Raw genomic sequence first — 57,671 nt, forward strand, 5'->3', positions numbered from 1 at the left:
AAAAACAGAAGCTTTATTTATTTTTACTCGTGGCGATAAAAAAATCCCACATTACATCATTGGCTGAAATCACCTTTGATGGTGGCTCACTGCCACGGGGTTTTGTGCCACCCGGCCAGGAGTGCCCGCCAGTGTCGGTCACACACAACTGCACCGCTACACTCGCCTGGCATTGCGAATACTGCTCGCAATAGGCTCCCGGCTTTTTTAATACCGACTGCGGTGTTGTATTACAGCGATTGAGGTTGACCCATTTGGCGATAGTATCCGGCACCGAGACAAAATCAGTCACTTTGGATTCATCGCGGAATTTTTTCCCGGCGCCGCCAGTAAACAATACTCGGTCATCGTTTTTAGCATGAATGTGCAACACAGAAACCGGCTTGGATGGCTGGCAATTAAGCGTGCCATCGGTTCCGGCCACTGCCGCAATAGCCGCGAAGGTATCAGACATTTCGCACGCCAAGCGATAGGACATCATGCCGCCGTTTGACATCCCGGTTGCAAAAATCATCTGACGATTGATATTCAGCTCACGCGTTACACTGCCAATTATTTTTTTCACAAACCCGACATCACCGATATTTTTATCGCGCGCATCGGCACAGCAGCTGCCTGCATTCCAGGTTGCAAATTTACCGGATTTAAATTTGCTGTAACCATTCGGGAATACCACCACAAACCCTTCGGCTTCCGCTTTTGAAATCAAGCCGTAATATTCATCCTTGGCCATGTAATCCATATCGCCGCCACCACCATGAAACGCTAACAATAGTGGCGCGGCGGCTGATGTTTGATAGGTTCGGGGAACATAAATGCGATACGTGCGCGTGAGGCCATCGTGTTTGAGTGAACGCACATAATCACCCGGCGCATGGATTTTTGCCGCTGCAGATGCATCTGTATCCTGTCGCGCCTCGCGCCGCTCAGCCACCCGCTGTTTGATACGTTCACGCAACGTCGTATCGGCATTTTCACTCTGTGCAATAGCTAACGGCGGTAATAACAAACAAAAAACCGCACAGAGTGCGGCAATGCAGGGAGATATGGAATTTTTCAAGGCTGATAAAGTATTCATAAGACACACCATGGATGATCTTGAAAAGATACTTTTAACCAAAACAAGATTAACTGAAACTGACTAGACTACTCATTCTTTGTATAAGCTGCTAAACGCTTTGGTGTTTACCACCCAAACTGGCCGCAATAAAAACACAGAGAAAAACCACAATAAAATGCGGTGCAAACCAAATGAAGTTGGTAGCAGAAAGATTTTCCAACGTAGAAAGTGAAAACAGAAAAACATGCGAGAGGATTAGGTCAGCCACAACAAATCCAATCGCCACGTACAGCCATTTTAAAGATGTGATTCTTAACAGCAGATAGGCAGCAATAGCCGACAGGATTCCAATCCCAAGCAATTGAACTACGAGCAATTCCCAAAAAAAGAGCACCGGGAAATTCGCTGAGTTTTCTTTTGCCCAATCGGCAATTGAACCCGGCAGCACAATTGCTGCTGTATGACCGAGAATAAAGTAAGCCGCAACATAAAAAACAATCGCGCCCAACACGGCGCCAGCGAAAATGCTTTTAACTTTTGCGTTCATGAAGACCTCCATTTCGTTTACGGTTTAAACCGTTGGTTTTCCATCTTTGATTTCGTTTAAACGTTTGATAAGTTCCGGATCTTTGTTTATTAGCCCATCAATAATTTCACTGCATTTATGAAGCTGAGTATCACCCAGATAATTACTGAGACTAACAAAACAAAAAATAATCCCCAGCGCAAGTGAATATACAGCATTGAGTTCGGGCATAAATTGAAAATACGAATTGCAGAGTGCAGTTATTGCAACTACAGCATAGACATATACGTTTATTTTTAGGCTTCTTTTAAGCGAAGCCACAAACTTAAGCTCTTTATTCGTCACAAAAACCTCCTGTATTTTTAGCCGCTATTGTGTGTGTGGGGGGGGCAATATAGCGGCTGACTAAACCACCCCACCACAATTTCCAGCACCGAATTACTCCGTCTTCGCCGGTGGCACATAGCCTTCAGCTTCATCCACTTTATCGCCAGACAAAAACTTTTCCATTTGTTCGGTTAAATATACTTTGGTGCCCATGTCCATTACGTTTAGCCGTTTTTCGTTGATGAGCAAGGTTTGGTGGGCCATCCATTCTTGCCAGGCTTGTTTGGAAATGTTGTTAAACAAATCCATGCCTTTGGCACCGGGGTAAGGGGGCATGTCCAGACCTTCCATTTCAGTTTTGTATTTGCGGCAAAAAACCATTCTGGCCATAAACTTTCTCACTTTACTTTTTTAGCGATTGATGTGCGTTTGGTTGCACTTGGTGGGGCGCTGTGGCGCGGATCAAGCCGGGCGATTTTTTCCAGCAGTTTTTTAACCGGCGCAGCCAAACCCAGCGCACTGGGTTGATGGGGATTGTACCAGTGTGTGGTGGCTTCCCCGATAGCACGCGGCGCTTTGCCAAGCTGGATTAATACCGGTGTGATATCCAGATGGTAATGGCTAAAGGTGTGGCGATAGCTATTCCACGCTTCAAACTCGATCACTGTGCCGTAATGGTCCTCTGCAAATGTTTGCGCATCAGCATCAATCGCCAATTCGGGAAAACTCCACAGACCACCCCAAATTCCCTGCGCGGGACGTTGTTGCAGTAATAAATCGCCTGCCGGATTACGCAGCATTAATAATTGCACGGATTTTTCCGGCAGTGCTTTTTTCGGTTTCTTGCCGGGGTAGTCCTGCGGGTTGCCTTGCGCGTAGGCGATACAACCTTCGCGCAAGGGGCACTGTTCGCACTTAGGTTTGCTGCGCGTGCAGACGGTGGCACCCATGTCCATCATCGCCTGGGTGTAGTGATTGGCGCGTTTTTTGGGCGTGTAGGTTTCGGCGATTTCCCACAGTTGGCTCACCACATCGCTCTGCCCCGGCCAACCTTCCACCGCGTGATAACGCGCGAGTACACGTTTGACGTTGCCATCCAGAATCGCGGCGCGCTGTTGAAACGCGATGCTGGTAATCGCACCGGCAGTAGAGCGACCGATGCCGGGTAATTCGGCCAATGCTTCCACGGTCGCGGGAAACTCACCGCCGTATTGATTCACCACCTGCTGCGCACATTTATGCAAATTGCGCGCGCGGGCGTAGTAACCCAAACCCGTCCATAAATGCAGCACTTCATCAATCGGCGCAGCGGCGAGGGATTCCACCCTGGGGAAGCGCGCAATAAAGCGTTCAAAATAAGGGATCACGGTAGTGACCTGGGTTTGCTGCAACATAATTTCTGACAGCCACACGCGATAGGCGCTGATGTCTTGTTGCCAGGGCAAATGTTTGCGCCCGTATTGATCAAACCATTTAAGAACACGGCGGGAAAAATCTTGGCTCATGGATAATTCAGCGGTCATAGAAACGGGAAGGGACATGTATGTAACAACTCTGGCGAGGCTGCGCAGAGTGCAACCAATTGCTGATAAGAGTTGTGAGTTTACCACCGCCCCCGTGAGGGCGCGCGGTGGTGTGTTTGTTACCGGTAGTAATCTATTATTTTACTCAACAACAGGTTCAGTCGCGGCGGACGATGCTGCTGCCGAAGCGGGTGTTTTAAACAATTTATTCTGCAGTTTATTAATCAGCTCCTGCTTTTTGTCCTCCACTTGTTGCTTCACTTCCTGTTTTTTCTCTTCCACTTTTTGTTCAGCCGCTTCGATTTTAGCGCCGTGTTTTTCACGCAGTTTGTACTCGGCAAAATCTTTGGTTAAATCGCCCAGTGCATTCTTGTCAAAACCACAATCTTTCACCGGATCAATCGCACCAAAGGAACCTTTGCAGCGCAGTAGCGAGAGGCCGCGATCGACCCAATAATTAGTGGTGCCCAGACTACAACCTTTGAGTTGCGCCGCTTCACTGGCGGAGGCGATTTTAATCGGCAATTTAAATTCGTATTTGTCGTTCGCCAGATTAATTTTACCGGTACTGGCCAGCAGCAACTGCGACACACCGGCGTTGAAACTGTTGAGACTAATCACCTGATCGCGCCAAACGATATTGCCATCCAGCTGACGCATTTCGGTAAAGGCGTCCCAGGTCACTTGCTCCTGATTTTGCGTAACCAGATTCACCAATTTGCAAAATTGCTCTTCAATATTGAGCGGCGCTAAACGCACCTGCGCGCCGGAAAAGTTAGCGGTGCTGTTCATGGAGGTCATTAACTGATTCACCGTGGCGCCTTGCGCCGTACCTTGGGTATTGGCCTGAATCGCGCCGGAGAGCGCCATTTTTTCATCCATCTGCAAATCTTTTAACAGTGGCGCCAATTCAAAACCCTGCACCGCGCCATCAAAATTGAGTGCGGCTTTATCGCTGCGGGCGTCGGTTTTGCTGGTGAATTTCACATCACCGCTGTAAGCCTTGGCGGTGAGGTTTTGATTGACCACGCCATTTTTAGCATTCACCGTGAGCAGAATATTTTCCAGCGCCATTTGTTTGATAATCATGCGCTGCAAGGCAAACTTTGCATTCAGATTTAACCCGCGAATCGCCTCCAGTGGTAAGGGGGTATCTTCCTGCGCGGCGGTGGATTCTGTTGCTTCCACCTCACTGGGCGGCGGCAAATAATCATCGACATTAATGCTGTCGCCTTTGAGATCCACCTTAAGCGCGGTGTTAGCCAGATCGGTAATCGCCAAGGCACCCTCAAACCGGGTTTTATCCAACTGCATCACCAGATTCGTTAATTGCAGCTGCTGGTCATTGCCATCAATCGCCGCCGAGAGGCTGAATTGTTTCAAGGCATCGCTATTGGCGGTTTCCAATTCGGTGCCGAGCGCGGCGAGCAGCCCGCGCAAATTGGTTTCCTTCACGCTGAGCTGGCCTTTGTATGCGGGTTTGTTTTGCACATCACTCAGCGCCATTTGATAGCCAAGCACCAGCGGCGCGGCCTTGCCCACCCCCAACTGCAATTCGCCGTCGCTCAGGGTGATGTCGCTCAGCTGGGCATCCACGCTCAGGTTATTGTTGAGTGCGATATCCAGCAACAAGGGCGCAGCACCGTCTTGCGCCATTTCTACGCTCAGCGCGAGGGTCAGCGGAAAAGGCTCGGCGCGGGTATTCACGTCACTCAGGTGCAAATTAATCGCGCGCAGTGCCAGTTTCTGGCCGCTTTGGGCATCACTGTAGTTCACTTGTGAATTGGTGAGGCTGATGTCCTGGATATCCAGGGTTAAATCAGCTGGGGAGTCGGTAGTTGTTTCGGCGGCGGGTTTGGCATCGCTTTTGGTTAAGGCCTCCCAATTGCCTGTGCCCGCTTTATCCACCGCGAGATTAATACGCGCGCCATCGACCAACAGGTGATCGACCTGAAAATCCCCCGAGAACAAAGGCATTAACTTCAGCAGCAAGCTGGCGCGGGTTAATTCTGCCAGCGGTTGTTCCGGCGTTGCTAGCGCGGCCACACTGAGGTCATTAATTTCTACCCCGATGCTTGGCCAGAGGTTCCAGCCCAAATCACCTTTGATGGACAGGGCAATGCCCTGCTCCTTGGCAGCATTTTCGATGTGCGGTTTAAAACGATTGACGTCCACCAGCAGGACGAGCGCGAGCACAGCAATCACCGGAATGGCGATAAGAGCGAGCAGTATTTTTCCCAAAGTCTTCATAGGGACTCCTTGTTAGTAAGCGAAAAAACGTGGTTATCAATAACCAAAAGCTTGTGCGGTAAGCAGAGGGTTCAAGAGGGATCAACCAACTGCAGACCGCTGATATCGGGGTTAAGCGGTTTCACCTGGGGTTTGAGCTGGCCCAGATCGCTGCCAGCGGGCGCCAAGCCAAAATCGACCGGGCCGACCGCTACCGGTACCACCAGTGGGCGCTCATCCTCGCGCAGTAAATCGGCGCCGGCTTCAGCAATATCCCAGTCTTCCAGTTCGATCTCCACCAGTGGCAGGGGCAGATGATCTTCATCACTCAGGGTAGCGCCCGCCTCGGCCACCACCAGATCCGGCACCGCCACAGTGGCCACTGGTGTGGGTGCGACCTCCGAAGCATCCAATAAGTTTCCACTTTGGGCGCGCAGGCTCAGGCCAGAGAGATCCACCGCCACCGGTGCGGCCGCTGCAGGGCGCTGGTTGGCGGGCAGTAAATCCGCGCCCGCCGGTGCAATCGACCACACTGGCGCTATTGGCGTAACGGGGGTAATCGCTGCCGTCGCAGCGGGGTGATTGACGGGTGCTGGCGCCACCGGGCGGACAGGTGCTGGTTTGGGCGCCGCCGCCGTAGCCGGGCTGCTATCGCTGGGGCAGATTTCCACCTGCGCGCCCGCCTTGAGCAATACCTCGCGATACTTGTGGGCAGTCGCTTCATCCAGCTTGCGTTTGAGTGGAACGGGGCGGCCGGTAAACAGTGCATCCACCTTGGCGGCATCCACTTTAAATAGCTGCTGCAGCTTGAGTTTGACCTCCGTTAATTGGTGACCAAACACAATATCGCCGCGAAAAATAATGTCGAATTCAGAAGTGCTCATCGCAATAGGACTCGCTAGAAGAGTGGCAGATGCAAGGATAATAGCACTCCTGCCTTTGGCTGCGGGCGCGGTGGGAGCACCAAGCCGCCGGTGTGATAACAAGCGCGATAACCAGTGCACAGAATGTAACCAATCAGTCTTAGGGACAACTGGCACAAGGCAAGAAGCGGAACCATACTCTATACCTGACCCACTCAGGGAGTAATAACGCCATGCTGCCTTTCATCGATAAAAAACTGCAGGATAATCGCTTCACCGGCGATCAACTCATCAGCCCGCACGGCAACGCGCGCATTAAGGTAGAGCAGGATATCGCCTTCCTCACTGATCGCATTACTGCGATGAAAAGTCAGGCGCGCCCTAATCCCATGTTGATTGAGCACTATCAATCCATGCTCAAAAGCCGCGAATCCGTGCTCAAGTGGTTAATGGACGGCTGCGATGACGAAACCTCCAGCCTGCCCGGCCAGCGCAGCGCCTGACCATCAAGTGGCTGACGGATCATCACTCAAGTGATGATCCATATCCAACGCGGGTGCCTCGCCCTTGGGGCGCCCGATAGGTTTGGCTGGCACACCGGCAACGGTGGTATGCGGTGCAACTGCATCCAACACCACACTGCCCGCCCCGATTTTTGCCCCCTCGCCAATTTCAATATTGCCCAGAATTTTTGCCCCGACACCAATCAATACCCCGCGCCGGATTTTAGGGTGGCGATCCGTTTTCACACAGCCGCTGCCACCGAGGGTGACGCTGTGCAGCATGGAGACATCGTCCTCAATTACCGTGGTCTCACCAATCACCACACCCGTCGCATGGTCAACCATAATACCCTGACCAATTTGTGCGCCGGGGTGGATATCCACATCAAAGGCTTCTGAAATTTGATTCTGGAAATACAGCGCCAACGCCGTGCGCCCCTGCTGCCACAGCCAATGGGCAATGCGCCAGGATTGCAGCGCGTGATAGCCCTTAAAAAATAAAAACGGCATGGAAAATTTATTGCACGCTGGATCGCGCTCGCGGTGCGCGCGAATATCAGCGCGCATCGCCCGCTCAATGTTTGCGTCGGCATTCATCGCCTCGGCAAATACATCACGCAGCATCATCGCCGGCAGCGCCTGACTGTCCAATTTATTGGCGAGATGAAAACTGATCGCCGCCGCAAACGAGGCGTGATTTAAAATCGTGGCGTGATAAAAACTCGCCAGCACCGGCTCATCTTTACTCGCTTGTTTGGCCTCGGTGTGAATTTCCTGCCACACGTCCAGGTCGGGCGGAAATATCGCCCCCGCAGATTGCATAACCATGCTTAACCCTGTTGCAAAATTAACGGAATTAATTCATCCATCGAAAAAAATACGGTCGCACCCAACGCGCGCATTTCATTTACCAAACAATTGTCGCTGCCATCGTGATTGGGCGGGCAATAACCTAAGGGGCGCATGCCCGCTGCCACCGCCGCTTGAATGCCGGTGAGTGAATCTTCCACCACAATTGCCTCAGTTGCAGGAACACCCAGGGTTTTGGCGGCGTGCAAAAATAAATCCGGCGCGGGCTTGCCGCGGGTAACATCTTCAAAACTGAAAACACGCCCTTGCACATAGGGCATGATGCCGGTTTTGTTGAGCGTCATGCGCATTTTTTCATGTTTGCCGTTGGAGGCCACACAAAAGGGAATCTTGTGATCGCGCAGATAATCCAACACCGTCATCACGCCGGTTACCGGTTCCAGTTGCTGCTCACACACCACCAGGGTTTGCAGTTGCACCTGCCGCCAAAATTGCGCGCCGCGTTCAGCTTTTTCGCTCTCGGCCAATTGCTGCCAATCGGAAGCCGATGACAACTCATCGGTAATCATGCGAATACAATCCGCCACCGATTTGCCGCGATAGGTTTCCAAAATATAATCCAGGCTGCGTTCAACACCCACCGCCTTTAAACAATCCACCGACACCTGTGCCGAGATAATTTCGCTGTCCACCAACACGCCATCACAATCAAAAATAACCAGCATGAGTACCTCGTAAATGCCGTCAACAACAATAAAAAAACAAAAACAAAAACAAAAATGAGAAAAAATAAACGATAAAAATCAGCTAGCTCGCAACGCGGGATAGGGAGTTTTTAGCAGCAACCATAAACCCGCGATTAAAAACACCAACAGCGCCGACATGCCGATACGCGCCGAATCAGCGTAGAGCGTTAAGCTCGCCACCGCCATGGGGGCTAAAAATGCCGTCGCGCGGCCCGATAATGCATAAAGCCCAAAATAGCGACCGGCTTCATCGGCGTTAACACTGCGCGCCAGATACGCGCGCGATGACGCTTGCACTGGCCCAAAGGCGATGCCAATTAATAACCCAAAACCGATATACACTTTTTCTGCCGCGGTCGCGAATAATCCGCCGCTATCTGCGGTGGATAATGACACCCAGCCAAACAGCGAATAACCCGGCCCAGTGGAGACTATGCCAAAGGTAGCCACAATCAACAGCAGCAAACTCATCAGCACGACGGTTTTGGAACCTAACTGTGCATCCAACCGGCCAGCATAAGCACAGCCGCCAATCGCCACGACTAATAACAAAATGCCGTAGATACCCATCTCAATGGTTTGCCAACCAAACATGCTCGCTGCAAAAGTACCTCCCAATGCCAGTAAGCCATTCACGCCGTCTTGATACACCATGCGTGCGAGTAAAAAGCGCAGCAGGGATTTACGCTGCATCGCTTCCGCCAAGGTGGATTTTAATTCGCGCAGCGTGCCGCTAATTGCGCGCAACAATGAAACGCCGCCATGGGAATCGGGGGTAAATAAAAACATCGGCACAATAAAAATTAAATACCAGAGCGCGGCATAGGGGCCGGTGATGCGCGCATCTTCACCTTGAGTCGCATCCAGGCCAAACAGGGGCTTAATGCCCAACAAGGTTTTGCCCGTTTCAGGGCTGCCAGCCAACAGCAGCAACACACTGAACAGCACCACCAAACCGCCGAGATAACCGAGCCCCCAAGCGAGATTAGAAACGCGGCCAATATCCTGCGCGGGAATCAGGCGCGGCATCATGGAATCGTTAAACAAAATCGAAAATTCAGCGGCGACCATTGCACAAATCACACACAACATAGGCAACCATAACGCGGAGCCGGGCGCCGCAAACCAGAGTAGCAGTAGCGCGGTAATTTTGATCAGCGCAAAAAAAGCGATCCAACGTTTGCGCGCGCCGGTGGCATCCGCGACGGCGCCTAATATCGGCGCTAAGAGCGCAATAATCACCCCGGCGATAGTCACGGTATAGCCCCAAGCCGCCTGCCCTTGCACTGCATCTTCAGCCAAGCGCGAGACAAAATAAGGCCCGAAAATAAAGGTAATCACCACCGTAAAAAATGGTTGCGCGGCCCAATCAAATAACATCCAGGAGCGAATAGCCAATTTGGATGCCGGTGGCTGATGTTGCACTGGCGAATTATTTGCACGTGGCGAGGCGATAGAAGAATCAGTCACACTGCAATCCTGTCATGTGGTTGGTGGCTTTTGATTTAAGGTTTACTGATACAAATAAAACGCTGATAAATTTCACTTAGGTTTTCCAGTACGGTATTTTTTAATTGCAACTCCGTCACTTCCAATTGCTCACGCAACAAGCTTTCGGAATATTCCCGGGCAAATTGATTGGCCAGTGGTGCATAACTTAGATGCCAGGGCTCGGGGGCTATGCCGCCGCAATCCTGCGCGTAAGGGCGAAAAAAATCACCGGTAGAAGTACACAACTCCTCGCTCAACCAGCAATGAAATTTTGCAAAAGGGCCATCACCTTCCGTCTCTGCCACCGTGAGCTGCAATTGATAATCAGGCGCAATGCGCGATGCATCATACACATCAATATCGGTGCCCCAGTGATGACGCGACGCGCCGGGCAATGCCGACCAGCGCAGAATCGCCAGGACAATATCCCGCTCGCTCATGAGGCTTAAATCCAGCGGTGCTCCGGCGCTATCCAGCACCGGGCGCAACCCCAATGCCTTGTTATTCCAGATCATCCGCTGGCGCTCAAAACTGCGATAACTGCTGGCAATTCGCAAATCAAAACCGGCGGCTGCCGCACGTGTTTGCAAACCTAGCAACGGGGTTTCCAACGCGCGATGCACACGGCATTGCAGCGCAGGTAATTCAATTAACTCGCGCTCATCCAGCCCGAGTAATAATTGTTTCATCCAATTGTGCATAGCTATTAATTATCCAAATTTTTCCACGCTCATGATCACCGACACTAAGCGCGGTAGCGCACAAACTTCGCGCTGGCACTCAATATTGCGTAGCTAATTTTTTGACCGAAGCCCCATAAAAAGAATTGCACCACTAAATCAAGCCTGTAAGATAAGGCCCGCAGTAAACGGAAAATTTGAACACAACATCCGACAACAATAATGGAGAGTCGCACTGTATGACAGCCTGTCAAAGTGAGTTATTACAGTTAAAGAATCTGGGCGTAGCATCGGTCAATATCCTCCGCGCAATAGGGATTAATACCCACGCGGATCTCAAGCGTCTGGGGGCAGTAGAAACTTATCGCCGCATTCGCGCCCGCAATATTAATGTATCCAAAGTCATGCTCTACGCCCTTGAGGGTGCACTGATGGATATTCACTGGAACGACATTCCCCCTGACCTTAAAGCCCGCTTGGTGCAAGAAGCCGAACAACCCGACGAGCTAACTCACGCCACCGCATAAATAAAAACCACATCTGTGCGCAGATGTGGTTTTACACGCAGTTTTTTCTCCGTCACAGGCTACACTAAAACTTTGCCTAATTTAGTGTTTTTGTCGCCGGGGATTCTATGTACCTTTCAACCAAACAATCCGAATTAATGTCCGAGCTGGCCGCCAAACTGGGTGCGCTGACTGAACTCATCTGCATACCAGTAACACCGGCTGAGGAGCCTTTTCGGGTCGCCGCGAGCGATGACATTTTTGCCGATATCGCCCCCACCCGCCTGTTGCGCCTCATGGAAGGTCAGGTCGATTATTACCTGCAGGGCAAGCTGGTCATGCATTTTGAGGCGGGCGACCTGCTCGGATTACCGCGCTCACTGAACTTGCCGCAAGGCCAATTCAGCTGCAGCAGTCCGGTGGAACTAGTGGCCTACGAACGCGACGCGCTGGTCGAGCAGGCCAACAGCGACCTGAAATACCAGCGCAATTGGACTTACTTTTTGGTCTGCTCCATCAGCTACTTTGAGCAGGCACTCACCCAGGAACTACGCGGTGAATTCCAACCTGCCGCTGGTTTTTTACACTTCCGCAGCGGTGAAACCATTATCCAGCAAGGCGATACCGCAGATCAGGTATATACCCTGCTGGAGGGTTCCGCCAAGGCGGTATGCGATGGTGTCACTGTGGGGCAGATCCACCCGAACGAAATTTTTGGCGCCCTCGCCGTATTCACTCGCCAACCACGGATGGCTTCGGTGGTGGCGACCAGTGATTGCACTGTACTGGCGGTACGCAAAGAGGAGTTTATCGCCTTGATTGAGCATCAACCCCAGATTTGCCTGGGGCTTATCGAGGAAATGGCCGCCAAAATTAACCAGCTAAATAGCCAGTTGCTGCAACTCAAAAGCCCGGAACTTTAAAACACAACCTCACAAACAAGAATTATTCTCAAAAAAGACTTGACCGAATAAATGAGAACGATTATCGTTAATTCGTTGCTGCGGATTTCTCCCCACAGCAGCTGAGCGGAATTGATGATCGCCCTGCAAGTCGATTGTTAAAACGGCTCACCCCTTGGGACTTTCTCTGCGAGCATTTCTGCACAAGTCTCTTGGCTAACACGGTTGCTTGGGCCGCCCCTGTGGCGGCCATTTTTCTTTTGCCGTGATTTTTTGCGATTCTTAACCTGCCGCGATTGAAATAATCCCTCCCTGCACACATATACTCCCCCGACGCTGCGTATAAACCAGCGCATCAACTTCTATGGGAGATCCTATCGTGTTACGTATTGGCTTGTTTCTGTTAACGAACATCGCGGTTCTGGTTGTTGCCGGCATTGTGCTCAGCCTTTTGGGTGTAGGCAGCTATCGCACAGCAGGTGGACTGGATTTGCAGAACCTGCTGGTATTCTGTGCGGTCTTTGGTTTTGTCGGCTCCTTTATCTCGCTGTTCATTTCCAAGTGGATGGCAAAAAAGACCATGGGCGTGCAATTGATTGACCAACCCCGCAATGCCGATGAGCAATGGCTGGTTGATACCGTGGTAGAGCTGTCGCAAAAAGCGGGCATTAAAACCCCGGAAATCGGTGTATTCCCCGCACAGGAATCCAATGCCTTTGCCACCGGTTGGAACCGCAACGCGGCACTGGTGGCGGTGAGCCTTGGCCTGCTGCAACGCTTTGAGCGCGACGAAGTGAAAGCGGTGTTAGCGCACGAAATCGGTCACGTTGCCAATGGCGATATGATTACTCTCAGCCTAATCCAGGGTGTGGTGAACACCTTTGTGATGTTCTTTGCGCGCATCATTGGCGACTTTGTCGACCGTGTATTGCTCAAGAATGAAAGCGGCCGTGGCTTTGGTTTTATGATCGCCACCTTTGTCGCTGAAATCGTACTGGGTGTTTTAGCCTCGATGATTGTGGCGGCCTTCTCCCGCTACCGTGAATTCCGTGCCGACCACGCCGGTGCTACCTTAGCGGATCGCGGTGCCATGATTCGCGCCTTACAACGCTTGCAAGCTGAAAGCGGCGCCGGTGCAGAAAGCCAAATGCCAAGCAGCATGCGCGCCTTTGGTATCAGCGGTGGTATGCGCAGCCTATTTGCCAGCCACCCACCGCTGGAAGCGCGTATCCAAGCCCTGCGCGACGCCGCCTAAGTACGAGGATCGCCGCATGACACTCTGGCGCTGGCTGCTTGTTACCTTAATGAGTGGCGCCAGCGCCTTGAGCGCTGTCGCCAATGCTTTTTCCACCGATGATGAGCGCAATAGCATGGAGGTGTTTGACGCCGCTCGCCCGAGCGTCGTTTTTGTCACCAATCAACAGCTGGCGCGCAACCCCTACTCGTTTGATCTCGTCACGGTGCCACGCGGTTCCGGCACCGGTTTTGTGTGGGATGAACGCGGTTACATAGTCACCAACTACCACGTGGTAGAGGGCGCCCGTCAAATCACCATCACCCTGCAAGATCAATCCAACTGGCCCGCCGAAGTGGTGGGTTTAGCACCGGAGCGGGATTTAGCCGTACTGCGGATTAAAGCGCCCGCCGACCAATTAACCGCTTTGCCACTGGGTGACTCAGCCGACCTGCGTGTTGGCCGCAAGGTGTTAGCCATTGGCAACCCTTTTGGGTTGGATGCCACCCTGACAACGGGTGTGGTAAGCGCCTTGGGGCGTGAAATTGAATCGCCCAACCAACGCAAAATTACCAATGTGATCCAGACAGACGCCGCCATCAACCCCGGCAACTCGGGCGGGCCGCTACTCAACTCCGAGGGCAAGCTGATTGGTGTGAATACCATGATCTATAGCCCCAGCGGTGCGAGCGCTGGCATCGGCTTTGCGATTCCAGTGAATACCGTAAAAGAAGTGGTGCCGGAGCTGATTAAACATGGCCGCATCGTGCGCCCCGTATTGGGCGTAGCGGTGGCACCCGATCACTGGGCGCAACAAATTGGTATTCAGGGCGTGCCCATTTTACGGGTAGAACCCAACTCCGCCGCCGCGCAAGCCGGTCTGCAAGGCGCCAAACGCAATAGTTGGGGGCAAATCAGTTTGGGCGATGTGATTGTGGCGATTGAGGACTATCCGGTCACCAACGACGATCAACTACTCAGCGCTCTGGAGCATTACAAACCCGGTGATAAGGTTAATGTCAGTGTGGTACGCGATGGCAAACTACTCACCCGCAAATTGCGCCTGACTAGCCCTGACTAGCACCAACCTGAGTTGATATCTGTGACTGCATTGATCCCCCTGTGCACGCTTGACGAAATACCCGAGGGCAGTAGCAGAGGGTTTGTACAGGGCGATCTCAAACTGCTGGTGGTCAAGCAGCAGGACAAGATAGTTGTCTTTCGCAATGCCTGCCCCCATTTGGGTATACCGCTGGAATGGGTAGAACACCAGTTTCTGGATAGCAGCGGCACCATGATCCAATGCGCCAACCACGGCGCACTGTTTGTGATCGACTCAGGTAAATGTGTGGCTGGGCCCTGCGCTGGCCGCAAGCTTGAGGCGATTCCTTTTCGCATCGACGACAACCAGCTGTCGATTATTCGCTCGTAAATTTGGGTAAACCCCATCGTGTTAATGCAGTGCAACAGCTAAAGTGATAGCCAATTTGTAATACAATATTAATTATCTTTTACCGGATTATATGCCATGCAAAATTTTACTTTTTCCAACCCCACCAAAATTGTTTTTGGTGAAGGCCAAATCAAAGAAATTGCCAACCTGATTCCCGCCAATGCCCGCATTCTGGTGACCTATGGCGGCGGCTCCATCAAAAAGAACGGTGTTTATGATCAAGTTGTTAAAGCACTGGAAGGCAAAACCTGGTTTGAGTTCAGTGGTATCGAACCCAACCCACATTATGAAACCCTGATGCAAGCGGTTGAACTGGTCAAAAAAGAGCAGATCGATTTCCTCTTGCCCGTTGGTGGTGGCAGCGTGATCGACGGCACCAAACTGATTGCAGCGGCGGTGAATTTTGACGGTGAACCCTGGGATATTCTGGCAAAACATGCGCCGTTTAATAGCGCCCTGCCTATTGGCTGCATCTTGACACTGCCTGCAACTGGTACCGAAAGCAATGGCAATTCGGTGATCACCAAAGCAGCCACCCACGAGAAACTGGCGTTCGGCAGCCCGCTGGTGTATCCACAATTTGCGATTCTCGACCCCACCACCACTTACAGCCTGCCACCGCGCCAGATTGCCAACGGTGCAGTGGATGCCTTTGTGCACATTATGGAGCAGTACCTGACTTACCCGGTAGACGCCAAGGTGCAAGATCGTTTTGCTGAAGGCCTATTGATGACCTTGATCGAAGAAGGTCCGCGCTCGCTGAAAGAGCCAACCAACTACGCCGTGCGCGCCAATGTAATGTGGGCGGCGACTATGGCGCTCAACGGTTTGATCGGTGTGGGTGTACCGCAAGACTGGGCGACCCATATGATCGGGCACGAACTGACGGCGATGCATGGCTTGGATCACGCCCAAACCCTGGCGGTTGTTTTACCGGCAGTGATGCAACATCAGCGCGCGAAAAAACACGCCAAGCTGGTGCAATATGGTCGCCGCGTATGGAATCTGAATCACAGCGATGAAGAGGCTTTGATCGATGCCGCCATCGCCGCCACTCGCGGTTTCTTTGAGCAGATGGGCACCCCTACCACCTTGAGTGGTTACGGTGTCGGCCGCGACTCCATCCCCAAGTTGGTCGATATGCTGGTCAAACACGAGCTGCTGGCACTGGGTGAGCACGGCGCCATCACCCCGGAAGCCTCCCGTGAAATTCTGGAGCTGGCGGCTTAATCGCCGCGCCCTATAACCCATAACCCATAAAACAAAGCCCCCGCCAGTTGTGCTGACGGGGGCTTTTTTTATGCTGCCGAATCGACACCATCGCTTAGTGAAATTTGGTCAAGGCTTGTTGCAGCTCCGCAAATGCACTTTGTAAATGCGCAATCATGTGGCGATTCTGCGCCACAATGCGCGCCGTTTCCTCACTCAAACTATCCAATTGTCCGGTTTGCTGGGTAATGGACTCGGAAGCCTGGGTCTGCTCTTCAGTGGCGGCCGCGATTTGTTGGCTAATTTTATTGATCTCGGTAACTGCTTTGGCAATACGGCCAAAGATCTGCTCTACCGCCTCGGAACTGGTGACATTCGCCAGTACGCGCTGTCGACTTTCACTCATCGCCTGCACCGATGCGCTTGAGCCTGACACCAAACGACTGACGATCTGTTTGATATTTTCGGTGGAGACCTGGGTGCGTCGCGCCAAGGTGCGCACTTCATCCGCAACTACGGCAAAACCACGGCCCTGCTCTCCGGCACGAGCCGCCTCAATCGCCGCGTTGAGCGCCAGCAAATTGGTTTGTTCAGCTATGCCCTGTATTTCTGTCAGGGTAGACGTAATGGCAGCACAATCACTCGCCAAGGTATCGATAGAGTGGGCGGTATCCCCCAAAATACGCGACAACTCGGCAATCCCCTCGCGCGCGACCTTCACTGCCACTTGCCCCTCGCGCTGGGCATGAACCGTCTCCTCGGTGAGCACGGCCGCGCGCTGGATCTGCGCGGCAACCTCCACAAACGATTGATGCATATTGTCCATAGCATGGCGAATGACTTGCGCGCCACGGCGCGATTGCCCCGCCATATTTACCAGCTCACCGGCATTGGCAGCGAGCACACTCAGGTTTTTATCCGCCTCATCCTGTGCGGACAAGGCAGAACGAACCGCTTGGGCAATAGACTCCAGCAGCCAATTTAATCGATCCAAAATAGCATTGTTGCGCGCGCGGGAGCGAACCCCCAGATCGATACGGCTATCATCAACCACCATCGTTTCGGTGACCTCAACCAACTCGTGAGCCACTATTAACAAGCGACTGGCAAGCCGCACCAGAACCACCAGCACCGCGGTTTCAATCACCACATAAAAGGCGTGCATGGCCACTATCGACCAGGAGTGCATATGATCAGGGAAAAGATAAATCGGGACTCCCGCCTCTTGCAGCAGGTGAATAACCACATGCAACACCGCAGCGGCGACAGCAGCCCAGATTAAGGGGCGCCAATCAAGGTAGGTAAAAAGTGCAGCCAGAAATACAAAATAACCAAAATGCGCCTCAATCATGCCCTTGAGTTGATGCACATGAAGCGAAACAAACAACATATAAACAATGGCAATGACTGCGGGAGTGATCTGTGGATGATTCACCAGTTTGATGGCAAACCAGTTAATGCCCATAAACAAACCACCGACAACCAACGCCAGCATCCAGGTGCCATGTACCGCGGCATAGAGCAGCGACATAAGCCACGCCAGCCCCGTTACCCAAAGCATGATGTTATCGATGTGATGACGATAGTTAATCACAAAATCAACCAGACTACTGGTTCGGGAAGAGGATGGATAAGCAGAACGAGAGGGGTATGAGGTTTTCACAGGAACACCTTGTTGTCGGATAAGACACTATACGAAGTCTAGTCAATATCTGATGACAAGGCGGCACCAAAAATGTGCAGCCATAGCGGTTATAGCTGCACTGTGAGATTACTGATGCAGAATTTTATTCACAATCGAGGTAGTCGAGCAGTTTTCGACAAAACCCAGCACCCGTACCTCGCCGCCGTAAGCTTTGACCAGCGGTGCGCCAACTACCTGATCGGCGCGGTAATCGCCGCCTTTGACCAATACTTCAGGTTTGACGCGGCGCAATAAACGTTCGGGGGTATCCTCCTCAAAAGGCACCACCCAATCGACAGCTTCCAGACCTGCCAGCACCGCCATGCGGCGATCAAGCGGGTTGATGGGGCGACCTGCACCTTTGAGTTTACGGATGGAAGCATCGGAATTCACCGCCACAATCAGGCGATCTCCCTGCTTGCGCGCCTCCTCCAGGTAGCCGACATGGCCGGCGTGGATAATATCGAAACAGCCGTTGGTGAATACAATGCGCTCGCCAGCGGCGCGGGCATCTTCTATCGCCAACAGCAGCTGCTCTTCGCTTACCACCCCCCTTTGCGCACCCTGATCCGCAATAATGGCGCGACGCAACTCCGGGCCACTCACAATAGCCGTACCCAATTTGCCCACCACTATACCGGCGGCAATATTCGCCAGCGCCGTTGCCTCAGGCAGGCGCTGCCCGGATGCAATAGCAGCGGCCAGTGTCGCGATAACGGTATCGCCCGCGCCGGTTACATCAAATACTTCGCGGCCGCGCGCTGGTAAATGCAGCTCCGCTTGGCCGGGGCGCAACAGGCTGAGACCATGTTCGCCGCGAGTAACCAGCAAGGCCTGCAAGCCAAGGCCAGCCATGAGGGTTTCGCCGCGGGCGACGATCTCCTCCTCACTCGCACACTCGCCCACAATCGTTTCAAATTCGACAAAATTGGGAGTGATAACGTCAGCGCCCTGATAGCGGTTGAAATCATCACCTTTAGGGTCGACCAGAACCGGAATACCCGCCTTGTGCGCGAGGGCGATCAGCGAACTGCAGTCCTGCAAACTGCCTTTGGCATAATCGGAGAGCACCAGCACGTCGACATCAGAAATCAAACGCTCAACTTTGGCGACAAAATCGCAACTGTCTTCAGGGCCGTATTTGTCCTCAAAATCCATGCGCAACAGCTGTTGGTGATGGCTGATAACACGCAATTTGGTTACTGTGGGTTTGGTGGCAGAGATTTGAAAATCAGCCTGCACCTTGGCCGCCGCGAGGCTGCGCTGCAGAATCTCGCCCGCTTCGTCATTGCCAATCACTCCCACCAATGACACTTGGCACCCCAGGGCACTCATATTCAATGCCACGTTGGCGGCGCCACCGGGGCGATCTTCGGTTTGATTGACATTCACGACGGGGACTGGCGCCTCCGGCGAAATGCGAGTACTCATGCCATGCCAATAGCGATCCAGCATCACATCGCCCACCACCAATACACGCGCATTTTCAAAATGGGGCATCGTTATATGCATAGTCATTCCTGCAGAGGTAAGTTCCATTAAAAAACCCATTCCTGTCATTCACATTAATTTCACACTGATCGCCAGTATCAATCTGTACCGGCGCTAACCACTAAGCCGACTCATCCTGGTCATTAAATTCTTTGGCATGCAGCCGCGCATAATGCCCACCAAGCGCAATCAGCTCTGCGTGGGTGCCCTGCTCCATAATTTCGCCCTGCTCCATCACAATAATGCGATCGGCGTTTTCAATCGTCGACAGGCGATGAGCAATCACAAAGGTGGTGCGCCCTTTCATCACACGCTCCAGCGCCGCCTGGATATAGTGCTCGGATTCATTGTCGAGTGCGGAGGTGGCCTCGTCCAAAATCAGGATAGGTGCATCTTTTAACAGCGCACGGGCAATCGCTAACCGCTGGCGCTGGCCGCCAGACAAGCGCGCGCCGGATTCACCAATCATGGTCTCAAACCCCTCGGGCAGCTTATCGATAAATTCCGTCGCATAGGCGGCGTCAGCCGCGGCCCGAATAGCTTCAGGACTGCGTGTTTGCAAACTGCCGTAGGCGATGTTCCCGGCAACCGTATCGTTAAACAAGGTCACATTCTGATTCACCAACGCGATATGGCTGCGTAAATTCGCGAGGCGGTAATCGCGCACCGAAACACCGTCAATCAGTACATCGCCCTCAGTAGTATCGTGAAAGCGATTCAGCAAACTCACCAGTGTGGATTTGCCGCTGCCCGACCTACCGACTAAAGCAATTACCTCGCCAGCGCGCACCGACAAATTCACATTGCGCAGTGCAGGCCGCTGCTGATTTGCATAACTAAAACCAAGCCCCTTGAAGCTGACCTCCCCCTTAACCCGCGCCACTTCATAGGTGCCGGTGTCTTTTTCTGTGGGTGTATCGAGCAAGGTAAAGACGCTATCCGCTGCCGCCACGCCCTTGAGAATCATTGGTGCCACTTCACCTAATTGGCGGATCGGCGTGACAATCAACCCTACAGCAGTGATGTAGCCGATAAAGGCAGCGGTGCTATCCATTTGCATAAAACTCAACGCGGCATAAATCAACAAACTCATGGATACTGCAATCAACAAATGCATCACCGGTGCATTGGCCGCACTGGTCACCACAATTTTCATATTCTGCGCATAGTTCTTTTTGCTCGCCTGCATAAAGCGATCCTGCTCATAGGTCTCACCGCCAAAGGTGCGCATCACCTGATAGCCATTAATCATCTCGCTCGATACCTGGGTGATATCCCCCACCGAATCCTGCACTTTACTACTCAGGCGACGCAAACGTCTGGCCACTTTAGTCACCAGTAGCCCCATGATTGGCGCTACAGATAAAAACAGCAGCGTCAACTTCCAATCCAGATAGAACAACCAGCCCAACAAGCCAATGACCGTTGCGCCTTCGCGAATACCTTTTTTTAGTGCATCGGTAGCGGCTACCGTCACACCATTAATGTTGTAGGTAATCAGGGAGATCATATGACCACTGGGGCGCTCATCAAACGCACTCACCGGCAACTGGGTCATGTGGTTGAACACCTGCACGCGCAAGTCATTAACCACATTAAAGGCCACCTTCGCCATAAAATAACCGCCGATAAACATGCCCAAACCACGCATAAGGGTCGCCCCCACAATAAGCAGTGGCACCAACCAACGCGCCGCTGGATCGGCAGATTCAATCGCCACCACCAGCTGCTCCATTACATGGGAGTACATCACGTTTGCGGCGGCGTAAATGATATAGCCCACTACACTGACACCGAACCAGAGCAAATAAGGTTTAAGGTAGCGCAGCAGGCGCTGGTAGATACGCCAGGAAGAAGCTTCCGACGCGGTGACTCGATTGGTGGACATCATGAATTATCCTGCTCCCCTGCCGCCGACTGGGCCGCAAAAAGGTTGTTGCGCTGTGCGCTGATCAATGCACCAAGAAGACCGGCTGGCAACCAGATACAAAACCATTTCGGGTCAATCTGCCAGAAAAAACCACGTGAATCGACCATTGAATAGATGCAGCCAAAAATGAACCACAGCACCAGCGGGTAAAACTCACGACACCCGAGAGCGTGGCGTAAGAGATAGCCAACATAAACCACACTCAATACCAAGCCCACGACCCCGGTTCGATAAAACATATCAAGCCATGCATTGTGTGCGTGGTTATAGACAGCGCCGTCGCTCAGCACAATGCGCCCTTCTTTTTCCAACCCGAGACCCCAGATAGCGTGCTCCTGCACACCGCGCGCAAACACCTCGGCCCAAATCACATCACGCAGACTGATACCACGAGCAAGCAGTAATTCTTGCACCTGATCGCGCATCACATACACCACTGCAGCCAATACCAACAGGACTGCAAAATGCAGCAGCCACTTGCGACTACTACGGCAGTAGAGCATGGCCGCAACAGGCATCAACACCACCAAGCCGACAAACGCAGCGCGGCTCTGGGACGCCAATACAGAAATTACCAAAAGTGCGATGCAACACAGATAATAAACACTCTGTTTCAGCGTTGTTGCACGCAACCATTCGATATAAGCCAGCAGTGTAAGCACACCGTAAACTGAACCTATATGGTTGGGGTTACGCGTAACACTCCAGCCCTCCAGTCGCTCAACCAAAGGATTTACCGAGTAAAAAACGACAAGGTTAATGACCGACATTACAGCCCCTACCAGCAATAGGGTTTTTATAATTGTTGCGACGTCAATCAATCCGCGCTGTGCCATCCAGCCCAAACCACAGAGCCAGGTCGCCAGTATAAAAAACTGCAATATAAAAAAGCCGGGGTCGGCGTGCGGTGCCCAAAAAGCCGTAATTGCTGAATAACCCGCGAACACTACACCTAACAAGGTGAAGCCTCCGCCGTATTGCGCCAGCGAGGGTTTGCGCCAAGGCAATAAACACAACAGCGGGATAAACAGGCCAAGCGCATAAACAGCTTCCAACCCATCGCGCGACGGTGCCCAGAGAAAGGCGCTAATAAATACGAGTAAGCCAACCGCCACCCAAGCCGCTATCTTTTGCTCCCGATATTGTCCATTTTTAAAAAATTCCAACGACATCCAAACACCTTGTCTCAACAAATACTGTATCAATGCGACGCTGGCGCATGACCAAAGTCGCGCCAATAAATTTTTAACGCGCGCTGTTGAACCTGTTTCAGCAATGACGCGTTGTTTTCCAGAATATCGCGCAGCGGGCAATCAAAGTAGATTTTCAAAAACCGCAAGCTGTCGCGACGATTAAAACCGAGGTTTAAGCTGGAGTAATAAAGCGCCGCCAAGTCTTTAATTTGCCAACGCCGCGGCACTTGCACTCGACACTGGGCGCGATGCAAATCAATCAGATAAATCTCTGGATTATTACCTGCAACCAATGACTCAGGTTTGAGCATAAAGTGGCATAGATACAAATCGCGATGGTTTATACCCGCCTCATGCAGCGCACGCACCATCAGCGCAAGCTGCTTGAGGATAAGCAGCCGAGGCTTAATCGCCACTGAATTTTGCTCAAAGTAGTGATCCAGCTGAACAACATCAGCCAGCTCGCGCGTAACAATAAACGATTGCTGGCGCGCCGGATTTTTACCGCGCACCCCATAGGCAAGCGGAATCAAGCTGGGAATATTCAAGGCGCGCAATTTGTTGAGCGCTTTCCATTCATTTGTCGCACCCAACACCGGCAGGCGCAACTGCAGCAAATTTTTGAAAATTTCCCGCCAACCCACACCGCGATGCCATTTGCGGTAGTAGCCGCGCCCGTTGATTTCAAAGCGCAGGGTTTGACGATCTTTCATCTCGCGTGCGATTTTTCCCTGCATATTTTCCATCAGGGTAAATACATCCTGACCTGTCCATTCATCGCTCAACTCGTCGCGCACAATTACAGTCCGGTCTGTAAGCGTTTGCCCTGGAGTAAAAACGGGAGCGTAATTTTTTTTCCTACTGGCGATTTTTTCCAGTGCCACAACGGCAACTTCAGGGCGGGAGAAGACATCGCTTGTCCGTGCAAATAATTCTCCACGCTCACGCCATACACCTGCGTCAACCGCGAGCATTGCGGCGACCAATTCAGCAATCGCTGTAGGCGATGCCTTTGCCGGAATCAACTCGCCCATTTGCTGTTCAACAACATAGTGCGCATAGCCGCAGTGAGCGGAGGCCACTACCGGAACGCCACAGAGCATTGCCTCCAAAATCACATTGCCAGCAAGTTCTTTGCGCGCGGGGTGCAACAGCAAATCCGCCGCATGCAACAAATCGCCCACGGGGCTGCGCGGCCCAAGAAAAAATACGCTTGAATCAACGCCTGCTTGCATCGCTTGCTGGCGATAAGTGTAGGGATCGTCCTTGCCCACAATTACCAAGGCGATTTTATCGGCCATGATTTTGGTTAATTCTGCAAACGCGTTAATACTGATATCCACGCCTTTGGTTTTATAACCTGAACCCAAACACACAATAATTTTAGTGTCGGGCGTTACACCCAATTCATGACACAGCGTATTACGCGCTGCACGCGGGTTGCTACACGTCAGATGCCTGGCGGAGATTCCTGGCGGCAGCGCATAAAAACGTTCGGGCTGGGTAGCGTAATAACGCGCAAATAATATTTGTTCACTGGCAACTAATGAAAGAATTTGCGTTGTACTTGCTTCCGAAAATACGGCGCGCTCGTAGGCAAGATATAACCGCGAGCGCGGTGCCAGTCGATACACCCAATTGCGCTCACTGTAAGCTTTGTGCGCAAAGCAGCTGTCACCAGCAAAATACACATCCAGCCCCGGCATTTTATTAAAGCCAACCAACAAATCAAATTGATCGCGCTGGAATTGCTGTTGAAAAGCGGTAACAAAATTTTTCACGCCGGCAATATTAAAAAAACCTGCATTTTTAATCTCGATAATATCGATACCGGAAATTTTCTCACCTTGCCAGTCACCACAAAAAATACTGACCTGATGACCTTTTGTTTGTGCCGCTTGGGCAATAGCCAACATATCCCGCTGCAACCCACCAAAGGGGAAATAGCGAAAAATCACCAAGGCTAGCTTCATTAATAAATTCCGTTTAGCGACTGATATGAATTGGCTTGGCAAGCAAGTTATTGAGTGCCTCCAACACTTGCTGCGGCATTAACTCGCGCAAACATTTGTGATGCACTTTAGGACACTCACGCTCAAAACAAGGTGCGCACTCAATTTTGTTGCTGATAATACTTACGCTATTGGAGAGTGGCGGTGTGTGCTCAGGTGAGGTAGAGCCATAGATCACCGCCAACGGTTTTTGCAGCGCTGCAGCGATATGCATCAAACCCGAATCATTACTGAGCACTGCATCAGCGCAGGCCATTAATTCGATCGCCTCACCCAGCGACGTGTTGCCCGCCAGGTTATAACAATGCTGCCGCTCTTCATCCAACAGCAAATTACGAATTGCATCAGTCACTAGATTATCTTTAGCCGACCCCATTAACCACACCTGCCATCCCGCACGAATTTTTTCATCGGCGATTTCAGCAAAATAATGCTCAGGCCAACGCTTGGCAGGGCCGTACTCGGCACCGGGGCAGAGTATCAACAGTGGACGGTTCAGCTGCAATGCAAACTTTGTTAATAATTGTGGTTGATGTGATTGATTAACATGCAATTCGGGAAAAGGAAATTCTTGTAGCGGAGCTGCATTTTTTGGCAGCGCCAATGCTGCGTAGCGCTGCACCATTAATGGATAGCGTTTTTTGTCCAACACGCGCACATCATTTAATAATCCGTAACGCAATTCACCGCGCCAGCCGGTACGCACTGGGATATTGGCAAAGAAAGGAATAAAGGCAGATTTAAATGAGTTGGGCAACACGATGGCCTGTTCGTAACCTTCGCCAGTAAGTGACTTGCCCAATGCGCGCCGGTCACCCAAACCAAAAGTTCCGTGACCGAGCGGCATATCAATCACCTTGTAAACTTCCGGCATACACGCCAACAACTGACGCGTCCAACCTGAGGCAAGCACATCAATGCGCACTTGCGGATTGCGCAGCTTGAGCAATTTAAACAGGGTTTGCGCCATCATCATATCGCCGATCCACGCAGGGCCAATCACCAAAATTTTTTGGATTTTTTTCAGCTCGGCAGGAAATTCCATTTCATTCATAAACGACGATTCAACAATTAACGAGGGTTCAGTCATAAGTGACGATTCAATTGACGAGAGTTCAGTCATTACACATTGAACACTAACGGAAGATGCTTTAACGCAGGACTATTAACACACAACACCAAAACGATAACGGAGCCGTTCGGCTCCGTTAGAGTGGCGCTATTTTGCAACCGGTGCCAACCAGTTGGTGTGCGCGGGCAATTCGCCCCGCACGGATTTGAAATACAAATCCTGTAACCGGGTAGTAACTGGACCACGGCGACCTTCGCCGATGATACGACCATCCAATTCACGGATTGGCAATACTTCTGCGGCTGTTCCAGTGAAAAATGCTTCGTCAGCGACATATACTTCATCGCGTGTGATGCGTTTTTCTTTGATGGTGTAACCGCAATCTGCCGCCAGATGGAAAATCGTGTTGCGGGTGATGCCATCGAGACAAGAAGTCAGTTCCGGTGTGTAGATAATGCCATCGCGCACCAAAAAGAAATTCTCGCCGCTACCTTCTGCCACGTAACCTTCAGCATCAAGCAACAGCGCTTCTTCACAACCACTGTCTAATGCTTCTTGCAGTGCTAACAGCGAGTTGATGTAATGGCCGTTGGCTTTCGCTTTACACATGGAAATATTCACGTGATGGCGAGTGTAGCTTGAGGTGCGGATACGGATACCTTGATCGCGCGCTTCCGGTGACATATACGAAGGCCAGTGCCAGGCAGCAACCATGATATGCACTTTCAAATTGTCGGCGCGCAGGCCCATGCCTTCGGAACCGTAAAACGCCATAGGGCGCAAGTAAGCTTCAGCCAAACCATTTTCACGCACCACCATTTTGTGCGCTTCATTCACCACGTCTTTAGTGAAGGGCATTTTCATGCGCATGATGTGCGCCGAGCGGAACAGACGATCGGTGTGTTCTTGCAGACGGAAAATACTGGTGCCCAGGGTTGAGCTGTTGTAAGCGCGCACGCCTTCAAACACGCCCATACCGTAATGCAGTGTGTGGGTTAACACGTGAACCTTGGCGTCGCGCCAGGGAATGAGTTCACCATCAAGCCATATAACGCCGTCGCGATCGGCAAAAGACATAGCAACTCCAATAATTCTGTATGTATGTTTGAGGGATTGTTAGGCGCGGCCACAGCCGCGCAGCACTCAATGTTCGGGGCGATAAAATCAGTTGTGATCGATTAGCTGCTGCCACAAAGCGGTGACTTGCGCGCGTTCGGTCAGGAAGTGATTGTCGCCTTCTAATACCGCCTCCTGACGCTGTAGCGCGAGGCGGTGCCCGGTGGATCGGTATGCTTTGTAAGCCGCGATCAGGTGGGCCACGGATTGGGCATCGAGTAAACCTGCCTCTTCCAGTGATCCGAGTATGCGAATGTTGTCCGTGTACCGGATGATCCCGGGCGCTTTAGATGCCCAAGCCAAGGCCGCGTATTGAACCATAAATTCAATATCCACGATACCTCCCGCATCCTGTTTCAAATTAAATAAAACCGGCGTTTTAGCGGCATTTACTGCACTATTTTTGGCTTTGGGCTCAGAGCTTAACTGCTCGCGCATCTTGCGGCGCATGTCGCTTACATCAGCGCGCAATTTATCCAGATCCCGCTCGCGCGTGAGGATGCGCTGCCGCACCTGCTCGAACTCCTCACCGAGGGCTGCACTACCGGCGACTACCCGTGCGCGCACCAGGGCCTGATGCTCCCAGGTCCATGCTTCATTGGCCTGATATTTCTCAAACGCCGCGAGTGACGACACCAGCAGCCCCGAGTTACCGGACGGCCGCAAGCGCATATCCACTTCGTAGAGTTTGCCCGAGGGCGTGTAGGTATTCAGCACATGGATGATGCGCTGGCCGAGGCGGGTGTAAAAGGTAATATTATCGATGGAGCGCTCGCCGTCGGTGCTGAGATTGGCATCGGCATTGTGGATAAACACCAGATCCAGATCCGACCCGTGCCCCAGCTCAATCCCGCCCAACTTGCCATAGCCGACGATCACGAAATCCGGCGCGGTATCAACCGAACCGTCCGCACGACACGGGCGACCATGGCGCTCGACCATATGCTCCCACCCCAAATTCAGCACATGCTCCAGCACTACCTCGGCGATCCAGGTCAGATAGTCGCTCACCTTCATCAGCGGTAATGCACCGGTCACCTCGCTCGCCGATACCCGCAGCGCATGGGCCGAGCGGAAATAGCGCAGCGCTTCCATGTGCCCTTCAAGATCATCCCAATTCAACCGCAATACATCACGGCGCAATTCATCGCGCAGCAACTCTTTATCGGGCGGCGCATACAAACTTTCCGGGGTGAGCAATTCGTCGAGCAGCGCGGGATATTGCGCAAGCTGGTCAGCGATCCAAGGGCTCGCCGAACAGAGCGTAATCAGTTGCTGAATAGCGGTGGGATTTTCCACCAGCAATACCAAATAAGCACTGCGACGCGCAATCGCTTCAATCAGCGGGATTACTCGCGCAAAAACCTCGGCAATCGTCAGCGGCAGCTTACCGCGCTGCGCCTCCTGCAACAGCATCAGCAGTAAACGCGGGATAAATGCATCCAGACGTGTGCGCCCACTCGCTTGCATCGATAACACAGTGCGGCTCTCGCGCAGATCGGCAAGGTTTTTAATTAACGCGGCGGCCCCCTCAATATCCTGCGCTTCCAGTGCGTGAATGGCATCCTCGCCCTGCAAACTGCCCTCCCACAAACCCAACCAAAAACTTACCGCTTTTTGATCAACAGAAACCTCTTCATCCGGTGCGGCAATTACTGCTTTAAATTCGGCGTTAACGCAGTGGCGATAGCGACTGAGTGTTTCAAAAAAACTGTCCCAATTTTCAAAACCCATCACCCAGGCCAAACGCAATTGTCCGATGGGATCAACCGGCAGCGATTGGGTTTGTTTATCCTGATAACCTTGAATCGCATGCTCGGTATTGCGCAGAAAAATATAGGCTTCAAGCAATGCCGAACCCGCGCCTGGCGGCAAATAATTTTCCTGTTCCAAAAATGGCAGCAGCACCGGCACTTTGCGTTTGCGCAAACGCGCATCGCGTCCGCCGCGAATTAATTGAAAAACCTGCACCACAAATTCCACTTCGCGGATGCCTCCCTCGCCCAATTTCACATCGAGATTCATGCCTTTGCGCTGCACTTGCCGCGCAATTAATCCTTTCATTTCACGCAGGGATTCAATCGCACTGAAATCGATATATTGGCGATAGGTAAACGGCTGCAACATTTTACCCAGCAATTTGCGCGCAGCAATTTGTCCTTCGCCGCCAGCCATCGCTACGGTGCGCGCCTTGATCATCGCGTAGCGCTCCCACTCGCGCCCTTGGGTCTGGTAGTAATCTTCCATACCCACAAAGCTCATTGCCAAAGCACCGCTCTGGCCGTGCGGGCGCAAACGCATATCCACGCGGAAAACAAAACCATCGGCAGTCACCGTATCCAAACTTTTAATCAGCTTTTGTCCAAGCTTGATAAAAAATTCCTGATTGCTAATCGCACGGCTGGCGTGATTGGTTTCACCACTTTCGGGATAGGTGAAAATCAGGTCGATATCCGAGGAGACATTCAATTCCCCCGCACCCAATTTTCCCATCCCCAACACCATAAACGGCTGCGCCAAACCCGACTCCCGCCCAATCGGTGTACCGTACATTTTTTCAAGAGCGCGATAGTGAAACTCTGCCGCGAGCAAAATGGATTTATCCGCAAAGCGCGACAACTCTGCCGTCACCTCGCGCATATCCGCTACACGATTCAGGTCGCGCCAGATAATCCGGATCATCGCCATCTGCCGTTGTTGCCGCAGACATTTATCCAACTCCGCATCGGTATTGCACGCATTAATTGCGGCAGCAAACGCCTCCAGATACGCATCCGTCTGCGCCTCAAACAGCACACCGGATTGCACCAGTTCAATTAAATACTGCGGCCGCTGCGCCGATGTTTTGGCAATAAACTCACTCGCGACAAACGCGCGCGTCAACTGGCGAAAAAACTCGTCAGCGGTAACGGATGGCGGCAGCAAATCGCGCGGATGCGGAAGGTTCTGATTCTGAAGGGCAGCTTCAAATTGATCCCAATAGCGCTGGGCAGGAGCATGTAATTCGGCGGGAATTGCGGAAAAATTCAACATAAACGCAGGACTCTTAACGCGGTTATTAGGGGGCACGATTATTGGCCAGACGGGGGAATACTAGCAGTTTATAGCACGGGGATTTCACTATATCCGTATCCGCTCAAGGAACAATCAGCCAGCGAAAACAAGGCAATAGTGAGCCCTAGTTGATTCCCTATTTGTGTGCCATTGAGTACAAGCTTCACAGTCAAAATGCCAGCCAGATCTCACCACAAAAACCCGTTTGGAATCATTAAGCTCTGGTTAAGACAAATAAAGCGTAGACTGCGCCATCGCCCCTGATTAGAGGGCATCACTGCAGGAGATTACCAAATGAACAAATCGATGATTATCGGAACACTGTTAGGCGTGGGTGTGGCTACCACAGGTGGGGCTATCGCCAGCTACCAATTTTTAAAAGAGCCTTCATACGCTGAAGTACTCAGCTCAGTCCCAGTCACCAAAACCACCAAAATTCCACGCGAAGAATGCTATGACGAAACCGTCGTTCATCAAAAACCCGTAAAGGACACCAACCGTATTGCCGGTAAAGTAATAGGGGCGGTAGTGGGCGGTGCCCTGGGTAATCAGGTGGGAGGTGGTAACGGCAAAAAAGTGGCGACTGTGGCCGGTGCGGTAGCCGGTGGTTACGCCGGTGATAAAGTGCAGGCCAATATGCAGCAAAAAGACACCTACACCACCGTGGAAAAACGCTGCAAGACTGTCTACGATAGCCGTGAAGATGTGATCGGCTACGACGTTGCCTACCGTTTGAAAGACAAGGAATCTTCCCTGCGTTTGGACTATGACCCAGGTTCGCGTATCCCGGTAGAAAATGGCCAGTTAGTATTGAATCAAACAGATCGCTAGGTATTTTTTGCACAGGGATGTGCAGCCAAATCACGCTATAAACCTCGCTCTTCTTCGTTGCCCACCCCCTCACCCGCCTTCATAACCAAACACGCACTGATTGATCACAATCAGCCCAGATTAATCCGTAAAGTTATAAGCACCTAACTAATGATTATTAGCCGCCTCCGCCATGGGCTGTTAGCCTGCGCGCCCTGTTTATTTTTAAACACCCTCAATTTCTGACACCTTTAACCGGATACCGGGTGTAGCCGGCGCACGTGGAGTGGTATGGATTTTCATTTTGGCTATGTTATCGCCGGTTTGGTGGTGGGATTTATTGTAGGCATGACCGGTGTTGGCGGCGGCTCGCTGATGACGCCGATTCTGCTCTATTTCGGCGTTAGCCCCGCCAATGCAGTGGGCACCGATTTACTTTACGCCGCCATCACCAAAGCGGGCGGTATTCATGTCCACCACAAGAAAAAAAATATCGACTGGAAGATTACCGGCGAGCTGGCACTGGGCAGCCTGCCTGCAGCAGCACTGACCCTCTGGCTACTGCATTATTTACACACCGATACCGACACCCTCAACAGCATTATTCGCACCACCCTTGGCTACGCGTTGATCCTCACCGCCATCGCTATTTTGTTTAAACGCCGAATCTTTGATTACAGCCGTAAAAATGACGCCTGGATTACCCGCATGAGCCGCCGCGAACAGATGATTGCGACGGTGCTTACCGGCATGGTGCTGGGCGCGGTAGTGACCATCACCTCTATCGGTGCAGGTGCACTGGGCACAGTAGCTTTATTTATGCTCTACCCACTGCTACCCACCGTGCGTTTGGTGGGAACTGAAATCGCCCACGCCGTGCCACTGACGCTGGTAGCGGGCATGGGGCATGCCGGTTTAGGCAATGTGGATTGGGGATTATTGGCAAACCTGTTGATTGGTTCGCTACCCGGTATTTACCTGGGCAGCCACTTGGCACACCGCGTGGCCGACCATTATTTACGCCCGGCGCTGGCGATTATGCTGGTGTTTGTAGGGATCAAATTGTTGTTCTGATAGCCGTAAACCTTGCAGCTAACCAAAAAAAATGGCGACTCACGGGTCGCCATTTTTTATTGGGCATATTCACCACCTAACCCGCCTTCTCCGGTGGCGGTGCTACTCGCAATACCTCTTCCATCGTCGTGAGTCCCGCCGCGACTTTTTGAGCGCCCGACAACCGCAAGGTGCGCATGCCCTCCTTCATCGCCAATTTGCGCAGCTCCTGCAGGTTGCAGTCGCTGGTAACTTTTTCCTTGAGCGATTCAGACAACATCAGAATTTCGTACAGGCCTTGTCGCCCCAAATAACCGGTATTGCGACATTCGAGGCAACCCACCGGGCGATAGACTTTGGCCGGCACATTCACTTTCCAGGGCGCAACCAATTCCTGCCAATCCGATGCGCTGATACTGCCCTCCTCTTTGCAATGTGGGCAGAGCGTGCGCACCAAGCGCTGTGCCATCACACCCAGTAAGGTCGCGTTGATCAAATAAGAGGGAATGCCCAAATCCAGTAATCGGGCAACGGTCGAGGGGGCATCGTTGGTGTGCACGGTCGATAGCACCAAGTGGCCGGTAAGCGCGGCTTGCACTGCCATTTGGGCGGTTTCCAGGTCGCGAATCTCACCCACCATGATAATGTCCGGGTCTTGCCGCATCAGGCTGCGGATACCGGCGGCAAAGTCCAGCCCGATTTTGTGGTGCACTTGCGTCTGGTTAAAACGCTCCTCCACCATTTCAATAGGGTCTTCAATAGTGCTGACATTCACCTCATCGGTGGCAACTTGTCGCAGCGATGAATAAAGGGTGGTGGTTTTACCGGAACCTGTGGGGCCGGTCACCAACAAGATGCCATTGGGGCGGCTAAGCATGGAGTACCAGCGCGCATAGTCATCGCCCACCAAACCCAAGTCGGTAAAACTGCGCAGCAACACTTCCGGGTCAAAAATCCGCATCACCAGTTTTTCGCCAAAGGCGGTGGGCAAGGTGGACATACGCAATTCAATTTCACTGCCATCGCTGCGCCGGGTTTTGATGCGACCGTCTTGCGGCTTGCGCTTTTCGGCAATATCCATGCGCGCCAACACCTTGAAGCGGCTGGTGACAGCGGTGGACACATTGGCGGGCAATTCGTAGACGTAATGCAAAACGCCATCGATACGGAAGCGGATGCGCCCTACTTCCCGGCGCGGCTCTATATGAATGTCACTGGCGCGCTGGTCATACGCGTATTGCAGCAACCAGTCCACTATCTTGACGATATGCTGGTCATTGGCATCCGGGTCGCTGGCTTTGCCCAGCTCCACCAGCTGCTCAAAGTTGGTAATCGCCGAGGCCGCCGTCGCCCCGCTGGCGCCGGAGACAGAGCGCGCCAAGGTGTAAAACTCCACCATAAAACGCTCGATGTCGGCGGGATTAGCCACCACGCGTTTCACCGTGCGGCGCGCCACATGCTCCACCTGCGGCTCCCAACCAGCCATAAAGGGTTGGGTACAGGCGATGATGACGTGATCCGACTCCACTTTGACGCACAAAATACCGTGGCGCTTGGCAAAGGCGTAACTGATCACCTCGGTACACTTGGCGACATCAATCTTCATCGGATCTATATGAAACAACGGCAGGCGCGCCTTGTTAGCTAACCACTCGGTGAGCGTATCGCCATCCAGAATCTTGCCCGGGCGCTGTAAATCTTCCAGATTTTGGGTGGCGACATAGGCCAGCGGGTGCATGATCGCCTGTTCGCGGCTGCGTGAGGCGCCGAGCAACATATTGGCATCCAGCTGCGACATGCGCCCATCAACGACCAGATCATTGATCAAGCCGCGCAAATCCAATACCCGATCCAGCACCATCGACGTTATTCCTGTAAATAAGAGAGCTGCGACTAAAAACCTGCACTGATTGTAGCGGCTCTGCTGACGCGAGTCTGCCCACAAGGCGACAGGCTGGCGTTTTGGTCAGCAACCACTAAGCTCAACACACCCGAAACCTAGACACCTATGCCTAACAACCAATACCAGCCACTAACAAAAGTTCAGCTAAAAAGCATCACAACTTTGTCATAAATAAGTAATAAAGCTGCGTGACCTTGGCGAGTGATGTTTTTATACTGCGCACACTTTTAACCCGAGGGGATAACCATGCCTTTTGCAAACTTGTCGAACCTGTTTGGCCGCTCGCCCATCAAGCCCATGCAAGAGCACATGGCGCTGGCTGTTAAAGCCGCCGCCGAACTCGTACCTTTTTTTGAAGCTGTCACCGGCAATGACTGGCCTCTGGCCAGCAGCATTCAGCAGCAAGTGGTGAAATTCGAAAACGATGCGGACGAAATCAAAAAGCACCTGCGCTTGCATCTGCCCAAAAGCCTGTTCCTGCCGGTACCACGCACCGACCTGCTCGAACTGCTAACTATGCAGGATCGCATTCCCAACCGCGCCAAAGACATCGCCGGTATCATCATGGGTCGTCGCATGACCATCCCCGAAAGCATGAAACCGCAGATGAATGAATTTGTGCGCGCCAGTGTTGCGGCAGCCGAGCAAGCGCTCACCGCCATCAACGAACTGGACGAGCTGCTCGAGACCGGTTTTAGCGGCCGCGAGCTGACCGTTGTCGAAAATATGATCAAGGAATTGGACATTCTTGAGGAGAAAGCCGACCAATTGGAAATTGGCGTGCGCACCTCACTCTTTGCCCTCGAAGCCCAGCTCCCCCCGGTAGATGTGATGTTCCTGTACAACATCATCGACTGGGTGGGTGATATCGCCAACCGCGCACACGATGTGGGCGGCCGTTTGCAACTGCTGCTGGCGCATTAATCCTTTACCTTGAGGAATTCAAGATGACTTTATTTGCTGAATACGGCCATGTGCTGTTTATTCTTGCCTGTGCTTTTGGCCTCTTTATGGCATGGGGCATAGGTGCCAATGATGTATCCAACGCAATGGGAACCTCGGTTGGCTCGCGTGCGCTTACCATGAAACAGGCCATTTTAATTGCCATGGTATTTGAGTTTGCCGGGGCCTACCTAGCTGGTGGTGAAGTGACAGAAACCATCCGTAGCGGGATTGTTGAACTGGACGTGATGACCGACCACCCGGATTTATTTGTCTTCGGCATGCTCGCCTCGCTGCTAGCAGCGGGTAGCTGGTTATTAATCGCCAGTATTTTGGGCTGGCCGGTATCCACCACCCACTCGATTGTCGGCGCCATCATTGGTTTTGCCGCCGTGGGCATTTCCGCCGATGCGGTGCAGTGGAGCAAGGTGTGGGGCATCGTCGGCAGCTGGGTAATTACCCCCGTTATTGCAGGCTTCCTCGCTTTCTGGATTTTCCGCTCAGTGCAATTCCTGATTCTGGACACAGAAGATCCGTTTTCCAATGCCAAACGCTACATACCCATTTATATGTTTGCGGTAGGTTTCTTTTTGTCGATGGTCACCATCCTCAAAGGCCTGAAATATGTACTTAGCTCACACAACCTTTCGTTTAGCTTTCTGGAAAGTACCTTTATAGCGGCTATTATCGGCCTCGTGGTAGCAGGCTTTGGGATGTACCTTCTCAGCCGCATTACCCAGGACAAGACAGCGGATAAAGACAACCGTTTCTCCAGTGTAGAGCGCGTGTTTGGGGTATTGATGATCTTCACTGCTTGTTCCATGGCATTTGCACACGGCTCCAACGATGTAGCCAACGCAGTGGGCCCTATGGCAGCGGTAATCAGTGTTGTTCAATCGGGTGAGGTGGGCGCCAAAGCCGCCGTCGCCCCATGGGTTCTGTTATTGGGTGGCGTTGGTATTGTTGTTGGCCTGGCAACCTATGGCTACAAGGTAATGCAAACCATTGGTAAAAAGATTACCGAACTCACCCCCAGCCGTGGTTTCGCCGCCGAAATGTCGGCAGCCGCCACCGTAGTCATTGCATCCGGCCTCGGCCTGCCCATTTCTACCACTCACACTCTGGTGGGTGCGGTGCTGGGGGTAGGTTTGGCGCGCGGGATAGGAGCATTAAATTTACGGGTCATAGGCGGTATCTTCGCCTCTTGGGTTATTACCTTACCCGCCGGAGCAGGCCTGTCGATTCTGTTTTTCTACTTCCTAAAAGGCGTGTTCAGTTAAGTCTCATTCCACCCCAAAAAACCCGAGCAGGGAAACCAGCTCGGGTTTTTTATTGCCTGGTGTTTTCCACAAGCTTGCATTTTCAGGCGCAATCATCGATAACACCCCGAATGTTTTTCTGCGAGCAGGATCATGACCGTCGACCTTAAACGCTATCAACATCGTCTGCACAGGCTTGTCGCCCTGCCTTCGGTGAGCTGCGCCATTGAACAGTGGGATATGTCCAATCAGGGCGTGATTGACCAACTTGCCAATGACTTTTCCGCACTGGGTTTTAATACCCGTATTATGCCGCTCACCCAAGCGGGTAAAGCTAATCTAATCGCAACGCTAGGCCAGGGCGATGGTGGCCTCGTCTTGGCAGGTCACAGCGATACAGTGCCCTACGATGCCAATCGCTGGCAGACTGATCCATTTCAGCTCACCGAGAAAGACGGCAAGCTTTATGGCCTTGGCGCCACCGATATGAAAGGATTTTTCCCGGTCATAATGGCTGCAGTAGAACCCTATCTTGCGCACCACTTCAAACACCCGCTTATTGTGCTAGCAACGGCGGATGAAGAGAGCAGCATGAGTGGCGCCCGCGCATTGGCACAACAGGGGCTCGGTGGTCTCTCGCCCCGCTATGCCGTTATTGGCGAACCCACTAATCTCATCCCCATCCGCGCCCACAAGGGAATCATGATGGAAGCCGTGCGAGTGCGCGGCCAGAGCGGCCATTCATCAAACCCGGCGCTTGGCAACAACGCGCTGGAGGCGATGAATCAGGTAATGAACGAGCTGCTAAGCCTGCGGCAGGAGCTGCAAACCAAATATCGCAACCCCGCGTTTGCTGTGCAAACACCCACCTTGAATCTAGGTTGTATTCACGGTGGCGATGGCGCCAATCGCATTTGCGGTGAGTGCGAATTGCATTTTGATTTACGCCTGTTACCGGGCATGGATAACAACGAGCTGCGCGCCGCTATACAACAGCGTCTCACCCCTATCGCCGAATCGAGCGGAACCGATATAGTGTTCTCCTCATTATTTGAGGGCGTCGATCCATTTGGCGAAGATGAACAGAGCCTGTTGATAAAGACCTGTGCCGAGCTCACCGGCAATGCCAGCGATAGTGTTGCCTTTGCCACTGAGGCGCCGTTTATGCAGCAACTGGGAATGCAAACCGTCGTATTGGGCCCCGGCTCTATCAACCAGGCCCATCAACCCGACGAGTTCATACCACTTAATCAAATCGAACCGGCCGTAAAACTGGTTCGTGGCTTAATAGAGCGCTTTTGCTTGTAACAACTGACAATTAACTGATCACTTTAAGAAAGAGAATCACAGTGCCCGCAAACACCCAGGATTACGTCAAGTGGTTTCGCCACTCCACGCCCTACATCAATAGACACAGCGACAAAACCTTCGTGTTGATGCTGCCAGGCGAGGCCATTACGCACACTAATTTTCACAATATAGTGCATGACATCGCCCTGCTTTGTAGCCTGGATGTGCGCCTGGTATTAGTTCATGGCGCCCGCCCGCAGATTGATGCGCGCCTGCAACTTGCCGGCAGCCAGAGCCAATTCCACAAAGGTTTGCGCATCACCGACAGCGACAACTTGAGTCTGGTTATCCAAGCGATTGGCGAGGCACGGACAATTGTCGAAGCGGCACTTTCAACCAGCCTGCCTAACTCGCCAATGCAGGATGCCGATATGCAAGTTATCAGCGGCAATTTTGTGGTTGCCATGCCCCACGGCGTTATCGAGGGTGTCGACCTGCAACACACGGGTAAAGTGCGCAAAGTACACACCAAATCACTTAACGCAGCACTGGATTCCGGAGCTGTAGTTCTGTTGTCGCCACTGGCCTATTCACCCACAGGTGAGATTTTCAACCTGTCATTCAGTGATGTCGCTACCCATGTCGCCAGCGCCATCAAAGCCGACAAGTTATTGGCATTTACTGCAGGCAATGGGCTAAGCGATAGCGAGGGCAATCTCATTCGTCAACTGTCGCTGCCAGAGTGCAAGGACTACTTGACTAGCCAAGGGGAAACCATCGGCACCGACCTGTATCAGGCGGTGAGCGCCTGTTACCACAGCTGCCTGCAAGGTGTGCAGCGCGCGCAATTAATCAGCTATGAAACCGATGGCGCACTACTGACTGAACTCTTCACCCGCGATGGATTGGGAACCATGATCTATTCCGGTCAGTACGAACAGCTGCGCATCGCCAGTATTGATGATGTTGCAGGCATATTGGAGCTGATTCGCCCCCTTGAAGAACAAGGTATTTTAGTGCGGCGCTCCCGTGAATTACTGGAGACGGAAATCGGCCAATTTCATGTTATGGATAAAGACGGCACTATCATCGCGTGTGCCGCGCTCTACCCCTATGGCGATATGGCCGAACTATCCTGCGTAGCCACCCACCCTGAATATCGCAACGGAGGGCGGGCCTCGACACTACTGCAACAGATGGAAATACAAGCGCGCAAATTGCACATCAAACAGCTATTTTTGCTCACAACCCAAACCGCCCATTGGTTTATCGAGCAAGGTTTTGTGCAGGGCAAACTCGAGGATCTGCCAATGCGGCGGCAGCAGCTTTATAACTACCAACGCAATTCCAAGATTTTCATCAAAACACTCTAGCCCGGCCGGCTCTTCGGGGCCGGACACACACCAATCCACAAATCCGAGCACTCAGCGCGCAAGATCTACCTGCCGATAGCGGGTGATTTCTGCTATGCTTTTGCTCTTTTCTGTAACTCGAATGTCACCGCTGTTAACTGCCCGCAACAGCTCCACGAGGTCATCTGCTATGCCTATTTATCGCTCCAAAACCACCACCTCTGGCCGCAACATGGCCGGTGCTCGCGCACTCTGGCGCGCCACCGGCATGAAGGATGGAGACTTTGACAAACCCATTATTGCCATAGCCAACTCCTTTACTCAATTCGTGCCCGGCCATGTGCATTTAAAAGATCTCGGTCAGCTAGTTGCTCGCGAAATAGAAAAAGCAGGTGGTGTAGCGAAAGAATTCAACACCATCGCAGTGGACGATGGTATCGCAATGGGCCACGACGGCATGCTCTACAGCCTGCCCAGCCGCGACATCATCGCCGACTCGGTTGAGTATATGGTCAATGCCCATTGCGCCGACGCGATTGTCTGCATCTCCAACTGCGACAAAATTACCCCCGGCATGCTGATGGCGGCCATGCGCTTGAATATCCCGGTAATTTTTGTATCGGGTGGGCCAATGGAAGCAGGTAAAACCAAACTCTCTGAGCACAAACTTGATCTGGTCGATGCCATGGTTATCGCTGCTGATGATCAAGCTAGCGACGAAAAAGTGAATGACTACGAACGCTCTGCCTGCCCGACTTGTGGCTCCTGCTCAGGCATGTTTACCGCCAACTCAATGAACTGCCTGACTGAAGCGCTCGGCTTAAGCTTACCCGGCAACGGCTCGCTGCTGGCCACTCACGCCGATCGCGAACAACTTTTCCTCGAGGCCGGTCGTCGCATTGTAGAAATAACCAAACGCTACTATGAACAAGATGATTACAGCGTATTACCACGCTCGATTGCCAGCTTTGAAGCTTTTGAGAATGCTATGGCATTGGATATCGCAATGGGCGGCTCCACCAACACCATTTTGCATTTGCTCGCCGCCGCACAAGAAGGAAACGTGCCCTTCACCATGTTTGATGTGGATCGCATGAGCCGGAAAGTACCACAACTGTGCAAAGTCGCCCCCAATACCCCAAAGTATCACATGGAAGATGTCCATCGGGCAGGTGGCGTGATGGGCATTCTGGCGGAGCTAAATCGCGGTGGCCTATTCCACAACAAACTGCCAACCGTACATAGCCAAACCTTTCAAGAAGCATTGGATAAATGGGACATCATAAGTACCTCCTCTGAAACGGTAGCAACTTTTTATAAGGCGGGCCCGGCAGGCATCCCAACTCAAGTTGCCTTTAGCCAAGCCACGCGCTGGCCAACACTCGATGGTGATCGCGCTGAAGGCTGCATCCGCTCCGTCGAGCACGCCTACAGCAAAGAAGGTGGCTTGGCCGTTCTTAAAGGCAATATCGCTATTGACGGCTGCGTAGTAAAAACCTCAGGTGTAGATGAAAGCTGCTGGGTATTTGAAGGTAAAGCCTATGTCGTAGAAAGCCAGGACAAAGCAGTAGCCGACATTTTAGATGGCAAGGTAAAAGCTGGAGATGTAGTGGTGATTCGCTATGAAGGCCCCAAAGGTGGCCCAGGCATGCAAGAAATGCTTTACCCCACTAGCTATCTAAAATCGAAAGGTCTGGGGAAAGCTTGCGCACTGCTGACTGATGGCCGCTTCTCCGGCGGGACTTCAGGCTTATCCATTGGCCATGTATCCCCTGAAGCCGCTGCAGGCGGTGCGATCGGCCTGGTTCAGACTGGAGATATCATTCGCATCGATATTCCCAACCGTAGCATTAATGTTGTCTTGACTGACGCAGAGCTGGAAACACGTCGCGCAGCAGAAAATGCTAAAGGCTCCCTTGCGTGGAAACCAACTGAAATTCGTCCACGCAAAGTCTCCGCCTCGCTAAAAGCCTACGCCATGCTGGCAACCAGTGCCGACAAAGGCGCGGTGCGTGATTTGAGTAAACTGGATTAAAGGGAGCATTAATAACTGCTTGTGCAGCTACAAAATGCACGAGCAGTTATTAGCAACACTTTGACAATTTAGCGACAATAAAAAAGCCAGCATTAGCTGGCTTTTTTATTGTCTGCTTATTAACGCAACAAGGATTATTGCTGTGCCAACGCTTTCAATCTAGCTTGTTCACGCTCAGAGAAAGTAACCCATTGATTGGCGAGCTTGGAACTGCGCGCATCTTTTGCCGCCTCTTTAAAAAACTTGATAGCTTCATCAAAGTTTTTCAGCTCAAACTCCGCTTGGGCAACAGTGATATTCGCATGGTCGACACGCTTAATACCACCTTTTTTCAGAGCATCGCGGCCCCACTTAGAAGCCTCTTTGAACTTATCATTGGCAAGATAAGCTTGCGCCAAGCCAATGATCATTTCTCCATCGGTTGACTTCTGTGCTGCTTTTTCATACTCGACCAAAGATTCTTTGGCGTTTTGCGACAAGCGATATGCATCTGCAAGCAACTTCAGATTCTTAGCAGTAGGCTCAACATTTTTATCAGTGTAAATACCTTTTTTCAAAACCTTAACGGCCTTATAAGGGACTTCCGCTTCTAAAAATGAATATGCCAAATTGATAAGATCTTTTTCAGTAGTCAATCCATCCATTAAATAACAAGTTTCAAGTGCGTAGAGTGCATCGTTAGTGCGATCCATCATGCGATAAACTTGCGATAGCTGCTTCCAGTACTGCGCCTTTGGATAGTGTTTGATAAGTTTTTCAAGAACAACCAAGCCGCTCTTGTAATCTTCTTTATCAAAATACAATCCACGCTGAAGAATATACCAAGATTCAGCAGGAACCTTACCAGCTGCCTCCTGCGCCCTAACAGCCTCGTTAATATTTAATAGCGCATTATTATTATCTTCAAGCTGATAATAAAGCGTAGAAAACATGTACGAGTCTTCTGGCTTCAAGGATTCAGCATAGTCAGTCCACTTAAGCAATGTTTCTAATGCTTTCTTTGGATTATCCAGCTGGGAATAAAGTTGCCCAACAATACGAATGGTGGACGCCTCGGTTGCTAATGGCATGTTAGGCGATTGAGCAAGCATTTTATTGAAGCTTTCGATAGCCTTAGTATAGTTCTCGGCCCCAAGATGAGCATAACCAGTATACTGATTAAGCAACACCAGCTCATACGCATTCGCCTTAGCTGAGTTAGCAGCCATTTCATTCAACAATTGCATAGCCTTGCGTGGATCGGGCTTTACAGATTCGTCTTGCGGTTGAAGGAAGTTTGCAGCCTCGGTAATTTTTTTGCCGAAAGATTCGCTAACATTGGGGAATTTGCGTTGCTCCGCCGAAGCGTATTTATTCTTCGCTTTAACCTGTGCGTGTACAACTCCGATTTCAATAACGCCGGGAGCAAAAACATTCACAGCGCTATTCACAAAAATTGGCGAAATAGCAACGGCGGTAACTAGCAAAGTTTTGCCAAGAGCAATTGAAACGGCAGGAAATACTTGTCTCATTTCATTACCCCTTATTTCTGCATAGTGTAAGTGAAGCGGTTCTTCACACCAGGCACTTCGACTGGCTTGCCGTCCACAACTTTTGGCTTGTATTTAAACTTGAGCGCTGCACGAACAGACGCGCGGTTAAATACTGTTGTCGGCTTGCCCTCTTTGGTGACGCATTGATCAGCAATAGGCTCTGGATCGCGAGTAGCACCAGTTTCTGTAACGGTATACACAACCGTACAAAAGCCTTCAATACCACGCGACAACGCAGTACTTGGATACTCTGGCGGCACTTTAACGATAGGTAAATATTCACCCTCACTAAAAGCCAATGAACCAGCACCAACATCAATGCCTGCTTTAGCAATAGGAGCACTCATATTCAATGCTTCACCAGACACATTAGGCGCTTCAAACTCTGGCTCCGGAAGATCTGGAGGAGTTTCAGGGGCTTCTGGTTTCTCTGGTTTAGCATCCTCAAAACGAGTCTCAATTTTTGTATCAGGCATGTTGATATCAGGAATTTTCACAGACTTTTTCTGCGCAACTTCGCCTAAATCATTATTCACTAACTGATACATCAAAAATAAGAGCAAGAAGGTGGTAACCACCCCCAACAGCCCTGCTATACCTACTTTTGCGAAGTTCATAGCAATCTATTTCTCTTCAGTAGAGACAGACACATCGGTAATGCCAGCTTCACGCGCAGCATTAGCGACCTCCAATACGAATTCAATACGAGCTTTAGTATCTGCTTGAATTGAAACTGAACCATTGGGATTGTCTGCGCGCATACGCTCAATCACTTTAACAACGCTACGTGGATCAACTTGCTTCTTATCAATCCAAATTTCATTGTCATCACCAATAGCAATCAGAATACTAGCATTAGGCTTCGAATCACCAGTAACCGCATCAGGTCTCACAACCTCTTTGCCAGCTTCTTTAATGAACGTTGCCGTAACTATGAAGAAAATCAGCATAATAAATACAACATCAAGCATAGGCGTGAGGTCGATTGCCTGCGGTTCTTCTTCAGGTTTTGCGTTGTTCCTGCTCATGAGACATCTCTTAATTACAGGTTAATACTGCGGCATCACTTAGTGATCCATTGTCAAATGGTCAGCAAACAAGCGATCTTCACGCTCAGCAATTCGAGAAAGATATGTATTTACAAACAATCCAGATAGAGCTGCAACCATGCCAGCCATTGTAGGAATTGTTGCTTTCGATACCCCACCCGCCATTGACTTGGCATCACCACCACCAGTCAGAGACAGAACACTAAACACTTCAATCATACCGGTAACAGTTCCCAGCAACCCCATAAGGGGGCAGAGAGCAATTAATGTAGTGATCATGTCCAAGTTTTTGTTAATTTTTGCTGACATACGCGAAACCATAGCTGCACGAATTTGATGTGCATTCCATGACTTTCGCTCTTTACGCTGCTCCCAACTATTCAGAGCCTGTTGGACTTCACCTTTTAGACCACCTTTAAAGTAGACCACACGCTCAAAAACGAGAGTCCACATTGCAAAGGTAAGGGCGGCGATGTAATACATCAAAGGGCCGCCCTGATCCATAAAGGCTCCAATGGCTGCAAAAGCGTCCGTTAAAGCCTGCATGTGTTATCTCCTACTTACGCTCAGAGTTTTCAGCAATAATGCCGGTAGTTTGTTCATCTAACACTTGAATAACTGCTTTAGCGCGACCGTTAACCAAGGTGTGCATCAACACAACCGGGATTGCAACCACAAGACCTTGAACAGTAGTAACCAACGCTGCCGAGATACCACCGGCCATGTTTTTAGGATCACCAGCACCGAAGATAGTGATAGCCTGGAAGGTTTCGATCATACCGGTAACAGTACCCAAGAGCCCTAAGAGAGGTGCTACAGCTGCGATGATCTTCAATACGGCCAGACCACTTTCAATTGATGGACGCTCTTTAAGAACAGCCTCTTCAAGCTTCAGTTCCAAGGTTTCGGTATCAACATTCTTATTTTCTTCTGCAACCTTCAACACACGACCCAGAGGATTGTTAGAGTTGGGCTTATCTGACTTCAATTGCGCCTTCACCTTTGAGGTCATTGCGAACAAAACTAGCATCCGCCACAAACCAAGGAAAACACCAATGAAACCTACCGCAACAATTACATATCCAACCTCACCACCCTGATCAACACGCTCAAGGAAAGTAGGAGTATCAATCAAAGCCGTCAGAAGTTGACCACCAGCAGGACCTGTTGGATCCACACCAAAGTCAACAATTCCTGAAGTCGAGTCTTGCAGTGCTTTTGCACCTGCCAAATGATCAACTGGTTGACGAGGCAGCTCTTGTATCTTAGAACCGTCAAATGTCAGGTACATGCCGTTAGAAACCAGGTTATAAACACCAACACGAACAACTTCTTGTTGTGCTTGCTCACCACTTGGTTTAATAACTGTTGAGTTGAATTTCACAACACGACCAGTCTCAACCATTTCTCTTTGCACTTCGTACCACAAGCGCTCAATTTCCTCGATATCTGGTAATTGAGTATTGCTGTTCATTTTCTCGATTAATGTATCGAGGAACTCGCCACGGTTAGGGTACTGCGCACTTACTATTGAAGTTTCCAGTGTTGCCCGGAGGTCACCGGCTGTAGACGTCAAATGGCCAAAGAGTTCTTTCATAGAACCCAAACGCTCATTCAATTGAGTCTTTTTTGCGGCTACCAAAATATCTTGTTCTTGATATTTTTTCTCGAGCGCAGCAGAACGAGCTTCTTCCGCTTGACGAGTTGCTTTTGCTTGGGCAAGCAAGTTGGCCTGATTAGCTTTGTCACGAGCGAATTCTGCTTCACGTTGCTTATGCTCTGCAGACTCACTGATTTGAGACTTCTTAACCATATCCAATAACTGGTCTAAAGTCTGAGCCTTTTCTTGTGCAACAGCGAATGAACTGCCAAGAAGACCAGCAACAGCAAGCATCAAGCAGCTTTTTACAAACTTCATTTTCATTGTGCTGCCTCCGGCGCTTGAACGGTCATGGTCATGATATCTTTGGATGCTTGATTGCGCGCGATGCGGAGCCCCTTGAGAATGGAAGAATTGTATGAACCATCAAGAGAAACCCACTGACCTTGAGAAGCATCCCAAGTACCGCACTGCTTGGCATCAGTTGTTTGGTACATCAATGAAATGCGACCAACACGAAGAATGTTTACTTCACGATCTTGTCCATCAATAGGCAGAGTACCTTTGTAAGCTTCGATTGTGCTGCCATATGCAGATTCAATCTTATAGGCTTCCAACACCTGACGGAATTTTTCGGAAACAGAGATGTCAGCACGATCCTGATTCGCCCGCAGCATAGTAATACGCTCTTTACGCTCTTCTACTTGGAAGGGCTTATCGAGACTTACAAATTGCTCCAAACTATCCAGCATGCGGAAGACCAGAGGCTGAATCTGACGCTCAATAACAGTCACTTTCTCAATTGACTGCTCAAGCTCTTGAACAACAACCAGCTGCTTGGCAACTTGTTTTTCCATTTGGGTGTTAAACACACGAAGATCGTCAATCAACTTATTCTGTTGTTTGAATTCTTGTGTCAGATCGTCAGTTTCCTGAGCCAATCTGTCGATGCGCTTCTGGGAGTCTTGCGCCAAAGTAGTTTTGGCTTGACCCGCCTTAAGTACGGCATCCAGAGTTTGATCTGCCATGGCTACGCTACCCATTAGCGCGCCGGCAGAAAGCATCGTGGTCATTGCCACCGCTTTCAATCGCTGCTTTTTCATAATCCCCCCAACTGGGTGTTCAATCAAGTGAGTTTGCGGCAACAGGCTGCCACAGACGCGTTATCCACGTAGCCTCTTCGAGGCGGCTAAGAACGGCGGCATTGTAATAAGCGACATAGCCTACTTCCAATGATTTATCCTTATACCTTCTACATGTGTATTTAGGTATCAAACCGGTAACACATTACCTTTCAAAATAAGCGAACCGGTAACACAAAAAATTAAAACAACAAAAACCACAACGAAAAAAATCAAAAAAAGACAAATGCATTTAATTAGGCGTTTCGCCGATAAACCAAAAAGCGGTGGGGTAGCTGCGCAGATTCCTCGCCGGCTATTGACGACTCAAGAGACCAAATCCGCATATCCGGTAATGAAAAAAAAGCATCTCCCTCTGGCTCAATACCCACCTCGGTTAAATACACCTTATCTACCAAGGGAAGAGCTTCTCGATAAATTTGCGCACCACCAATAACCATTGCCTCTTCAGCGCCCGACTCATTGCATGCAGCAACCTTAAGCGCATCATCAAGACTATGTACGACCACCAAATCAGATGATGCGTTCCATGACTTATCGCGCGTCACTACAACATTCATGCGCCCCGGCAAAGACCGACCGATAGACTCATAGGTTTTTCTCCCCATGATTACAGGCTTACCCATGGTCACTGACTTAAAGTATTTCAGATCTTGGGGGAGGTGCCATGGCAAACGATTTTCTATACCGATGACACCATTTTTTGCTGCCGCCACAATAATGGCTAGTTTCATGCGGAGCCTTCGCCTTTTTATTAAAACTTAAATTTGCCAACAACCTACAACTACCAACTAGACGGCAATAGGCGCAACTATGCGAGGATGAGGATCATAGCCTTCAAACTCAAAATCTTGTAATTCGTACCCAAATATCGAATCAGGTCGACGCGAGATTCTTAGTGTAGGCAAGTTTTTGGGAGTGCGTGTTAATTGTTCGTAAACTATGTCGTCAGAGATATGATTGTTGTACAAATGGCAGTCGCCAAAAGTATGCACAAAATCACCCACGCCCAAATCACACTGCTGCGCAATCATATGCGTCAGCAATGCGTAACTGGCAATATTAAAAGGCACACCGAGAAATAAATCCGCACTGCGCTGATACAACTGACAAGACAGTTTTCCATCAGCAACATAAAATTGAAACAAGGTGTGACATGCTGCAAGCGCCATACGTCCCTGCTCCACATTTTGCTGTGGACTCATGGATTCGTCGGGTAAATCAGCAGGATTCCAAGCACTGACAATCAAGCGCCGCGAGTAGGGATTCTTTTTTATCTGGGCAATAACCTGGGAAATTTGATCTATTGTAGAGCCATCCGGGCAAACCCAGCTACGCCACTGCTTGCCGTAGACAGGTCCCAAATCACCACTTTCTGTTGCCCACTCATTCCAGATATTGCAGCCGCGTTCTTTGAGCCAGTTCACATCAGTGCGCCCTTGCAAAAACCACAACAACTCAACGATGACACTCTTTAAATGCACCGTTTTAGTTGTTACCAAAGGAAACCCTTTGCCAAGATCAAAACGTAGCTGCCGACCAAAAACTGAACGAGTTCCAGTGCCGGTTCTATCCCCGCGAGTGACGCCGTTTTCTACGACATCACGCATTAAATCAAGATACTGCTTCATTCAATAACCCGTCAAAAATTGTCATTTATTTAGCGCTATCGCTTTTACCAGTCACCACATAGGCATATATCAACAGCCCAAGCCCCACGGCAAACATTGGGAGGCAAAGCAACTGACCGCGAGTCATCCAGCCCACCAGCGCCACCCCTTTATCGGGCTCACGCACAAACTCCGTCGCGAAACGAAAACTGCCATAGGCGATAAGAAATATGCCAGAAATAGCTCCGCGTGGGCGCGGCTTGGCGGAGAACCAAAACACAATAATGAACAGCAGCAAACCCTCCAGACATGCCTGATAGAGCTGGCTGGGGTGGCGACCTACGCCTTCCGGATCCATGGCCTTGGGAAAAACAATAGCCCATGGAACATCGGTAACTCGCCCCCATAATTCCTGACCGATAAAGTTGCCCAAGCGACCGAAACCCAAGCCGAGCGGCACCATTGGGGCCACAAAATCCATGAGCCCGATAAATGAGCGATCAATACGTTTGGCATAAATCATCATGGCAACAATTACACCAAGAAGACCACCATGAAATGACATCCCCCCCTCCCATACGCGGAAGAGCCAAAGCGGATCGGTCAACCAATAGTCAAAGTTATAAAACACGACATAGCCAAAACGGCCACCGAGGATGACGCCGAAAGCGCCATAGGTAATCAGATTTTCAACCTGAGCTTTGTTGATCAAAGCGCCGGGCTGTTTTGCGCGATGCATAGCTACAAGCCAGGCGCTGACAAAGGCAAAGAGGTACATGATTCCGTACCAATGCACTTTAAATGAACCAAGAGAAAACGCGACGGGATCTATATCGGGGTATTGCAGCATAAACAGTTAGACCTGACTCATCCGGCGTGGGGCCGGGATTATGACGCTGATTTATGACAAAACTATATTTTTTACGCTCAATTACTATCGGAAGTGACTGGCCGAATCAAACGGGTCAACCCGGTATCGCGCAACTCACGAGCGATGTGATCGCGAATCTGATCGCCATTGGACATACTCATCACCTCTGCCAACAGCTGTTTGGCGCGCGCAAAGGTGATCCCTCTAATCACGGATTTGACCTTGGGTAGGTTCGTTGCATTCATAGATAACACGTCGAAGCCCATGGCCATCAACAGAATGGCAGCCCCCGGATCACCCGCCAACTCACCGCAAATACTGACACTAATACCCGCATCGTGGGCGGCATAGACAATGTATTGCAGGGCGCGTAATACCGCGGGATGAAAGGCCTGGTATAAATCTGCTACTTGCGCGTTATTGCGATCCACCGCAAGCAGGTATTGTGTCAGGTCATTACTGCCGACAGATAAAAAGTCCACCTTGCGCGACAACTCCGGCGCCAGATAAACAGCGGCTGGCACCTCAATCATTACGCCGACCTGCGGTTTTCGAACCCTATACCCCTCTTCGAGCAATTCCTTGTGCACACGCTGAATAAGCCCCTTGGCTGCATCAACTTCCTGCATATTGGTAATCATGGGCAACAAAATACGCAAATTGTCCAAGCCCTCACTGGCCTTGATCATCGCGCGGATTTGCGCCAAAAATATCTCGGGATGATCAAGCGTCACCCGAATGCCACGCCAACCAAGAAAAGGGTTGTCTTCCTCAATAGGAAAGTAAGGCAGGGCCTTATCACCACCAATATCAAGAGTGCGCATAGTGACAGAATGGGGGGCAAATGCCTCTAACTGCTCGCGATAAATTGCCCGCTGTTCTTCCTCACTGGGAAATCGATCACGCAACAAAAACGGCACTTCTGTGCGGTACAACCCAACACCTTCTGCACCGCGCTCCAATGAACGCACCACGTCAGCCATCAAACCGGTATTGACATGCAGCGGTAAACGGAAGCGATCCTGGGTTTCGCAGGGCAAATTTTTAAGCGCCTCCAAGCCCTTCACCAAGGCCTGCTCTTCCAGATAGATAGCCTTATAGTGCTTGCGCAGCTGGGCACTAGGGTCGCAGTACACCGCTCCCTTATAGCCATCCACAATGACCGGGCGGCCATTCATTTGCGCATAAGGCAAATCCACCGCCCCCATTACCGTGGGGATATCCATCGCCCTCGCCAGGATTGCAACATGGGAGTTTGATGAGCCCAATACCGACACCAAACCCGCCAGCTTTTCCTTGGGAATTTCGCCCAGCATGGAAGCCGTTAGCTCCTCGCCGATCAAAATAGTTTTGTCGGGGTAGACGCGAGCTTTCTGATTGGACTCTTGCAAATAAGCCAACACACGACGCCCCAAATCACGCACATCGGTAGCGCGCTCGCGCAAATAGGGATCATTCATGCTGTTAAAGATGGTTTCGTGTTCGATGATCACCTCGCTCCAGGCATAGGGTGCATTGGCACCTTTGCGGATACGGTCAGTGACTTCGCGGGCAAGCGATGCGTCATCCAACATTGCGAGATAAGCATCAAACAGCGCCTGCTCTTCGCGATTAATTCGCGCACGCAACTGCTCACCGAGGGATTTAATATCCTCGCGCACCGCAGTGAGGCTGCGCTGGAAAAAGACAATTTCCGCCTCAACATCCTTACAAACCTGATAAGGCACCGCGCGCAGATCAGCCGTGGGCGTGAACACCACCGCCTCACCTATAGCGATGCCGGATGCACCAGAGACACCGAGGAATTTAGCTTGCGTCGCCTTGGCGCCGGGCGGAACTATGCCCCCGGTAGCTTCAGCGTGGGCAATAACACCAGCCAACTGCGCTGACATAGTTACTAAAAACGCTTCTTCTCCCTCGTCAAAACGGCGCTGATCAGCCTGCTGGACAACCAACACCCCCAACACCTTGCGATGATGGATAATTGGCACCCCCAAGAAACTGCTGTAACGCTCTTCGCCCGTCTCCGGGAAATATTGATAACTGGGGTGCGCTTCGGCATGCTCCAGATTGATCGGCTCCTCACGCACCACCACGCGCCCAACCAACCCCTCGCCTGCCGCCAGACGAACCTTGCCCACCGCATCAGCATTTAGGCCATCAGTGGCCATCAGCACATAATCACCTTTGAGGTCGCGCAGATAAACAGAGCAAACCTGGGTTTTCATCACCTCTTTGACTCGCGACACAATAATCGCCAACGCCGATTTCATATCGCGCGCGGCGTTTACTTCCTGAACGATGGACCTAAGTGAGTTCAACATAGAGTCTGGATTGAGCCTGTTAAAAGATGATTCGGGTTAGCGAGCGCGAGTGCGGCGATCCTCGTGCAGCGAATGGAATAATGACAGCTCTTTGAGCGCACGACGGTAAACATCGCGTTTAAAAGACACAACCTTGCCCAGCGGATACCAATAGCTAACCCAGCGCCAGTCATCAAACTCGGCGCGACCGCCATTGTTGAGGCTCACTTTATTGTCGTCACTGCGCAAGCGCAGCAGAAACCACTTTTGCTTTTGTCCTACGCAAAGCGGCATAGAGTTATGGCGCACCAGACGATGTGGCAGGCGATAGCGCAGCCAACCACGAGTGCACGCCAGTATTTCTACATCCTCGCGACGCAACCCCACTTCCTCATAAAGTTCGCGATATAGTGCTTGCTCGGGGGTTTCGTTAGGATTAATCCCGCCTTGCGGAAACTGCCATGCATCATGCCCGCCCACACGGCGCGCCCACAACAACTGGCCCTGATCATTAGTCAGAATGATGCCCACATTGGGGCGAAATCCGTCGGAATCTATCACGGGGGGAATCATCCATATAAAGAGTTTTGCTGATGGAGCCGCTAACTGCGCGCACAAAAAAGCAGCAGCCATGTTCCACGAAATAGCGTTTTCCGCACTATATCAGGCTTGCTCAAAGCCGCAACCCTGAATCTTGGAAATGGTTTTGTGATTGAGTGCTCACAGCACTCTCGCTATCCTAGCGCCCCCTTGATCGCGCCCAAGGCCGATGCAAGCCCCACTTCGAACGACATGAGGATTACCCCTGTGGCATTGGCTATTTTTGATCTCGACAACACCCTGATTGCAGGCGACAGCGACTACAGCTGGGGCGTTTTTTTGGTAGAGAAACAATTAGTTGACGCCGAAACCTACCGGATTGCCAACGAGCGCTTCTATCAGGATTACAAAAATGGCACCCTGGACATTCGTGCCTATCTGGAATTCTCACTGGCACCACTGACCCGCTTTACTCAGAATGAACTGCGTGAGCTGCACGCGGAGTTTATGCAACAACATGTTGAGCCGCTGATGCTCAACAAAGCCGAAGCGCTGCTGCGCCAGCACCGCGAACAGGGCGATCACCTGTTAATTATCACCGCCACCAACGGCTTTATTACCCGCCCCATCGCCAAACGCTTGGGCGTAGCCGATATTCTAGCCACCGACCCGGAAGTAATTGATGGACGCCATACTGGCAAGTTTGTTGGCACGCCCTGCTTTCAATCCGGCAAAATCACCAACCTGCAGGAGTGGCTTAAACACACCAATCACTCATTAAAGGGTGCGTATTTCTACAGTGACTCGATCAACGATTTACCTTTGCTGGAATTAGTGGACAAGCCGGTGGCAGTCGATCCGGATGAGCGTCTCACCGCTATCGCTAATGAGCGCAACTGGAACATCATCAGCCTGCGCGACTAGCGCACAGGCTTGATCAGAGGAAAAACTAAGCGAGGTAAACCCGGGCAAACACGGCTTTAAGATAATCCGTTTCAGGAATAGCCGGGTGAATCGGGTGATCCGGTCCCTGCCCGCCTTGACCGATGATCTGCACATGGCGATCCAAATGGCGACCCGACGCACGCACGATTTCCAGTAGCGTGTCCTTGCCCAAATGCATAGAGCAGGATGCCGACACCAGCAAACCATCGCGCCCTAAAAGACGCATACCCAATTCATTGATATGGCGATACGCCGCCTCGCCGGCTTTTTGATCTTTGCGCTTTTTGATAAACGCGGGAGGATCAAGCACCACTACATCAAAGCGCTCCTCGGAGGCGATCAACTCCTTCAGCACATCAATTGCCTTACCCTGAATCGCCGCCACTTTGTCGGCGACACCATTGAGCTGGGCATTCTCAAGCACCGCATCGGTCGCAGCTTCTGAAGCATCGACACAGAATACTTCGCTCGCACCAGCTACCGCCGCCTGCACCCCCCAACCGCCAATATAGGAAAACACGTCCAACACGCGCTTGCCCTGCACATATTGTTGTAACAAAGCGCGATTCATACGGTGATCATAAAACCAACCGGTTTTTTGGCCGCCGCGTACTGGCGCCATAAACCGCGCGCCGTTCTCAATCAATTCCACCGACTCAGGCACCTCACCGTAGGCCACCTCGGTGTATTCAGACAACCCCTCCAAACCGCGCGCACTGTGCTCATTGCTCAGCAACACCCCCTGTGGCTTGAGCACCTGTACCAGCGCTTCAACAATCTCATCCTTCACCAGCTCCATGCCCGCACTGGCAATCTGCACCACCAGATAATCGCCAAAACGATCCACTACCAAACCCGGAAGTAGATCGGCATCACCGTAAATCAACCGGTAATAAGGCTCGGGAAATGCCATCTCGCGCAGCGCCAGCGACTGCTTGATGCGATGCACCAACAGGGATTTATTAAGCGGGTATTTCTCATCGCGACTCACCAAGCGGCCGCAAATCAAACCATTGGGATTAATCAATGCAATCCCCAGTGCCTTGCCGCCCTGTGTTGTTACCAGTGCTTGCTGCCCCATAGCAAAAGTTTTGAGCGGCGATTTATCAACATCCACTTCGTTGCTATAAATCCACAAATGCCCCAGCTTCAGTCGACGATCGGCTTGGGGTTTTAAAATTAGAACTGGCAAATTCATGATAGCGCTCATCAGGCAAAATAAAGTGGCGCGATTATAAGCCTTGTGCGACCAACACACAGAAATAAAAAGGCGGAGCGTACAAAATGATCGCGTGTCAACTCGATGCAGCCGGCAAAATGCTAAGAAACGCACAAATATCAGGATATATGCGCCAGCCAGCGCATTTTTTGAACACGCGGGACTTTATCATTATAGGGATATACGCTAACGTAAGCTGTGGCGATAAGTACCAATAAGCTCAAGAGCTTAGCGCTGATTGTTTATGCCATTTATATCATTGAATTCACTACCTGCTTCCGCCTGAACTGCAATCCAGCGCGGCCGGTAACCTAGGAAGACACCATGCGAACCCTAAAAACAACGACGATTGTCAGTGCAGCGTTTCTAAGCCTGTTACTTTCCGCCTGCGGCGGCGGCGGCAGTTCACCATTAGACCCAAGGCCAACATCTTCAGGCGCAAGCACCAGCGCAGCGCAGCCTAGCTCAGGGGCGGCGAGTAGCGTGGACACAGTAACTGCTCAAAAACTGGGCGCCGGGACCGGCGCCAACTTCCGCGAAGGCGAAATTGATGCGACCAATGGACTGACCAATCTATCCGCAGGTGGGTTCACCACGTTAAGCGTATACGTTGTAACCAGCACCAACACTCCGGCAGCAACCACCACAGAAGTTTCATTTATCTCCGATTGTGTCGCTGCAGGAAAGGCTACGTTGACAAACAGTGCTAACGCTGCCGCCACTAGCGCTAGCACGCTAAATGGTAGGGCAACCATAAATTACAGAGCTAATGGCTGCAGCGGCACAGATACAATTATCGCTTCTGCCAATATTGATGGCGCCGTCAAAACTGCACAGATAAACTTGAGCATAGCGCAGGGCACAGCAGGAAGCATTCGCTTTGAGGATGCAACACCCAAACAAATCAGTCTGAAAGGCAGTGGCGGTGTTGAGACATCATTAGTACGCTTTCGCGTTGTAGATGAAAACGGTGCACCACTTGACCAAACTTCAGTCAATTTCACAATCAGCTCCACACCGGGCGGATTGACCCTCGACCAAACTACGGGAACCTCAAATAACGAGGGTTATGTGAGTACTCGCATTACTGCGGGCAATGTTGCAACTACAGTAAGCGTGTCTGCAACAGTCGTCGGCACCAATCTATCAACCTCTTCCAGTGAATTAGTTATATCAACTGGCATTCCAGTGCAACGTTCGGTTTCTCTATCTGCCTCCAAACTTAACCCCCGAGCTTGGGACAGAGACGGCGAAGAGGTAACTCTCACAATGAGAATGGCTGACGACTTTGGCAACCCTGTTGTCGATGGAACCGCTGTTACTTTTTGGACAGAAGGAGGAGCTGTAGGCCCTAGCTGTTTAACTGAGAATGGTGCCTGTTTCGTTACTTGGCGTTCACAGGAGTTCAGACCGAACAATGGTCGAGTAACCGTGCTTGCATTTGCCTCAGGCAATGAAACGTTTACTGACACCAATTCGAATGGCCGTTATGACTCCGGCGAACCTGTTTCAAATCTTGGTGAGGCATTTCTGGACACCAACGAAGACGGAATTTATACATTGGCAATTAGCGAACGCTTCGTGGACGTAGATTTACCCAGCTACACACCATTGAAAAGAAATGACCCCGATGGCATTGATGATGGCCCAGTAGATATGAAGCAGGGAACAAGCGGCTATAACGGCACGCTTTGCTACTCAGATGATGCAAGCATTTGCACCAAAGACAAAGTTACCGTGAGGGATAGTGTCGTTTTGGCTATGTCCAGCCCCTCCGGCTACCTGACACTGTGGAGCGACCCCGCTTGCAGCTCAGCTTTTGGTGGATCCATTGCTGGGGCAAGAGGCACAGTTTACTTACTGGCTGAAGATGAAAATGGTAATAGCCTGCCCAATGGAACCAAGCTAACCATCAATGGCAGCCCTACCGGAATGACCGCAACATTAGACACTGTAGTACCTAACAGCCCCAATCCTGCATGCATCCCTATCAGTGTTGCAGCTACACCTACTGCACCTAGCAATGCCACCTTTTCAGTGAAGTATGAGACCACAGATCAGGAAAACTTTGCAGAGAACTTTGGCATAAACTTTCTGTAATAGAGCCACAGCAGCAGCCACACACAAAAGCCCCGACTAACCTCGGGGCTTTTTTTGCCTCATCAAAGTTCAAGATCATCTACTTTCACACCAGATACGGATAGGCTCAGGGGTACGATGGTTTTACAAAAAACCAATACAACCCTTTGGCAAACAAACAACTCCGATTGTTGATTGACAAACCGCATCAAAAATTGCCGAAGATAGCTAAGAATTACGATCGGATTTCACGCTGTTGATAACCGCAACTGCGCCAAGCCAACGCACAGCGGAATAATCCAAATAGTAAAATCTTGCTTGTGGGTACCGTTTTTTTGTAGCAATTCAATATCTTTTATATAGATGGAAACAATAAGAAAAACTGAAAAGAAACCATCTAATTTAGTCTTTAATCAATCCAACGTTCTTTATGACGACCGAAAAAAATGCCCATACCTTTCGATATGGGCATCGCTAAGTAGAAAAAGGCTTGTGCCATTAATTTTTGCACAAGCTATTTCATATTAGGTAATTTCTAAAAATTAGCTGGTTGTGATGTATCCATTATCCCAAGAGGCCCATTTACAATTTCCTCGCCACGCTCCGTAAGGTTCACAAGATCTTCATCGTTAGAGATATCAAGCACTGCCGCATCCCCAGAATGACCTTTCCATGAACTTGCAGTCCAGCCGAATGGCACTACGCGCCAATCTGCATACTTGGCAGTGGCAACTGCAGACTCAGAGAATCCACCACCGGCAAAGTCAAACTGAAATGCGTCGAGCTGTTCCTGCGTTGAAAAATCTACGCTTAATATCGGCTGTGAATCATCAATTTGGATATCACCATAAATTTCAATGTCATCGATTTTGATGGTGCCCGCAGGTACGTTACCGTACTGCATACCAAACATTTGTGGCTTGAGTGTACGAGAGAAATTGGCAGGAAATTCAGTCACTTTAAACTCCAGCTCTTTCCACTCACCCGGGGAAAAACTATCTACTGTTAAAGCAGGGGTATATTCAAAGTGACTCCAGTTGCCATCCTGCATAAAGAATTTCAACCAGAAGTCGTCACCAGCCCAATCAGCAGGAACAAAGATTTTCATCTTGATGGTGACGCCACCTTTGAAATCAATTTCTGCAATAGAGTTGATGTCTGCTTTATTGATAGCACCACCATCGCCATCAGGTACGGCAACTAAAAGCTCACCATTATCCATGGTGGTTACGGCTTTACCGCCATCCCAACCAGCGTTAACAAAACCTTCAGTACCCTTAGTAAAACTGGCCTTGTATTGCAGCGCAGTAATGGTTTTTGTTGGACGCGCATTTGGATCAGAGATACTGATGGAGTCCACCAAAATAGGTTCAACTTCTGTTCCCGAAAAGCCACCAATCTGCAAACCGAATGTCTGCGCAGTATTAATATGTGCAGCGCTTACCGTTTCGTTAAAGGGAACCAGTGTTTTAATTTCTGTCCATTGACCAGGGACTAACGCAGAAGCATTGAAAGATGTTTCTGCCCATACTTCCCAGCCAGCACCAAACTGACCAAAAATTTTGGCCCAGAAATTTTTACCTGCATATTCTTGTGGCAAGTAAATTCGGTAAGTTACTTCGAGCGTTTTATTAAACGGAATAGTGCTCAAACTTGAACCACTTCCCGCTGGTAACTGAATTGCAAAATCCCCTCCAGTTGGCTGCAGAGTCAATGCACCATTTGCTTGCGCCACATCCACGGAGCCAAATGCTTTTCCCCACCCTTCAGCAGACGAGTCAAAACTTGCAACATAAAGAGGCGGCACACCAGGCAAAATACTGAGTTCATCAAATTTAATTGGTGCTTTTAATGAAACGGCTTTTCCATTTGCCATTACCTGAATTCCCACTTGCTTAACGGCAGTTAAATCAAAGCTGGTAGCGCCTTCCATCAACTGTGCAGGGTCTATATCACCGGCAGATTTAGGCAGATCATAACTGAGCTTGCTCCATTGATTACTGCGCAAATCCAATGCTGAGGTTGAGCCTGTAACCAAACCATTGCCGTTGACATCCTTCAGGTAGAGCGCAAAGCTAAGCTTGCCTTTCTGTACAAATTGACCTGAACTATTTAATTCAAATTCAGCGTAGAGTTTGTCCAGAAATACATTAGTCGACAATACTGCACCGCCACGAAGATCCAAGACTTCATCCAAGGTCATGACATAAGCAGCTGTATCGCTGGTAGACACCCAAGGAAAATCAAAAGCCAAGGCAACATCACCTGCAGATTTCACTATCAAATCTTGATGATCGATAGGAGCCTCATCTGCACCACCAAAGCCGGAACCGGAAAACTCGGTAACAATAAAAGGAACCTTCTCGTTATAAAGCTGAGTCGCCGCATTTATTATTTCATTGGAGGTATCCCATTTAGGTCCGTCCGCATGAACACCAAACACCAGATTTTTTGCACTGTCAGCTGCCATTAATTCACGCGAGCGGCCATTTAAAAAGGCATTAAAATCTTGACCGCAGCTTG

General features: G+C 50.9%; 49 protein-coding genes (1 of these 49 running past the window's edge). 16 read left to right on the forward strand and 33 right to left on the reverse strand.

Translation table 11 applies throughout. The features are described from left to right. Positions 1-13: 13 nt before the first annotated feature. The 7 genes from D0B88_RS01875 to D0B88_RS01905 form a co-directional block, all read right to left on the reverse strand. Complete coding sequence (locus tag D0B88_RS01875; RefSeq protein ID WP_151054607.1) at positions 14-1,078, reverse strand: PHB depolymerase family esterase; 1,065 nt, start codon at positions 1,076-1,078, stop codon at positions 14-16. Between the two features lie 91 nt (positions 1,079-1,169). Then, positions 1,170-1,607 (reverse strand): hypothetical protein, encoded by a 438-nt coding sequence (locus D0B88_RS01880; protein ID WP_151054609.1) that lies wholly within the window; start codon positions 1,605-1,607, stop codon positions 1,170-1,172. Between the two features lie 24 nt (positions 1,608-1,631). Continuing rightward, positions 1,632-1,931, reverse strand: a complete 300-nt coding sequence (locus D0B88_RS01885) for a hypothetical protein (protein ID WP_151054611.1) — start codon at positions 1,929-1,931, stop codon at positions 1,632-1,634. 93 nt (positions 1,932-2,024) lie between these two features. Continuing rightward, on the reverse strand, positions 2,025-2,303 hold the full coding sequence (locus tag D0B88_RS01890; RefSeq protein ID WP_151054613.1) for an oxidative damage protection protein: 279 nt from the start codon (positions 2,301-2,303) through the stop codon (positions 2,025-2,027). Positions 2,304-2,311: 8 nt separating this feature from the next. Beyond that, positions 2,312-3,418: an A/G-specific adenine glycosylase gene (gene mutY, locus D0B88_RS01895; RefSeq protein WP_225318493.1), complete on the reverse strand. Its 1,107-nt coding sequence runs from the start codon at positions 3,416-3,418 to the stop codon at positions 2,312-2,314. Between the two features lie 159 nt (positions 3,419-3,577). After that, positions 3,578-5,686, reverse strand: a complete 2,109-nt coding sequence (locus D0B88_RS01900; protein WP_151054614.1) for an AsmA family protein — start codon at positions 5,684-5,686, stop codon at positions 3,578-3,580. 71 nt (positions 5,687-5,757) lie between these two features. Next, a complete protein-coding gene (locus tag D0B88_RS01905; RefSeq protein ID WP_151054616.1) occupies positions 5,758-6,549 on the reverse strand; it encodes a hypothetical protein in 792 nt (263 codons plus the stop codon). A 212-nt stretch (positions 6,550-6,761) separates the two neighbouring features. Between D0B88_RS01905 and D0B88_RS01910 the strand changes: the two genes are divergently transcribed. Continuing rightward, positions 6,762-7,031: a hypothetical protein gene (locus tag D0B88_RS01910; protein WP_007639851.1), complete on the forward strand. Its 270-nt coding sequence runs from the start codon at positions 6,762-6,764 to the stop codon at positions 7,029-7,031. A 3-nt stretch (positions 7,032-7,034) separates the two neighbouring features. Here D0B88_RS01910 and cysE read toward each other — a convergent pair whose 3' ends face one another. From cysE to D0B88_RS01930, 4 genes are all read right to left on the reverse strand, one after another. Next, positions 7,035-7,859, reverse strand: coding sequence for a serine O-acetyltransferase (gene cysE / locus D0B88_RS01915; RefSeq protein ID WP_007639848.1), 825 nt, complete (start codon positions 7,857-7,859; stop codon positions 7,035-7,037). A 2-nt stretch (positions 7,860-7,861) separates the two neighbouring features. Then, complete coding sequence (locus D0B88_RS01920) at positions 7,862-8,566, reverse strand: HAD family phosphatase (protein ID WP_151054618.1); 705 nt, start codon at positions 8,564-8,566, stop codon at positions 7,862-7,864. A 78-nt stretch (positions 8,567-8,644) separates the two neighbouring features. Beyond that, positions 8,645-10,057 carry an MFS transporter gene (locus D0B88_RS01925; RefSeq protein ID WP_151054620.1) on the reverse strand — a complete coding sequence of 471 codons (1,413 nt, stop codon included), beginning with the start codon at positions 10,055-10,057 and terminating at the stop codon, positions 8,645-8,647. A 35-nt stretch (positions 10,058-10,092) separates the two neighbouring features. Then, positions 10,093-10,767 carry a M15 family metallopeptidase gene (locus D0B88_RS01930; protein WP_225318494.1) on the reverse strand — a complete coding sequence of 225 codons (675 nt, stop codon included), beginning with the start codon at positions 10,765-10,767 and terminating at the stop codon, positions 10,093-10,095. Between the two features lie 230 nt (positions 10,768-10,997). On the opposite strand from D0B88_RS01930, the gene D0B88_RS01935 reads away from it, so the two are divergent. The 6 genes from D0B88_RS01935 (at position 10,998) to D0B88_RS01960 (ending at position 16,083) form a co-directional block, all read left to right on the forward strand. Next, positions 10,998-11,285, forward strand: a complete 288-nt coding sequence (locus D0B88_RS01935; protein ID WP_007639843.1) for a TfoX/Sxy family protein — start codon at positions 10,998-11,000, stop codon at positions 11,283-11,285. Positions 11,286-11,392: 107 nt separating this feature from the next. Continuing rightward, the gene (locus tag D0B88_RS01940; protein ID WP_151054624.1) at positions 11,393-12,187 is read left to right on the forward strand and encodes a Crp/Fnr family transcriptional regulator; all 795 of its coding nucleotides are present in this window, start codon (positions 11,393-11,395) and stop codon (positions 12,185-12,187) included. Positions 12,188-12,545: 358 nt separating this feature from the next. After that, positions 12,546-13,421 (forward strand): protease HtpX, encoded by an 876-nt coding sequence (htpX, locus tag D0B88_RS01945; RefSeq protein ID WP_007639841.1) that lies wholly within the window; start codon positions 12,546-12,548, stop codon positions 13,419-13,421. 16 nt (positions 13,422-13,437) lie between these two features. Continuing rightward, complete coding sequence (locus D0B88_RS01950; RefSeq protein WP_007639839.1) at positions 13,438-14,481, forward strand: S1C family serine protease; 1,044 nt, start codon at positions 13,438-13,440, stop codon at positions 14,479-14,481. Between the two features lie 21 nt (positions 14,482-14,502). Further along, positions 14,503-14,832 (forward strand): Rieske (2Fe-2S) protein, encoded by a 330-nt coding sequence (locus D0B88_RS01955; RefSeq protein WP_151054626.1) that lies wholly within the window; start codon positions 14,503-14,505, stop codon positions 14,830-14,832. Between the two features lie 96 nt (positions 14,833-14,928). Then, positions 14,929-16,083: an iron-containing alcohol dehydrogenase gene (locus D0B88_RS01960; protein ID WP_151054628.1), complete on the forward strand. Its 1,155-nt coding sequence runs from the start codon at positions 14,929-14,931 to the stop codon at positions 16,081-16,083. A gap of 94 nt (positions 16,084-16,177) precedes the next feature. Here the strand turns inward: D0B88_RS01960 and D0B88_RS01965 are convergent, their stop codons facing one another. The 8 genes from D0B88_RS01965 to glnE form a co-directional block, all read right to left on the reverse strand. Then, positions 16,178-17,725 (reverse strand): methyl-accepting chemotaxis protein, encoded by a 1,548-nt coding sequence (locus D0B88_RS01965; RefSeq protein WP_151054630.1) that lies wholly within the window; start codon positions 17,723-17,725, stop codon positions 16,178-16,180. 108 nt (positions 17,726-17,833) lie between these two features. Then, positions 17,834-19,258: a bifunctional D-glycero-beta-D-manno-heptose-7-phosphate kinase/D-glycero-beta-D-manno-heptose 1-phosphate adenylyltransferase HldE gene (gene hldE / locus D0B88_RS01970; protein ID WP_151054632.1), complete on the reverse strand. Its 1,425-nt coding sequence runs from the start codon at positions 19,256-19,258 to the stop codon at positions 17,834-17,836. Between the two features lie 100 nt (positions 19,259-19,358). Then, complete coding sequence (gene msbA / locus D0B88_RS01975; RefSeq protein WP_225318495.1) at positions 19,359-21,128, reverse strand: lipid A export permease/ATP-binding protein MsbA; 1,770 nt, start codon at positions 21,126-21,128, stop codon at positions 19,359-19,361. Beyond that, positions 21,125-22,339 (reverse strand): O-antigen ligase family protein, encoded by a 1,215-nt coding sequence (locus D0B88_RS01980; protein ID WP_151054634.1) that lies wholly within the window; start codon positions 22,337-22,339, stop codon positions 21,125-21,127. The genes msbA and D0B88_RS01980 overlap by 4 nt, the downstream gene beginning before the upstream one ends. Positions 22,340-22,368: 29 nt before the next feature. Then, complete coding sequence (rfaP, locus tag D0B88_RS01985; protein WP_151054636.1) at positions 22,369-24,333, reverse strand: lipopolysaccharide core heptose(I) kinase RfaP; 1,965 nt, start codon at positions 24,331-24,333, stop codon at positions 22,369-22,371. Between the two features lie 13 nt (positions 24,334-24,346). After that, the gene (gene waaF / locus D0B88_RS01990) at positions 24,347-25,462 is read right to left on the reverse strand and encodes a lipopolysaccharide heptosyltransferase II (RefSeq protein WP_151054638.1); all 1,116 of its coding nucleotides are present in this window, start codon (positions 25,460-25,462) and stop codon (positions 24,347-24,349) included. Positions 25,463-25,591: 129 nt separating this feature from the next. Next, entirely contained in the window at positions 25,592-26,521 is a 930-nt protein-coding gene (locus D0B88_RS01995) for a branched-chain amino acid transaminase (protein WP_151054640.1), read from the reverse strand. An 87-nt stretch (positions 26,522-26,608) separates the two neighbouring features. Next, positions 26,609-29,593, reverse strand: a complete 2,985-nt coding sequence (gene glnE / locus D0B88_RS02000) for a bifunctional [glutamate--ammonia ligase]-adenylyl-L-tyrosine phosphorylase/[glutamate--ammonia-ligase] adenylyltransferase (RefSeq protein WP_151054642.1) — start codon at positions 29,591-29,593, stop codon at positions 26,609-26,611. 315 nt (positions 29,594-29,908) lie between these two features. Between glnE and D0B88_RS02005 the strand changes: the two genes are divergently transcribed. After that, positions 29,909-30,445, forward strand: coding sequence for a glycine zipper 2TM domain-containing protein (locus D0B88_RS02005; RefSeq protein WP_007639817.1), 537 nt, complete (start codon positions 29,909-29,911; stop codon positions 30,443-30,445). Positions 30,446-30,715: 270 nt separating this feature from the next. Then, entirely contained in the window at positions 30,716-31,498 is a 783-nt protein-coding gene (locus D0B88_RS02010) for a sulfite exporter TauE/SafE family protein (RefSeq protein ID WP_007639816.1), read from the forward strand. Between the two features lie 76 nt (positions 31,499-31,574). Here D0B88_RS02010 and D0B88_RS02015 read toward each other — a convergent pair whose 3' ends face one another. Further along, on the reverse strand, positions 31,575-33,338 hold the full coding sequence (locus tag D0B88_RS02015; RefSeq protein WP_151054644.1) for a GspE/PulE family protein: 1,764 nt from the start codon (positions 33,336-33,338) through the stop codon (positions 31,575-31,577). A 288-nt stretch (positions 33,339-33,626) separates the two neighbouring features. Here D0B88_RS02015 and D0B88_RS02020 point away from each other — a divergent pair, with 288 nt between their 5' ends. The 5 genes from D0B88_RS02020 to ilvD all read left to right on the forward strand — a co-directional run bounded on the left by D0B88_RS02020 (position 33,627) and on the right by ilvD (position 40,258). Further along, positions 33,627-34,304, forward strand: a complete 678-nt coding sequence (locus D0B88_RS02020) for a TIGR00153 family protein (protein WP_007639812.1) — start codon at positions 33,627-33,629, stop codon at positions 34,302-34,304. A 23-nt stretch (positions 34,305-34,327) separates the two neighbouring features. Next, positions 34,328-35,602, forward strand: a complete 1,275-nt coding sequence (locus D0B88_RS02025) for an inorganic phosphate transporter (RefSeq protein ID WP_007639810.1) — start codon at positions 34,328-34,330, stop codon at positions 35,600-35,602. Positions 35,603-35,734: 132 nt separating this feature from the next. Further along, on the forward strand, positions 35,735-36,889 hold the full coding sequence (gene argE / locus D0B88_RS02030; RefSeq protein ID WP_151054646.1) for an acetylornithine deacetylase: 1,155 nt from the start codon (positions 35,735-35,737) through the stop codon (positions 36,887-36,889). A gap of 41 nt (positions 36,890-36,930) precedes the next feature. Beyond that, positions 36,931-38,244: an amino-acid N-acetyltransferase gene (gene argA, locus D0B88_RS02035; protein WP_151054648.1), complete on the forward strand. Its 1,314-nt coding sequence runs from the start codon at positions 36,931-36,933 to the stop codon at positions 38,242-38,244. A 169-nt stretch (positions 38,245-38,413) separates the two neighbouring features. Next, entirely contained in the window at positions 38,414-40,258 is a 1,845-nt protein-coding gene (ilvD, locus tag D0B88_RS02040) for a dihydroxy-acid dehydratase (protein WP_151054650.1), read from the forward strand. A 134-nt stretch (positions 40,259-40,392) separates the two neighbouring features. Here ilvD and D0B88_RS02045 read toward each other — a convergent pair whose 3' ends face one another. From D0B88_RS02045 to rppH, 11 genes are all read right to left on the reverse strand, one after another. Next, entirely contained in the window at positions 40,393-41,769 is a 1,377-nt protein-coding gene (locus tag D0B88_RS02045; protein WP_151054652.1) for a lipopolysaccharide assembly protein LapB, read from the reverse strand. An 11-nt stretch (positions 41,770-41,780) separates the two neighbouring features. After that, positions 41,781-42,407: an energy transducer TonB gene (locus D0B88_RS02050; protein ID WP_007639798.1), complete on the reverse strand. Its 627-nt coding sequence runs from the start codon at positions 42,405-42,407 to the stop codon at positions 41,781-41,783. Between the two features lie 6 nt (positions 42,408-42,413). After that, positions 42,414-42,818: a biopolymer transporter ExbD gene (locus D0B88_RS02055; RefSeq protein WP_040391150.1), complete on the reverse strand. Its 405-nt coding sequence runs from the start codon at positions 42,816-42,818 to the stop codon at positions 42,414-42,416. 39 nt (positions 42,819-42,857) lie between these two features. Next, on the reverse strand, positions 42,858-43,385 hold the full coding sequence (locus tag D0B88_RS02060) for a MotA/TolQ/ExbB proton channel family protein (protein WP_007639790.1): 528 nt from the start codon (positions 43,383-43,385) through the stop codon (positions 42,858-42,860). A gap of 10 nt (positions 43,386-43,395) precedes the next feature. Further along, positions 43,396-44,763 carry a MotA/TolQ/ExbB proton channel family protein gene (locus D0B88_RS02065; RefSeq protein WP_007639789.1) on the reverse strand — a complete coding sequence of 456 codons (1,368 nt, stop codon included), beginning with the start codon at positions 44,761-44,763 and terminating at the stop codon, positions 43,396-43,398. Beyond that, positions 44,760-45,542: a DUF3450 domain-containing protein gene (locus D0B88_RS02070; protein WP_151054654.1), complete on the reverse strand. Its 783-nt coding sequence runs from the start codon at positions 45,540-45,542 to the stop codon at positions 44,760-44,762. Before D0B88_RS02070 ends, D0B88_RS02065 begins: the two co-directional genes overlap by 4 nt. Before the next feature lie 275 nt (positions 45,543-45,817). Beyond that, positions 45,818-46,315: a dihydrofolate reductase gene (locus D0B88_RS02075; protein WP_151054656.1), complete on the reverse strand. Its 498-nt coding sequence runs from the start codon at positions 46,313-46,315 to the stop codon at positions 45,818-45,820. 57 nt (positions 46,316-46,372) lie between these two features. Beyond that, the gene (locus tag D0B88_RS02080) at positions 46,373-47,212 is read right to left on the reverse strand and encodes a thymidylate synthase (RefSeq protein WP_007639785.1); all 840 of its coding nucleotides are present in this window, start codon (positions 47,210-47,212) and stop codon (positions 46,373-46,375) included. A gap of 25 nt (positions 47,213-47,237) precedes the next feature. Beyond that, complete coding sequence (lgt, locus tag D0B88_RS02085) at positions 47,238-48,041, reverse strand: prolipoprotein diacylglyceryl transferase (protein ID WP_151054658.1); 804 nt, start codon at positions 48,039-48,041, stop codon at positions 47,238-47,240. 77 nt (positions 48,042-48,118) lie between these two features. Continuing rightward, a complete protein-coding gene (gene ptsP, locus D0B88_RS02090; protein WP_151054660.1) occupies positions 48,119-50,386 on the reverse strand; it encodes a phosphoenolpyruvate--protein phosphotransferase in 2,268 nt (755 codons plus the stop codon). Positions 50,387-50,422: 36 nt separating this feature from the next. Further along, the gene (gene rppH, locus D0B88_RS02095) at positions 50,423-50,926 is read right to left on the reverse strand and encodes an RNA pyrophosphohydrolase (protein WP_198284738.1); all 504 of its coding nucleotides are present in this window, start codon (positions 50,924-50,926) and stop codon (positions 50,423-50,425) included. Positions 50,927-51,172: 246 nt separating this feature from the next. Here rppH and D0B88_RS02100 point away from each other — a divergent pair, with 246 nt between their 5' ends. Further along, positions 51,173-51,829: an HAD family phosphatase gene (locus D0B88_RS02100; protein ID WP_151054662.1), complete on the forward strand. Its 657-nt coding sequence runs from the start codon at positions 51,173-51,175 to the stop codon at positions 51,827-51,829. 25 nt (positions 51,830-51,854) lie between these two features. Here D0B88_RS02100 and D0B88_RS02105 read toward each other — a convergent pair whose 3' ends face one another. Continuing rightward, complete coding sequence (locus tag D0B88_RS02105) at positions 51,855-53,048, reverse strand: class I SAM-dependent rRNA methyltransferase (protein ID WP_151054664.1); 1,194 nt, start codon at positions 53,046-53,048, stop codon at positions 51,855-51,857. A 345-nt stretch (positions 53,049-53,393) separates the two neighbouring features. On the opposite strand from D0B88_RS02105, the gene D0B88_RS02110 reads away from it, so the two are divergent. Continuing rightward, the gene (locus D0B88_RS02110; RefSeq protein WP_151054666.1) at positions 53,394-55,169 is read left to right on the forward strand and encodes an Ig-like domain-containing protein; all 1,776 of its coding nucleotides are present in this window, start codon (positions 53,394-53,396) and stop codon (positions 55,167-55,169) included. A gap of 514 nt (positions 55,170-55,683) precedes the next feature. Here D0B88_RS02110 and D0B88_RS02115 read toward each other — a convergent pair. Further along, positions 55,684-57,671, reverse strand: partial view of a glycoside hydrolase family 5 protein gene (locus D0B88_RS02115; RefSeq protein ID WP_151054668.1) — the 3' portion only. It continues 673 nt past the right edge of the window; 1,988 of the gene's 2,661 nt are visible here — the last part of the coding sequence; its start codon lies beyond the right edge, outside the window; the stop codon is at positions 55,684-55,686.

It is taken from the genome of Cellvibrio sp. KY-YJ-3 (assembly GCF_008806955.1).
In the GTDB taxonomy this organism is placed as follows: Bacteria; Pseudomonadota; Gammaproteobacteria; order Pseudomonadales; family Cellvibrionaceae; genus Cellvibrio.

What these genes read in the sequence shown, in the direction of transcription:
- hldE (WP_151054632.1), bottom strand. Translation starts at nt 19,258, where the DNA reads ATGCATATAACGATGCCCCATTTTGAAAATGCGCGTGTATTGGTGGTG.
- D0B88_RS01920 (WP_151054618.1), bottom strand. Translation starts at nt 8,566, where the DNA reads ATGCTGGTTATTTTTGATTGTGATGGCGTGTTGGTGGACAGCGAAATT.
- lgt (WP_151054658.1), bottom strand. Translation starts at nt 48,041, where the DNA reads ATGCTGCAATACCCCGATATAGATCCCGTCGCGTTTTCTCTTGGTTCA.
- D0B88_RS02055 (WP_040391150.1), bottom strand. Translation starts at nt 42,818, where the DNA reads ATGAGCAGGAACAACGCAAAACCTGAAGAAGAACCGCAGGCAATCGAC.
- D0B88_RS01910 (WP_007639851.1), top strand. Translation starts at nt 6,762, where the DNA reads ATGCTGCCTTTCATCGATAAAAAACTGCAGGATAATCGCTTCACCGGC.
- D0B88_RS02075 (WP_151054656.1), bottom strand. Translation starts at nt 46,315, where the DNA reads ATGAAACTAGCCATTATTGTGGCGGCAGCAAAAAATGGTGTCATCGGT.
- D0B88_RS02045 (WP_151054652.1), bottom strand. Translation starts at nt 41,769, where the DNA reads ATGAGACAAGTATTTCCTGCCGTTTCAATTGCTCTTGGCAAAACTTTG.
- D0B88_RS02105 (WP_151054664.1), bottom strand. Translation starts at nt 53,048, where the DNA reads ATGAATTTGCCAGTTCTAATTTTAAAACCCCAAGCCGATCGTCGACTG.
- D0B88_RS01960 (WP_151054628.1), top strand. Translation starts at nt 14,929, where the DNA reads ATGCAAAATTTTACTTTTTCCAACCCCACCAAAATTGTTTTTGGTGAA.
- rfaP (WP_151054636.1), bottom strand. Translation starts at nt 24,333, where the DNA reads ATGAAGCTAGCCTTGGTGATTTTTCGCTATTTCCCCTTTGGTGGGTTG.
- D0B88_RS01995 (WP_151054640.1), bottom strand. Translation starts at nt 26,521, where the DNA reads ATGTCTTTTGCCGATCGCGACGGCGTTATATGGCTTGATGGTGAACTC.
- D0B88_RS01935 (WP_007639843.1), top strand. Translation starts at nt 10,998, where the DNA reads ATGACAGCCTGTCAAAGTGAGTTATTACAGTTAAAGAATCTGGGCGTA.
- D0B88_RS02050 (WP_007639798.1), bottom strand. Translation starts at nt 42,407, where the DNA reads ATGAACTTCGCAAAAGTAGGTATAGCAGGGCTGTTGGGGGTGGTTACC.
- D0B88_RS02080 (WP_007639785.1), bottom strand. Translation starts at nt 47,212, where the DNA reads ATGAAGCAGTATCTTGATTTAATGCGTGATGTCGTAGAAAACGGCGTC.
- D0B88_RS02065 (WP_007639789.1), bottom strand. Translation starts at nt 44,763, where the DNA reads ATGAAAATGAAGTTTGTAAAAAGCTGCTTGATGCTTGCTGTTGCTGGT.
- D0B88_RS02025 (WP_007639810.1), top strand. Translation starts at nt 34,328, where the DNA reads ATGACTTTATTTGCTGAATACGGCCATGTGCTGTTTATTCTTGCCTGT.
- msbA (WP_225318495.1), bottom strand. Translation starts at nt 21,128, where the DNA reads ATGATGTCCACCAATCGAGTCACCGCGTCGGAAGCTTCTTCCTGGCGT.
- ilvD (WP_151054650.1), top strand. Translation starts at nt 38,414, where the DNA reads ATGCCTATTTATCGCTCCAAAACCACCACCTCTGGCCGCAACATGGCC.
- waaF (WP_151054638.1), bottom strand. Translation starts at nt 25,462, where the DNA reads ATGACTGAACCCTCGTTAATTGTTGAATCGTCGTTTATGAATGAAATG.
- D0B88_RS01900 (WP_151054614.1), bottom strand. Translation starts at nt 5,686, where the DNA reads ATGAAGACTTTGGGAAAAATACTGCTCGCTCTTATCGCCATTCCGGTG.
- glnE (WP_151054642.1), bottom strand. Translation starts at nt 29,593, where the DNA reads ATGTTGAATTTTTCCGCAATTCCCGCCGAATTACATGCTCCTGCCCAG.
- D0B88_RS01980 (WP_151054634.1), bottom strand. Translation starts at nt 22,339, where the DNA reads ATGTCGTTGGAATTTTTTAAAAATGGACAATATCGGGAGCAAAAGATA.
- D0B88_RS02110 (WP_151054666.1), top strand. Translation starts at nt 53,394, where the DNA reads ATGCGAACCCTAAAAACAACGACGATTGTCAGTGCAGCGTTTCTAAGC.
- D0B88_RS01905 (WP_151054616.1), bottom strand. Translation starts at nt 6,549, where the DNA reads ATGAGCACTTCTGAATTCGACATTATTTTTCGCGGCGATATTGTGTTT.
- mutY (WP_225318493.1), bottom strand. Translation starts at nt 3,418, where the DNA reads ATGAGCCAAGATTTTTCCCGCCGTGTTCTTAAATGGTTTGATCAATAC.
- D0B88_RS01950 (WP_007639839.1), top strand. Translation starts at nt 13,438, where the DNA reads ATGACACTCTGGCGCTGGCTGCTTGTTACCTTAATGAGTGGCGCCAGC.
- D0B88_RS01875 (WP_151054607.1), bottom strand. Translation starts at nt 1,078, where the DNA reads ATGAATACTTTATCAGCCTTGAAAAATTCCATATCTCCCTGCATTGCC.
- D0B88_RS01930 (WP_225318494.1), bottom strand. Translation starts at nt 10,767, where the DNA reads ATGAAACAATTATTACTCGGGCTGGATGAGCGCGAGTTAATTGAATTA.
- ptsP (WP_151054660.1), bottom strand. Translation starts at nt 50,386, where the DNA reads ATGTTGAACTCACTTAGGTCCATCGTTCAGGAAGTAAACGCCGCGCGC.
- D0B88_RS02060 (WP_007639790.1), bottom strand. Translation starts at nt 43,385, where the DNA reads ATGCAGGCTTTAACGGACGCTTTTGCAGCCATTGGAGCCTTTATGGAT.
- D0B88_RS02015 (WP_151054644.1), bottom strand. Translation starts at nt 33,338, where the DNA reads ATGGTGCTGGATCGGGTATTGGATTTGCGCGGCTTGATCAATGATCTG.
- D0B88_RS02020 (WP_007639812.1), top strand. Translation starts at nt 33,627, where the DNA reads ATGCCTTTTGCAAACTTGTCGAACCTGTTTGGCCGCTCGCCCATCAAG.
- D0B88_RS02005 (WP_007639817.1), top strand. Translation starts at nt 29,909, where the DNA reads ATGAACAAATCGATGATTATCGGAACACTGTTAGGCGTGGGTGTGGCT.
- D0B88_RS01880 (WP_151054609.1), bottom strand. Translation starts at nt 1,607, where the DNA reads ATGAACGCAAAAGTTAAAAGCATTTTCGCTGGCGCCGTGTTGGGCGCG.
- D0B88_RS02070 (WP_151054654.1), bottom strand. Translation starts at nt 45,542, where the DNA reads ATGAAAAAGCAGCGATTGAAAGCGGTGGCAATGACCACGATGCTTTCT.
- D0B88_RS01890 (WP_151054613.1), bottom strand. Translation starts at nt 2,303, where the DNA reads ATGGCCAGAATGGTTTTTTGCCGCAAATACAAAACTGAAATGGAAGGT.
- D0B88_RS02010 (WP_007639816.1), top strand. Translation starts at nt 30,716, where the DNA reads ATGGATTTTCATTTTGGCTATGTTATCGCCGGTTTGGTGGTGGGATTT.
- cysE (WP_007639848.1), bottom strand. Translation starts at nt 7,859, where the DNA reads ATGGTTATGCAATCTGCGGGGGCGATATTTCCGCCCGACCTGGACGTG.
- D0B88_RS01940 (WP_151054624.1), top strand. Translation starts at nt 11,393, where the DNA reads ATGTACCTTTCAACCAAACAATCCGAATTAATGTCCGAGCTGGCCGCC.
- argE (WP_151054646.1), top strand. Translation starts at nt 35,735, where the DNA reads ATGACCGTCGACCTTAAACGCTATCAACATCGTCTGCACAGGCTTGTC.